General features: G+C 72.5%; 53 protein-coding genes and 1 riboswitch (2 of these 54 cut by a window edge). Of the genes, 37 read left to right on the top strand and 16 right to left on the bottom strand.

What is annotated here, in order from left to right; genetic code table 11:
- A protein-coding gene (locus ACF08B_RS34415) for an amino acid permease (RefSeq protein WP_392320976.1) crosses the window boundary here: on the top strand, positions 1–632 show its end. Its footprint begins 856 nt before the window's first position; 632 of the gene's 1,488 nt are visible here — the last part of the coding sequence; its start codon lies beyond the left edge, outside the window; its stop codon occupies positions 630–632.
- Between the two features lie 27 nt (positions 633–659).
- A complete protein-coding gene (locus tag ACF08B_RS34410; RefSeq protein ID WP_073899367.1) occupies positions 660–1,112 on the top strand; it encodes an Lrp/AsnC family transcriptional regulator in 453 nt (150 codons plus the stop codon).
- A gap of 117 nt (positions 1,113–1,229) precedes the next feature.
- Here ACF08B_RS34410 and ACF08B_RS34405 read toward each other — a convergent pair whose 3' ends face one another.
- A complete protein-coding gene (locus tag ACF08B_RS34405; protein WP_392320975.1) occupies positions 1,230–1,970 on the bottom strand; it encodes a GntR family transcriptional regulator in 741 nt (246 codons plus the stop codon).
- Positions 1,971–2,180: 210 nt separating this feature from the next.
- Between ACF08B_RS34405 and ACF08B_RS34400 the strand changes: the two genes are divergently transcribed.
- The 10 genes from ACF08B_RS34400 (at position 2,181) to ACF08B_RS34355 (ending at position 14,002) form a co-directional block, all read left to right on the top strand.
- Positions 2,181–3,341 (top strand): ABC transporter substrate-binding protein, encoded by a 1,161-nt coding sequence (locus ACF08B_RS34400; RefSeq protein WP_392320974.1) that lies wholly within the window; start codon positions 2,181–2,183, stop codon positions 3,339–3,341.
- Entirely contained in the window at positions 3,338–4,237 is a 900-nt protein-coding gene (locus tag ACF08B_RS34395; protein ID WP_392320973.1) for an ABC transporter permease, read from the top strand. Before ACF08B_RS34400 ends, ACF08B_RS34395 begins: the two co-directional genes overlap by 4 nt.
- Complete coding sequence (locus tag ACF08B_RS34390) at positions 4,222–5,043, top strand: ABC transporter permease (protein WP_392320972.1); 822 nt, start codon at positions 4,222–4,224, stop codon at positions 5,041–5,043. Before ACF08B_RS34395 ends, ACF08B_RS34390 begins: the two co-directional genes overlap by 16 nt.
- Before the next feature lie 6 nt (positions 5,044–5,049).
- Positions 5,050–6,126 (top strand): ABC transporter ATP-binding protein, encoded by a 1,077-nt coding sequence (locus ACF08B_RS34385; RefSeq protein ID WP_392320971.1) that lies wholly within the window; start codon positions 5,050–5,052, stop codon positions 6,124–6,126.
- A 14-nt stretch (positions 6,127–6,140) separates the two neighbouring features.
- The gene (locus ACF08B_RS34380) at positions 6,141–7,616 is read left to right on the top strand and encodes an HAD-IA family hydrolase (protein WP_392320970.1); all 1,476 of its coding nucleotides are present in this window, start codon (positions 6,141–6,143) and stop codon (positions 7,614–7,616) included.
- A gap of 93 nt (positions 7,617–7,709) precedes the next feature.
- Positions 7,710–10,358: a nitrate- and nitrite sensing domain-containing protein gene (locus ACF08B_RS34375; RefSeq protein ID WP_392320969.1), complete on the top strand. Its 2,649-nt coding sequence runs from the start codon at positions 7,710–7,712 to the stop codon at positions 10,356–10,358.
- Positions 10,348–10,785 (top strand): roadblock/LC7 domain-containing protein, encoded by a 438-nt coding sequence (locus ACF08B_RS34370; protein WP_079192735.1) that lies wholly within the window; start codon positions 10,348–10,350, stop codon positions 10,783–10,785. The genes ACF08B_RS34375 and ACF08B_RS34370 overlap by 11 nt, the downstream gene beginning before the upstream one ends.
- 7 nt (positions 10,786–10,792) lie before the next feature.
- Positions 10,793–11,173 (top strand): DUF742 domain-containing protein, encoded by a 381-nt coding sequence (locus tag ACF08B_RS34365; protein WP_256340071.1) that lies wholly within the window; start codon positions 10,793–10,795, stop codon positions 11,171–11,173.
- Positions 11,174–11,466: 293 nt separating this feature from the next.
- Positions 11,467–12,255 (top strand): carbon-nitrogen hydrolase family protein, encoded by a 789-nt coding sequence (locus ACF08B_RS34360; RefSeq protein WP_093479216.1) that lies wholly within the window; start codon positions 11,467–11,469, stop codon positions 12,253–12,255.
- 49 nt (positions 12,256–12,304) lie between these two features.
- Entirely contained in the window at positions 12,305–14,002 is a 1,698-nt protein-coding gene (locus ACF08B_RS34355) for a flavin monoamine oxidase family protein (protein WP_392320968.1), read from the top strand.
- Between the two features lie 34 nt (positions 14,003–14,036).
- Here the strand turns inward: ACF08B_RS34355 and ACF08B_RS34350 are convergent, their stop codons facing one another.
- From ACF08B_RS34350 to ACF08B_RS34340, 3 genes are all read right to left on the bottom strand, one after another.
- Positions 14,037–14,966: an LLM class F420-dependent oxidoreductase gene (locus tag ACF08B_RS34350; RefSeq protein WP_392320967.1), complete on the bottom strand. Its 930-nt coding sequence runs from the start codon at positions 14,964–14,966 to the stop codon at positions 14,037–14,039.
- Positions 14,967–15,044: 78 nt separating this feature from the next.
- On the bottom strand, positions 15,045–15,731 hold the full coding sequence (locus ACF08B_RS34345) for a DUF5995 family protein (protein ID WP_392320966.1): 687 nt from the start codon (positions 15,729–15,731) through the stop codon (positions 15,045–15,047).
- A gap of 320 nt (positions 15,732–16,051) precedes the next feature.
- The gene (locus ACF08B_RS34340) at positions 16,052–17,443 is read right to left on the bottom strand and encodes a uracil-xanthine permease family protein (protein WP_392320965.1); all 1,392 of its coding nucleotides are present in this window, start codon (positions 17,441–17,443) and stop codon (positions 16,052–16,054) included.
- Positions 17,444–17,581: 138 nt separating this feature from the next.
- Here ACF08B_RS34340 and ACF08B_RS34335 point away from each other — a divergent pair, with 138 nt between their 5' ends.
- Positions 17,582–18,850: an alginate lyase family protein gene (locus ACF08B_RS34335; RefSeq protein WP_392320964.1), complete on the top strand. Its 1,269-nt coding sequence runs from the start codon at positions 17,582–17,584 to the stop codon at positions 18,848–18,850.
- 104 nt (positions 18,851–18,954) lie between these two features.
- Positions 18,955–19,413 (top strand): acyl-CoA thioesterase, encoded by a 459-nt coding sequence (locus ACF08B_RS34330; protein WP_392320963.1) that lies wholly within the window; start codon positions 18,955–18,957, stop codon positions 19,411–19,413.
- 17 nt (positions 19,414–19,430) lie between these two features.
- Here the strand turns inward: ACF08B_RS34330 and ACF08B_RS34325 are convergent, their stop codons facing one another.
- Positions 19,431–19,985, bottom strand: coding sequence for a hypothetical protein (locus tag ACF08B_RS34325; protein WP_392320962.1), 555 nt, complete (start codon positions 19,983–19,985; stop codon positions 19,431–19,433).
- Positions 19,986–20,037: 52 nt separating this feature from the next.
- The gene (locus tag ACF08B_RS34320; RefSeq protein ID WP_392320961.1) at positions 20,038–21,252 is read right to left on the bottom strand and encodes an MFS transporter; all 1,215 of its coding nucleotides are present in this window, start codon (positions 21,250–21,252) and stop codon (positions 20,038–20,040) included.
- A gap of 163 nt (positions 21,253–21,415) precedes the next feature.
- Between ACF08B_RS34320 and ACF08B_RS34315 the strand changes: the two genes are divergently transcribed.
- Positions 21,416–22,705, top strand: a complete 1,290-nt coding sequence (locus tag ACF08B_RS34315) for an ROK family transcriptional regulator (protein WP_392320960.1) — start codon at positions 21,416–21,418, stop codon at positions 22,703–22,705.
- Between the two features lie 681 nt (positions 22,706–23,386).
- Here the strand turns inward: ACF08B_RS34315 and ACF08B_RS34310 are convergent.
- Positions 23,387–24,139, bottom strand: coding sequence for an SDR family oxidoreductase (locus ACF08B_RS34310; protein ID WP_392320959.1), 753 nt, complete (start codon positions 24,137–24,139; stop codon positions 23,387–23,389).
- Positions 24,140–24,473: 334 nt separating this feature from the next.
- Positions 24,474–24,604: riboswitch (FMN riboswitch) on the top strand.
- 161 nt (positions 24,605–24,765) lie between these two features.
- On the opposite strand from ACF08B_RS34310, the gene ACF08B_RS34305 reads away from it, so the two are divergent.
- The 9 genes from ACF08B_RS34305 (at position 24,766) to ACF08B_RS34265 (ending at position 32,128) form a co-directional block, all read left to right on the top strand.
- Positions 24,766–25,374 (top strand): riboflavin synthase, encoded by a 609-nt coding sequence (locus ACF08B_RS34305; protein ID WP_392320958.1) that lies wholly within the window; start codon positions 24,766–24,768, stop codon positions 25,372–25,374.
- A complete protein-coding gene (locus tag ACF08B_RS34300; protein ID WP_392320957.1) occupies positions 25,371–26,012 on the top strand; it encodes a nicotinamide riboside transporter PnuC in 642 nt (213 codons plus the stop codon). Before ACF08B_RS34305 ends, ACF08B_RS34300 begins: the two co-directional genes overlap by 4 nt.
- Positions 26,009–27,322 (top strand): bifunctional 3,4-dihydroxy-2-butanone-4-phosphate synthase/GTP cyclohydrolase II, encoded by a 1,314-nt coding sequence (locus tag ACF08B_RS34295; RefSeq protein WP_392320956.1) that lies wholly within the window; start codon positions 26,009–26,011, stop codon positions 27,320–27,322. The genes ACF08B_RS34300 and ACF08B_RS34295 overlap by 4 nt, the downstream gene beginning before the upstream one ends.
- Before the next feature lie 21 nt (positions 27,323–27,343).
- Positions 27,344–27,829, top strand: a complete 486-nt coding sequence (ribH, locus tag ACF08B_RS34290) for a 6,7-dimethyl-8-ribityllumazine synthase (protein WP_392320955.1) — start codon at positions 27,344–27,346, stop codon at positions 27,827–27,829.
- A gap of 33 nt (positions 27,830–27,862) precedes the next feature.
- Positions 27,863–28,135, top strand: a complete 273-nt coding sequence (locus ACF08B_RS34285) for a phosphoribosyl-ATP diphosphatase (RefSeq protein WP_023552153.1) — start codon at positions 27,863–27,865, stop codon at positions 28,133–28,135.
- A gap of 55 nt (positions 28,136–28,190) precedes the next feature.
- On the top strand, positions 28,191–29,039 hold the full coding sequence (gene hisG / locus ACF08B_RS34280) for an ATP phosphoribosyltransferase (protein WP_093479230.1): 849 nt from the start codon (positions 28,191–28,193) through the stop codon (positions 29,037–29,039).
- 13 nt (positions 29,040–29,052) lie between these two features.
- Positions 29,053–29,505 carry a PH domain-containing protein gene (locus ACF08B_RS34275; protein WP_392320954.1) on the top strand — a complete coding sequence of 151 codons (453 nt, stop codon included), beginning with the start codon at positions 29,053–29,055 and terminating at the stop codon, positions 29,503–29,505.
- Positions 29,506–29,708: 203 nt separating this feature from the next.
- Positions 29,709–31,043, top strand: a complete 1,335-nt coding sequence (locus ACF08B_RS34270; RefSeq protein WP_392320953.1) for a hemolysin family protein — start codon at positions 29,709–29,711, stop codon at positions 31,041–31,043.
- The gene (locus ACF08B_RS34265; RefSeq protein WP_392320952.1) at positions 31,040–32,128 is read left to right on the top strand and encodes a hemolysin family protein; all 1,089 of its coding nucleotides are present in this window, start codon (positions 31,040–31,042) and stop codon (positions 32,126–32,128) included. Before ACF08B_RS34270 ends, ACF08B_RS34265 begins: the two co-directional genes overlap by 4 nt.
- A 72-nt stretch (positions 32,129–32,200) precedes the next feature.
- Here ACF08B_RS34265 and ACF08B_RS34260 read toward each other — a convergent pair whose 3' ends face one another.
- Both ACF08B_RS34260 and ACF08B_RS34255 read right to left on the bottom strand, forming a co-directional pair.
- A complete protein-coding gene (locus tag ACF08B_RS34260; RefSeq protein ID WP_392320951.1) occupies positions 32,201–34,060 on the bottom strand; it encodes an AAA family ATPase in 1,860 nt (619 codons plus the stop codon).
- Between the two features lie 431 nt (positions 34,061–34,491).
- On the bottom strand, positions 34,492–35,112 hold the full coding sequence (locus tag ACF08B_RS34255) for a uridine kinase (RefSeq protein ID WP_392320984.1): 621 nt from the start codon (positions 35,110–35,112) through the stop codon (positions 34,492–34,494).
- Positions 35,113–35,373: 261 nt separating this feature from the next.
- Here ACF08B_RS34255 and ACF08B_RS34250 point away from each other — a divergent pair, with 261 nt between their 5' ends.
- From ACF08B_RS34250 to ACF08B_RS34230, 5 genes are all read left to right on the top strand, one after another.
- Positions 35,374–36,330, top strand: coding sequence for a hypothetical protein (locus ACF08B_RS34250; RefSeq protein ID WP_392320950.1), 957 nt, complete (start codon positions 35,374–35,376; stop codon positions 36,328–36,330).
- 44 nt (positions 36,331–36,374) lie between these two features.
- Positions 36,375–37,916 carry an amino acid permease gene (locus ACF08B_RS34245; protein WP_392320949.1) on the top strand — a complete coding sequence of 514 codons (1,542 nt, stop codon included), beginning with the start codon at positions 36,375–36,377 and terminating at the stop codon, positions 37,914–37,916.
- Between the two features lie 336 nt (positions 37,917–38,252).
- Positions 38,253–39,620, top strand: coding sequence for a peptidase C39 family protein (locus ACF08B_RS34240; protein ID WP_392320948.1), 1,368 nt, complete (start codon positions 38,253–38,255; stop codon positions 39,618–39,620).
- 107 nt (positions 39,621–39,727) lie between these two features.
- Positions 39,728–39,868, top strand: coding sequence for an SCO1431 family membrane protein (locus ACF08B_RS34235; protein ID WP_107423822.1), 141 nt, complete (start codon positions 39,728–39,730; stop codon positions 39,866–39,868).
- A 74-nt stretch (positions 39,869–39,942) separates the two neighbouring features.
- A complete protein-coding gene (locus tag ACF08B_RS34230; protein ID WP_392320947.1) occupies positions 39,943–40,602 on the top strand; it encodes a TetR/AcrR family transcriptional regulator in 660 nt (219 codons plus the stop codon).
- Positions 40,603–40,660: 58 nt separating this feature from the next.
- Here the strand turns inward: ACF08B_RS34230 and ACF08B_RS34225 are convergent, their stop codons facing one another.
- Positions 40,661–41,899, bottom strand: a complete 1,239-nt coding sequence (locus ACF08B_RS34225; protein WP_392320946.1) for a glycoside hydrolase family 18 protein — start codon at positions 41,897–41,899, stop codon at positions 40,661–40,663.
- 328 nt (positions 41,900–42,227) lie between these two features.
- Between ACF08B_RS34225 and ACF08B_RS34220 the strand changes: the two genes are divergently transcribed.
- From ACF08B_RS34220 to ACF08B_RS34210, 3 genes are all read left to right on the top strand, one after another.
- Positions 42,228–43,400: an acyl-CoA dehydrogenase family protein gene (locus tag ACF08B_RS34220; protein WP_392320945.1), complete on the top strand. Its 1,173-nt coding sequence runs from the start codon at positions 42,228–42,230 to the stop codon at positions 43,398–43,400.
- 412 nt (positions 43,401–43,812) lie between these two features.
- The gene (locus tag ACF08B_RS34215; RefSeq protein ID WP_392320983.1) at positions 43,813–44,853 is read left to right on the top strand and encodes a hypothetical protein; all 1,041 of its coding nucleotides are present in this window, start codon (positions 43,813–43,815) and stop codon (positions 44,851–44,853) included.
- Between the two features lie 11 nt (positions 44,854–44,864).
- Positions 44,865–45,959: a phosphotransferase family protein gene (locus ACF08B_RS34210; protein ID WP_392320944.1), complete on the top strand. Its 1,095-nt coding sequence runs from the start codon at positions 44,865–44,867 to the stop codon at positions 45,957–45,959.
- A 21-nt stretch (positions 45,960–45,980) separates the two neighbouring features.
- On the opposite strand, the gene ACF08B_RS34205 is transcribed toward ACF08B_RS34210, so the two are convergent.
- Complete coding sequence (locus ACF08B_RS34205; protein WP_093479242.1) at positions 45,981–46,415, bottom strand: hypothetical protein; 435 nt, start codon at positions 46,413–46,415, stop codon at positions 45,981–45,983.
- Positions 46,416–46,660: 245 nt separating this feature from the next.
- Here ACF08B_RS34205 and ACF08B_RS34200 point away from each other — a divergent pair, with 245 nt between their 5' ends.
- From ACF08B_RS34200 to fxsA, 4 genes are all read left to right on the top strand, one after another.
- Complete coding sequence (locus tag ACF08B_RS34200; RefSeq protein WP_392320943.1) at positions 46,661–47,101, top strand: Lrp/AsnC family transcriptional regulator; 441 nt, start codon at positions 46,661–46,663, stop codon at positions 47,099–47,101.
- A 91-nt stretch (positions 47,102–47,192) separates the two neighbouring features.
- A complete protein-coding gene (locus ACF08B_RS34195) occupies positions 47,193–48,806 on the top strand; it encodes an amidohydrolase (protein ID WP_392320942.1) in 1,614 nt (537 codons plus the stop codon).
- Between the two features lie 536 nt (positions 48,807–49,342).
- Entirely contained in the window at positions 49,343–50,137 is a 795-nt protein-coding gene (locus ACF08B_RS34190; RefSeq protein WP_392320941.1) for a polyprenol monophosphomannose synthase, read from the top strand.
- A gap of 70 nt (positions 50,138–50,207) precedes the next feature.
- Positions 50,208–50,759 (top strand): FxsA family membrane protein, encoded by a 552-nt coding sequence (gene fxsA, locus ACF08B_RS34185; protein WP_392320940.1) that lies wholly within the window; start codon positions 50,208–50,210, stop codon positions 50,757–50,759.
- 103 nt (positions 50,760–50,862) lie between these two features.
- Here fxsA and ACF08B_RS34180 read toward each other — a convergent pair whose 3' ends face one another.
- The 4 genes from ACF08B_RS34180 to ACF08B_RS34165 form a co-directional block, all read right to left on the bottom strand.
- Positions 50,863–51,237, bottom strand: a complete 375-nt coding sequence (locus ACF08B_RS34180; protein ID WP_009187548.1) for an RNA polymerase-binding protein RbpA — start codon at positions 51,235–51,237, stop codon at positions 50,863–50,865.
- 278 nt (positions 51,238–51,515) lie between these two features.
- A complete protein-coding gene (locus ACF08B_RS34175; protein ID WP_392320939.1) occupies positions 51,516–52,895 on the bottom strand; it encodes an MFS transporter in 1,380 nt (459 codons plus the stop codon).
- Positions 52,896–52,960: 65 nt separating this feature from the next.
- Complete coding sequence (locus ACF08B_RS34170) at positions 52,961–53,737, bottom strand: glycerophosphodiester phosphodiesterase (protein WP_392320938.1); 777 nt, start codon at positions 53,735–53,737, stop codon at positions 52,961–52,963.
- Entirely contained in the window at positions 53,734–54,387 is a 654-nt protein-coding gene (locus ACF08B_RS34165; protein ID WP_392320937.1) for a YitT family protein, read from the bottom strand. Before ACF08B_RS34165 ends, ACF08B_RS34170 begins: the two co-directional genes overlap by 4 nt.
- Before the next feature lie 111 nt (positions 54,388–54,498).
- Here ACF08B_RS34165 and ACF08B_RS34160 point away from each other — a divergent pair, with 111 nt between their 5' ends.
- Positions 54,499–56,007, top strand: a complete 1,509-nt coding sequence (locus ACF08B_RS34160; RefSeq protein ID WP_392320936.1) for a PLP-dependent aminotransferase family protein — start codon at positions 54,499–54,501, stop codon at positions 56,005–56,007.
- 374 nt (positions 56,008–56,381) lie between these two features.
- Here the strand turns inward: ACF08B_RS34160 and ACF08B_RS34155 are convergent, their stop codons facing one another.
- On the bottom strand, positions 56,382–56,630 hold the 3' portion of the coding sequence (locus ACF08B_RS34155; protein ID WP_392320935.1) for a hypothetical protein. It continues 1,371 nt past the right edge of the window; the window shows 249 of its 1,620 coding nt (coding positions 1,372–1,620); its start codon lies beyond the right edge, outside the window — the gene reads right to left on this strand; the stop codon is at positions 56,382–56,384.

The raw sequence follows: 56,630 nt of genomic DNA, 5'->3' as shown, positions 1-56,630 counted from the left end.
CCGTGCTGTACGTGCTCGTCGCGGGCGTCGCCGTCGGCGCCTGGAACTGGAAGAAGTTCGACGGCTCGGAGGCGACCCTCGCCGCGATCATGGACGACGTCACCGGCCAGACCTTCTGGGGCACCCTGCTGGCGCTCGGCGCGGTCATCTCCATCGCGAGCGTGGTGCTCACCGTTCTCTACGGCCAGACCCGCATCCTCTTTGCGATGGCCCGCGACGGCCTGGTGCCGAAGGCGCTCGGCAAGGTCCACGCGAAGACCGGCTCGCCCCGCCTCAACACGGTGATCGTGTCCCTCTTCTGCGGTGTGCTCGCCGCGCTCATCCCGCTGGGCAAGCTGGTCGACGCCACCAGCATCGGCACGCTGTTCGCCTTCGCCCTCGTCAACGTCGCGGTGATCGTCCTGCGGTACAAGCGGCCGGGGCTGGAGCGCACGTTCAAGGTGCCGTTCGGGCCGGTGCTGCCGGTGCTGGGCTTCCTGTTCTGCGCGTACAACATGTTCAGCCTCGACACCGTCACGTGGGTCGTCTTCGGATGCTGGATGGCCGTCGGGCTCGTGTTCTACTTCGTGTACGGCTATCGCCGTTCCCGTCTCGCGACCGACGACGTGCTCGCGGTGACGGCAGAGAAGTGATCGAACCGAAGAAGTGAACAACCCCCTGTGCTGAACGATCTCGACGAACGCATCGTGCACGCCCTCGCCGAGGACGCCCGCCGCTCCTACGCGGACATCGGGCAGATGGTCGGCCTGTCAGCGCCCGCGGTGAAGCGGCGCGTGGACCGGCTCCGCGCCACCGGAGCCATCACCGGGTTCACCGTCCGGGTGGATCCGGCGGCGCTCGGCTGGGAGACCGAGGGATTCATCGAGATCCACTGCCGGCGCAACACCTCGCCGGAGACCATCCAGCGGGGTCTGGAGCGCTACCAGGAGGTCGTGGCCGCGTCGACCGTCACCGGCGACGCGGACGCGATCGCCCAGGTCTTCGCCTCCGACATGCGCCACTTCGAGCGGGTCCTGGAGCGGATCGCGGGGGAGCCGTTCGTGGAACGGACCAAGTCGGTCCTGGTCCTGTCGCCCCTGCTGCGCCGCTTCTCCTCCGGTGCGCCGGGGTAGGGAGACACGGTTCCCCGCGCCTTTCCGGGCAGGCTGCGCCGCAGCCCCCAGGGGCGCGGGAAACCGCGCGAGCGACCACGGTGGCCCCGCACCCGGCGACGAGGACGAGCCCCCGCTCTACTCCGCCGCCTTCCGCGCGAGCGGATTGTTGCCGATCGAGTTGTGCACGCTGAAGCTCACCGCGTCCGGCCGGTAGCGGTCGTCCGACCACTCGACCGGCCGGCCCTCCCGTGTCGTCGTCACACGCCGCACCCGCAGCAGCGGGCTGGTCCGGCGCACCCCGAGCAACTCGGCGTCCAGCGCGCCGCAGGCCACCGCGTCGATGACGTGCTCGCCGTAGGCGAAGACCAGACCGGTGTCGTCGTACAGGCGCTGGGTGACCGACGGACAGTCGGGCTCGATCGCCTCGACCGCGGGGGAGATCCAGTCGGCGTACACGGTGCGCTCCAGCAGCACCGGCTCGCCGTCCAGGCCGCGCACCCGCAGGACGTGCAACACCGGTGTGCCGACGGTGAGTTGCAGGCGCACGGCGTCCTCGTGGCCGGCCGGGCGGTACTCCTGGGTCACGACGTGGCCGGTGGCCTCGTGGCCCATGGCCCGCGCCCACTGGGCGAAGCTGCGCAGTTCCTCGAAGCTCTGGCTGCGGCGGCTGGCCAGGACCACCCGGCGCGCGCCCTGCCGGGACCCGATGAGCCCTTCGGCGGTCAGGGCGGCGACGGCCTGGCGGACGGTGCCGCGCGAGACGCCGTAGTGCGCGGCGAGTTCCGACTCCGAGGGCAGCCTGCTGCCGACCGCGTACTCCTCGCGGTCGATCGCGCGGCGCAGTTCGTCCGCGATCTCCTCGTGTCGCGCCGTCATGCTTCCCCTCTGCGTAGGCCGCTGTGCACAGCGTGACCAGCCTAATCGACGTTCCCCGGTGATCCGTTCCGGCCGGAAGTGTGCAGGGAATCAGGGGTTGCTGTTTCGCCGGTGTTCACGGACAGGACACCGACGCCGGGCGTACTGAGGCCAACTTGTTCATACAAGTTGCCCGCACTACTCCACCCTCGTGCGCCCCCTGGAGAGACCGTGACCGTGTCCCTGCCGAGAAACGCCGTCCTCGGCGGTTCCCTCGCCGTCGTCGCCGCGCTCGCGCTGAGCGCCTGCGGCGCCGCCCCCGACAACGCGTCCAGCACCACCAAGACCGGCAGGAACGCCGCCACCGCCACCTCCGCGGCCGACTTCGGCGGTATGGACGCCCTGGTCGAGGCCGCCAAGAAGGAGGGGAAGCTGCACATCATCGCGGTGCCCCGCGACTGGGCCAACTACGGCGCGATCATCGACGGCTTCCAGAAGAAGTACGGCATCAAGATCGAGGACGAGAGCCCCGACGGCTCCAGCCAGGACGAGATCAACGCCGTCACCTCCCGCAAGGGCCAGGACCGCGCGCCCGACGTCCTCGACCTCGGCAGCTCCTTCGCCCTCAGCGCCGCCCAGCAGGGCCTGCTCGCGCCGTACAAGGTGGCCTCCTACGGCGACATCCCCGAGGCCCAGAAGGACCCGCAGGCCCGCTGGTACAACGACTACGGCGGCTACATCTCCATCGGCTGCGACGCCAAGCGGGTGAAGACCTGCCCCACCACCTTCAAGGACCTGCTCAAGCCGCGGTACAAGGGCCAGGTCGCCCTCAACGGCAACCCCACCAAGTCCGGCTCGGCGTTCGGCGGCGTCTACGCGGCCGCCCTCGCCGACGGCGGCTCCTTCGACGACATCCAGCCCGGCCTCGACTTCTTCGCCAAACTGAAGAAGAACGGCAACTACACGCCCGTCGAGTCCACCCCGGCCACCGTCGAGAAGGGCGAGACCCCGATCTCCGTCGACTGGGACTACCTGAACGCCGGTTACGCCGACGAGTTCCGGTCCAAGGGCGTGGACTGGAAGGTCTCCATCCCGGCCGACGGCCAGTACGCCCAGCACTACTCCCAGGCGGTCAACAAGGACGCCCCGCACCCGGCGGCCGCCCGCCTGTGGCAGGAGTACCTCTACAGCACCGAGGGCCAGAACCTGTGGCTCAAGGGCTACGCCCGGCCCGCCCTGATGACCGCGATGGACAAGGCCGGCACCCTCGACAGGACGGCCGCCGCCAGGCTCCCGAAGGTCACCGGCACGCCCGCCTTCCCGACCGAGGACCAGCAGAGCAAGGCCAAGACGGCCCTCGCGCAGGGCTGGGGCAAGGCCGTCTCCGGATGACCGCCGCCCTCCCGCGCGCGGACGTGGCGCCCGCCGCTCCGGCGAAGCGGCGGCGCCACGCCCCCGGCTGGCTCGCCGTGGTGCCGCTGCTGGTGTTCACGGCGATCGCCTTCGGGCTGCCGGCCCTGGCGGTCCTTGACGGTGCCTTCACGGTCAAGGACCCGACGACGGGCGCCGCCTCCTACACCGCCGCGAACCTCACCGCCTCGCTCCGGGGCCCGTACCTCACCGCCCTGCTCGGCAGCGTGAAGCTGTCCGCGGTCTCCGCCGTGCTCGGCGCCCTGCTCGGGCTGCCGCTCGCGCAGGCCGTGGCCGGCTCCCGCTCCCGCGCGCTGCGCGAGGCCGTGCTGACCGCGTCCGGCGTGCTCGCCAACTTCGGCGGGGTCCCGCTCGCCTTCGCCTTCGTCGCCACCCTCGGCAACGCGGGCGTGCTGACCGTGCACCTCGGCCTGAAGGACACCGGCTGGGACCTGTACAGCTTCTGGGGACTGGTCCTCGTCTACCTGTACTTCCTGATCCCGCTCATGGTCCTCACCATCACCCCGGCCCTGGACGGTCTGCGCTCCCAGTGGCGGGAGGCCGCGCTGAACAACGGCGCCACCGGTGTGCAGTACTGGCGGCACGTGGCCCTGCCCGTGCTGGCGCCCTCCCTGCTCGGCGGCCTGGTGCTGCTGTTCGGCAGCGCCTTCGCCGCCTACGCCACCGCCGCCGCGATGGTCGGCAGCGCGGTCCCGCTGGTCACCCTGCAGATCGCCGACGCGCTGTCCGGCAACGTCCTGGTCGGCCAGGAGAACGTGGCCCTCGCCCTCAGCCTCGACATGGTGCTGGTGGCGGGCCTGGTGATGGCCGTGTACCTGCCCCTGCAACGACGGAGCGCCCGATGGCTCGACGCCTGACCCCGTGGCGGTGGGCCGTCCTCGGCCTGGCCGCGCTGTACTTCCTGGTGCCGCTCACCGCCTCCGTGATCTTCACGGTCGACGTGCCCGGGCAGGGCGTCACGTTCGACGCCTACACCAGGATCCTGTCCACCGAGGGCTTCGTTTTCAGCCTGCTGCTCTCGCTGGAGCTGGCCGTCGCCACCATCGCGGTCGTCCTGCTGCCCATGGTGCCCGCCGCGGTCGCGCTCAGGCTCGGTGCGCCCCGGATGCGACCGGTGGTCGAGGTGGTGTGCTCGCTGCCCCTGGTGGTGCCGCCGATCGCGTTCGTCGCCGGGATCGTCACCGTGCTCAAGTGGGGCCCGGAGCATCTGTCCCGGACCCCGCTGTTCCAGACGTTCGTGGTGATCCAGAACGAGAACTTCCCCCTGGTCCTCGTCCTCGCGTACGTCGTGATGGCGCTGCCCTTCGTGTACCGCGCCCTGGACGCCGGCCTGCGCTCCATCGACGTACGGACCCTGGTCGAGGCCGCCCGCAGCTGCGGTGCCTCCTGGCCGCAGGCGCTGGTCCGGGCCGTGCTGCCGAACCTGCGCGGTGCCCTGCTGAACGCCTCCTTCCTCACCCTGGCACTGGTCCTCGGCGAGTTCACCGTCGCCCAGCTGCTCGGCTTCCGGCCCTTCGCCGTGTGGATCTACAACGTCGGCGGCTCGCAGGCCCAGATGTCCGTCGCCGTGTCCGTGCTCAGCCTGCTCGTCACCTGGGCCCTGCTCCTCGCGCTCGCCGGTGCCGGCGGCGGACGCACCCGAACCGCTTCTTCCCGGGGATGAACCGTCATGACCGTCACCACGCCTGAGAAGGCAACGGCCGAGAAGGCCGCCACCGTCGAATTCCGCGGTCTGCGCAGGGAGTTCGGCGCCACCGTCGCCCTCGACGGACTGGACCTCACCGTCCGGCCGGGGGAGTTCCTTGCCCTGCTCGGCCCGTCCGGCTGCGGCAAGACCACCGCGCTGCGCATGCTCGCCGGGTTCGAGCACCCCGACTCCGGCGCCGTCCTGGTGGACGGCGAGGACGTCACGCGGGTCCCGGCCCACCGTCGCGACGCCGGGATGGTCTTCCAGTCGTACAGCCTCTTCCCGCACCTGGACGCCCTCGACAACGTCGCCTTCGGGCTGCGGATGCGCAAGGTCCGCACGGCCGAACGCCGCTCCCGCGCGGCCGAGTTGCTGGAGCTGGTCGGCCTCGGTGACAAGGGCGCGCGCTACCCGCACCAGCTGTCCGGCGGCCAGCAGCAGCGCATCGCGCTCGCCCGCGCCCTCGCGCTGCGTCCGCGCGTGCTGCTGCTCGACGAGCCGCTGTCCGCGCTGGACGCCAAGGTGCGCCTCACCCTGCGCGAGGAGATCCGCCGGCTCCAGCAGGAGCTCGGCATCACCACCCTGTTCGTCACCCACGACCAGGAGGAGGCCCTGTCGGTCGCCGACCGGGTGGCCGTCATGCGGGCCGGGCGGCTCGAACAGTGCGCCGCGCCCGCCGAGCTGTACGGGCGTCCGGCCACCGCGTTCGTCGCCGAGTTCGTGGGCACCATGAGCCGTTTGCCGGGCGAGCTGAAGGACGGCACCGTCGAGGTGCTCGGGCAGCGGCTGCCCGCCGAGGGCGAGGTGCCCGACGGCGCGGTGGACGTGCTGGTGCGGCCCGAGGCCGTACGGCTGCACACCGACGACCGGGGCGGCGCCCGCGTGGTCGCCACCGCCTTCCTCGGCGCGGTCGTCCGGGTCACCGTACGGCTCGCCGACGGCACCGAGGCCAAGGCCGACCTGCCCGCGCACGAGGCCGCCGGACTCGGCGCCGGAACCGCCGTCACCGTGTCGCTGCCGGAGCGGCCGGTGCTGGTGGCCGAACGTATCCAGAAGTGAGGAAAGACCCCGACGTGACCCCCCACGCCCCCGACCGCCCCCACCACCGTCTGCACGCCGTCCTGTTCGACATGGACGGCACCCTCGTGGACACCGAACGCCTGTGGTGGGAGGCGGTCGAGCAGGTCGCCGGACGCCCGCTGACCGAGGCCGACCAGCCGGAGGTGCTCGGCCGCCCCGTAGAGCACACCGCCGACTGGCTCGGCGCGGCCACCGGCAGGCCGGCCGCCGACCTCGCCGCCGTCCTGCACCGCGAGTTCGCCGAGCGCGTCCGCACCGGCATCGTGCCCCGCCCCGGCGCCGTCGAGCTGCTGGACGCGCTCGCCGCCGCGGGCGTCCCCACGGCCCTGGTCACCGCGTCCCCGCGCGCGGTCGCCGACGTCGTCCTCGACGCACTGGGCGCCGACCGGTTCGCGACCTCCGTCACCGCCGACGACACCGCCCGCACCAAGCCCGCCCCCGATCCCTACCTGGCCGCCTGCCGGATCCTCGGGGTCGACCCGCCGGCCTGTGTCGCCGTCGAGGACACCGAGACCGGCGTCGCCTCCGCCGAGGCCGCCGGGTGCACGGTGCTCGCCGTGCCCTCGCTCGCGCCGATCGGCGAGGCGCCCGGCCGGACCGTGCGGGACAGCCTGGCCGGGGTCACGGCCGCCGACCTGGAACGGATGGCCGTTCCCCGGCTTCGCGTGATGAGCTGGAACCTGTGGCTCGGCGGCAGCAAGGTCGACGACCACCGGGCCAAGCAGGTCCAGGCGGTCCTGGAGAGCGGTGCCGACGTCGTCGGGCTCCAGGAGACCGGCGGGACGGCCGCCCAGGAGCTGGCCGAGGCCCTCGGCTGGCACCACCACCGGGCCGGCGAGAACCTCGGCGTCCTCAGCCGCCACCCCGTCACCGCCCGCTTCGGCGACCCGGACGTCGGTTTCTACGGCGCCGCCGGTGTCCGGATCGCGGTCGCCCCCGGCCGCGAGGTGGACATCTGGACCGCACACCTGCACTACACGCCGTACGGGCCCTACGAGGCCGCCTTCGACGGACTGCCGGCGGCCGGGCTGATCGCCCACGAGGAGCTGCGGCTGAGCCAGATGCGGGACGCGCTGGACCGGATCGCCGAGTCGTCGGACGACGGCGTCCCGGTCGTCCTCGTCGGGGACTTCAACTGCCCCTCCCACCTGGACTGGCCGGACGTGCGCTGGCCGGTGACCGAGGCGGCCGAGGACGCGGGGTTCGCCGACTCCTTCCGCGAGGCCCACCCCGACCCGGCCGCCGAACCCGGGCACACCTGGTCGCCCGTTCATCCGGTGCACGAGGACGGCGGCGGACGGCCCGAACCGCAGGACCGGATCGACTACGTCCTGCACCGCGGACTGACCGTGCTCGACTCCCGGACGCTGGTCACCGGCACCCCGCGGCCCTGGCCGGACGTGGCGGGCAACGACTGGCCCTCCGACCACGCGGCGGTCGTCACCACCTTCGCCCTGCCCGCCGGGTGACCCGGGGTTACCGCAGGTCACCATTGCGGGGCCGGTGCTGATCCCGTAGGTTGTGCCGAACTTTCTACCGACTGGTAACACCGGCAGGTCTCCATGCGCTGGCCCCTCGGCCGTCCCACCACCGTTCGTGCGCGGATCGTGGCGCTCGCGCTCGCCCCGGCCGTCGCCCTGATGGCCCTGTGGAGCTTCGCCATGGTGTCCGTCACCGCCGAACTGCGCGCGCTGGTCCGGCTCCAGGGGGTGTACGAGGACTTCGGCACCCCCGTGGACACCGCGGTCGGACAGATCCAGATCGAGCGGCGGTTGTCCGCCACCTACCTGGGCGGCCGCCTCGACACCACCACCGCCGGGCAGCTGCTCGGCCAGCAGCGGCGTACCGACCGGGCCGTGGACGCCATGCGGCAGGCGGTCCGGGACGGAGACCGGGACCGGCTCACGGACCGTCAGCGGCAGGCCCTGGACACCATGGTGAAGGCCACCGGCAGGCTGGAGGGGCTGCGCGAACGCGTGCTGTCCCGGCGGCTCAGCTGGGACCGGGCCGTGGACGAGTACAGCGCGCTCGTCGAGCCCGGCTTCGACGTGCAGTCCACGCTCACCGCGCTCCAGGCCGGACAGCTCGCCCGCGAGGCACAGGTCGTCGTCGAGCTGGTCCGGGTCCGGGAATTCGTGTCCCGGGAGGACGCCCTCGTCGCGGGCGCACGCGCGGCCGGCACGCTGACCGACCGGCAGTACGACAGCCTGACCGCGACCATCGAGGACCGGCGCGTCTTCGAGCGGACCTACGTGCCGGACCTGCCCGCCGACTCGCGGGCGCTGTTCGAACAGTTCGCCCGGGACGACCCGCACCGCTCCCTGGAGCGGGGCGAGGACGCGCTGCTGCGCTCCGGTGCCGCCGGGGCCGGGCGGGCCGTCGCCGCCGACAGCTGGCGCTCCACCACCGACCGGGCCGTCAAGCGGTACATGCTGCTGTGCACCCGCTCCGCCGAGAACTCCGCCGCGCGCGGACGCGCCTTCGCCTACCGGGAGCTGACGAAGGCGGCCGTCGTCGGCGCGGTCGGGCTGGCCGCCGTGGCCCTGTCGCTGTGGTTCGCGGTGCGCGGCGCCCGGCGGATCTCCCGGCGCCTGGAGACCCTGCGGGACGCCGCCGACGTCCTCACACAGCGCCAGCTGCCCGACGTCATGCGGAGACTGGGCGCCGGCGAGGAGGTGGACGCGGCCGCCGAGGCCCCGCCGCTCGCCGCCGACGACGTGCGCGACGACGAGATCGGGCAGGTCGGCCGGTCCTTCAACGCGGCCCGCCTGGCCGCCGTGGAGGCCGCGGTCCGGCAGGCGACCCTGCGCCGCGGTCTGTTCGCCGTCCTGCTCAACATCGCCCGGCGCAACCAGGCGCTGGTGCACCGCCAGCTGAAGCTCGTCGACACGCTGGAGCGGCGCACCGAGGACCCGGACGTGCTGCGCGAGCTCTTCCGCATCGACCACCTGACCACCCGGATGCGCCGGCACGCGGAGAGCCTGATCATCCTGTCCGGCTCCGCGCCCGGCCGCCGCTGGCGCAGGCCCGTGCCCGTCGCGGACGTCGTCGCGTCGGCCGTCGGTGAGATCGAGGACTACGCGCGCGTGGTCGTGCCGCCGATGCCGGAGACGGGCGTGGCCGCGGACGCGGTCGCCGACGTCGTGCACCTGGTCGCCGAGCTGCTGGAGAACGCCACGGTGTTCTCTCCGCCGCACACCCAGGTCACCCTGCGCACCGGGCGGGTGGGCGGCGGCTTCGTCCTGGAGATCGACGACCGGGGCCTCGGTCTCGACGCCGGACAGCGGGCCGAGGCCCAGCGCACCCTCACCGACCCCGACGCCTTCGACCCGACCCGCCACGACCGGCTCGGCCTGTACGTCGTCGGCCGCCTCGCCGCCCTCCACGGCATCGAGGTGAGCCTGCGCGACTCGCCGTACGGCGGTACGACGGCGGTGGTGCTGCTGCCCGAGAGCGTGCTGGCGGAGCCGGAGCCGGTGCGGGCCGCAGCGGGGGTACGCCGGCCGGCGACGGACGCGGAGACGGGCCGGGGAGCCGGGGCGCGGCCGAGGCCGGACGGCACCACGGACACGGCCGCGGGCGCACCGCCGGCGGGCACCGCGGACCCGGCGACCGGTGTCCGTGCGGCGCGCGGGCTTCCCGCGCCGCGGGCCGGCGAGGGGATCGCCCCGGTGCGGGAGCTGCCGACGAGGAAACGGACGCGGCCCGCGCCGGCGACCGCCGCACCGGTCGTTGAGCGGGATTCGCCCGCCCCGGAGTCTTCGGTCCGGGAACCCGCCGGATCGGTCGTGGAGGGGGACTCGCCCGCCCCGGCGCCCGCCGGATCGGTGGTGGAGCGGGATTCGCCCGCCCCGGAGTCTTCGGTCCGGGAGTCCGCCGGATCGGTGGTGGAGCGGGATTCGCCCGCCGCGGAGCCTCCGGCCCGGGAACCCGCCGGACCGTCCGTGCTGCCCACGTTGCCCAGCCGGACCCGCCAGGCCGCCCTGGCCCCCGAGCTGCGCGACGAGCCGGCCGGACCCGGGGCCGTGCCCGAGCGGGCCCTCGACCCGGAGGAGATGCGCGCGATCTTCGGCGCCTTCCAGCGGGGCCTCGACCGCGGCCGCAAGGGCCTCCCCGCGGCCGGGGAGCCGGGCGCGGACGGGACGGCAGCGCAGGCCACCGACATGACCACCCACGCCGACGAAGGGACGGACACCGACGATGCCCGGTGACGATCACAACCCCGAGCAGACCGACGTGCCCGCGGGAGCGCCCGGCACGGACCTGGGCTGGCTGCTGGACGATCTCGTGGCGCGCACCGACCACGTACGCCAGGCCGTGCTGCTCACCGCCGACGGGCTGCCGCTCAGCAGCTCGGACGGCATGCGCAGACGGGACATCGAGCACCTGGCCGCCATCTGCTCCGGCTTCCACGGCCTGGCCAGATCGGCGGGGGAGCGGTTCGCGGCGGGTGAGGTGCGGCAGACCATGGTGATGCTGGACGACGCCTACCTCTTCATCACCCCCGCCGGCCACGGCAGCAGGCTCGCCGTGCTGAGCGAGGCCCGGACCGACGTCGGTCAGCTCGCCCACGAGATGGCCCTCCTCGTCCGCCGCCTCGGCAGCCACCTGGACGCCGCCGCCCGATCGGGCTCCTGAGCCGACGGTGAGCGACGAGCACTGGTACGAGGACGAGACCGGGTCGATGGTGCGCCCCTACACGGTGACCCGGGGCCGTACCCGGCCCGACGGCCGGCACACCGTCGATCTGATGTCCCGGGTCACCGCGCTGGACACCGAGGGGCCGGAGCCCGCCGTGGACCACGCCGGTGCGACCCTGCTCGAACTGGTCCGGCGCGGCCCTCGCCCCGTGGTGGAGCTCGCGGCGGACGCCGATCTCCCCCTCACGGTCGTCCGGGTCCTCCTCGGCGACCTGGCCGCGGCGGACCTGATCCGCATCGACGAGCCCCGGCGCGCGGGACCCGACGGCACCGCCACCGACCCGGTCCTGCTCCGCGAGATCGTCCAACGGCTCCGGCAGATCTAGCACGGGCGCCGGGGGACCGCCGTACCCGCGCTGAGCAGCGGGGACGCGGCCGGTGAACCGACGGTGATCTTCCTCCCGAGGGCAGGGCGGTGCCGCCGTGAGCTCCTGTCCGCGCCCGAGCCCCCCGAGGGACGGGCACCGCTCCGACGGCCGCGCAACGAATCGCCGCCGAACCCATGGTGCGCGCAACAAACCGTGCACCGGCGCGCAACGGCTCCTTCTTGTCCGGCCGAGCGTGCCGAACGTACCTTTCTTCTGGCCCCCAAAACCCCTTTTTCCGGTGAGGACCCCGCATGCGCACCGCCCTGCTCCAGAGCTCCGGCCGCCCCGGCTCCGTCGCCGAGAACCTCAAGGTCCTCGACGCGGCCGCGGGCCGGGCCGCCGCCGCGGGCGCCGCGCTGCTCGCCGCGCCGGAGATGTTCCTGACCGGGTACGCGATCGGCGACGACATCGCCCGCCTCGCCGAGCGCGCCGACGGTGACTCCGCCGACGCGATCGCCGAGATCGCCGGCCGGCACGGCATCGCGATCACCTACGGCTACCCGGAGCGCGACGGCGAGACCGTCTACAACTCCGCCCAGCTGATCTCCGCCGACGGCACCCGGCTCGCGAACTACCGCAAGACCCACCTCTTCGGCTGCGCCGAGCGCGAGCACTTCACGCCCGGCGAGCAGTCGCTCGTCCAGGCCCGGCTGGGCGGCCTGACCGTCGGCATCATGATCTGCTACGACGTCGAGTTCCCGGAGAACGCCCGCGCCCACGCCCTGGCCGGCACCGACCTGCTCGTCGTGCCGACGGCGAACATGCACCCCTTCCAGTTCGTCGCCGAGTCCATGGTGCCGGTGCGTGCCTGGGAGAACCAGATGTACGTCGCGTACGTCAACCGGGTCGGCGCCGAGGGCGAGTTCGAGTTCTTCGGGCTCTCCGCGCTCGCCGGGCCCGACGGGATCGCCCGCACCCGCGCCGGCCGCGGTGAGGAGCTGGTCGTCGCCGACGTCGACCCGGCCTTCCTCGCCGCCTCCCGCGAGGCCAACCCGTACCTGAAGGACCGCCGCCCCGGCCTGTACGGGTCCCTGGTCTGATCCCCCCGAGCCCTCCCCGATCCACCCCCGCGCAAGGAGTCCGTACCCCATGACGTCCACGGTGCCCAACGCCGTCGAGCACACCGACGAGCAGCAGCCGCCGATCACCATGTTCGGCCCGGACTTCCCCTACGCCTACGACGACTTCCTCGCCCACCCGGCGGGCCTCGGCCAGATACCGGCAACCGAGCACGGCGCCGAGGTCGCGGTCATCGGCGGCGGTCTGTCCGGCATCGTGGCCGCGTACGAGCTGATGAAGATGGGCCTCAAGCCCGTCGTCTACGAGGCCGACCAGCTCGGCGGCCGGCTGCGCACCGTCGGCTTCGAGGGCTGCGACGAGGAGCTCAACTGCGAGCTGGGCGCCATGCGGTTCCCGCCGTCCTCCACCGCCCTGCAGCACTACATCGACCTGGTCGGCCTGGAGACCACGCCGTTCCCGAACCCGCTGGCCGAGACCACCCCGTCGACCGTGGTCGACCTCAAGGGCGAGTCGCACTACGCCGAGACGGTCGAGGACCTGCCCCAGGTCTACCGGGACGTCGCCGCCGCCTGGAACAAGTGCCTCGAGGACGGCGCCGACTTCTCCGACATGAACCGCGCGATGCGCGAGCGGGACGTCCCGCGCATCCGCGAGATCTGGGCGCAGCTCGTCGAGAAGCTCGACAACCAGACCTTCTACGGCTTCCTCTGCGACTCCGAGGCCTTCAAGTCCTTCCGGCACCGCGAGATCTTCGGCCAGGTCGGCTTCGGCACCGGCGGCTGGGACACCGACTTCCCGAACTCCATCCTGGAGATCCTGCGCGTCGTCTACACCGAGGCCGACGACCACCACCGCGGCATCGTCGGCGGCTCGCAGCAGCTGCCGCTGCGCCTCTGGGAGCGCGAGCCGGAGAAGATCGTCCACTGGCCGTACGGCACCTCGCTGAAGTCCCTGCACGTGGACGGCGAGCCGAAGCCGGCCGTGACCCGGCTGCACCGCACCGCGGGCAACCAGATCACCGTCACCGACGCCAACGGCGACATCCGCACCTACAAGGCGGCCATCTTCACCGCCCAGTCCTGGATGCTGCTGTCCAAGATCGCCTGCGACGACTCGCTCTTCCCGATCGACCACTGGACCGCGATCGAGCGCACCCACTACATGGAGTCCAGCAAGCTCTTCGTGCCCGTGGACCGGCCGTTCTGGCTGGACAAGGACGAGGAGACCGGCCGGGACGTCATGTCGATGACGCTCACCGACCGCATGACCCGCGGCACCTACCTGCTGGACGACGGCCCGGACAAGCCGGCCGTGATCTGCCTGTCGTACACCTGGTGCGACGACAGCCTGAAGTGGCTGCCGCTGTCCGCGAACGAGCGGATGGAGGTCATGCTGAAGTCGCTCGGCGAGATCTACCCGAAGGTCGACATCCGGAAGCACATCATCGGCAACCCGGTGACCGTCTCCTGGGAGAACGAGCCCTACTTCATGGGCGCGTTCAAGGCCAACCTGCCGGGCCACTACCGCTACCAGCGGCGCCTGTTCACGCACTTCATGCAGGACCGGCTGCCCGAGGACAAGCGCGGCATCTTCCTCGCCGGCGACGACATCTCCTGGACGGCCGGCTGGGCCGAGGGCGCGATCCAGACCGCGCTGAACGCGGTCTGGGGCGTCATGCACCACTTCGGCGGCGAGACCGACGCGGTCAACCCGGGCCCGGGCGACGTCTACGACGAGATCGCCCCGGTGGAGCTTCCCGAGGACTGACCGGGACCAAGGACAAAGGCGCGGCCGGCCGGCCTCAGACTCCGGCCGCCCGCGCCTTTTCGAACACCTCGGCGGCGACGTCCGTCAGCTCCTGCGCGTCCCGCGCCTCGCCCTGGAGGTCGACGAGGATCTCGTCCAGTCCGATCCCGGCGTGCTCCACGAGATCGGCCACGATCTGGTCGACGCTGCCCTGGAAGGGCCTGCGGTCGGCGCCCTCGCACGGCTTCGCGCGCACGCTCGTGTTCGCCCGCAGCACCGTCCGGATCGGCTCGGTGCGCCCGCGCTCCTCGGCCATGTCCCGCAACCGCCGCCGCTGGGCGGCGATCTGCTCCGCGCCGGCGCCCGTGGGCAGCCAGCCGTCGGCGTGGTCGACCAGCCGGCGCAGGGCCCTGCCGTTGCTCGCGGCGAGCAGGATCGGGATCGGCCGGGCGGGCTTGGGCCCGACCACCGCCGAGGCGATCCGGGCGACCGTGCCCTCGTGCACCACCGGGTCCGGGCCCCACACCGCGCGGCACACCTCGATGGTCTCGTCCAGCACCCTGCCGCGTTCCTCGAAGGGCCGGACGCCCGAGGCCGCGTACTCGTCCAGGGACCAGCCCGTGCCGAGGCCGGCCACCACCCGGCCGCCGCTGGCCGCGTCCAGCGTGGCCAGGGCCTTGGCGAGCTGGAACGGCAGGTGCAGCGGTGCCACCAGCACGCTGGTGCCCAGCTCCGCCCGCCGGGTGGCCGCCGCGGCCAGCGTGAGGGTGACCAGCGGATCCGCCACCGCCCGGTAGCGGTCGGGCCAGGGCAGGCCCTCGATGCCGTACAGGCCCTGGGTGGCGGGCTCCGGGAACAGGGCCCGCTCGAAGACCCACAGGCTGTCGTAGCCGATCTCCTCGGCCGCGCGCGCCACCCTCGGGACGTCGTCGCCGATCGAGTACTGCCGCATCTGGGGAAGTCCGAGTCCGAGCCGGGTCGCCATGCGGTCGCTCCTCTGCAGTCGGGTACCGGCAATGCAACTCCCGTCGGGCGCGGGAGAGTTCCGGATATCGGGTCCGGATCAGCCGGCGAGCGGGGTCAGCAGCATCCGCCCGGCGAACCCCACCGCCGCGTCCAGTCGTTCGGTGAACTCCTCGGCCAGCTCCCCGCAAGCCCGCAGTGCCCACAGCGCCCGCGCCGCCGCCCAGGTGGCGTCCCGGGCCCGCTCCAGACTCCAGGAGCCCAGCAGATGGGTGAGCGGATCGGCGATCTGGAGCAGATCGGGGCCCGGCATCAGATCCTCGCGGATGCGCTCCTCCAGCGAGACGAGGAGATCGCCCACGCGGTCGAACTCGTCCTCCAGCTCGGCCGGTTCGCAGCCGAGCGTACGGCAGGCGTCCACCACGGCGAGCGCGAGATCGTGCCCGATGTGCGCGTTGATGCCCGCCAGCGCGAACTGCAGGGGGCGTACCCCGGGGTGGTGGCGGAGCTGGAACAGCGGCCGCCAGCAGGCGGGTGGACGGCGGCCCGCGGATACCGCGTCGACCGCCGCGAGATACCGCTCGGCGAACCGCACGTCCAGGGCGATCGCCGCCCGCGGGTCCCCGAACCTCCCGCCGTGCAGGTGCCGTCCGACCTCCTCGGTGACGGCCAGGTAGACGCGGTTGAACACGGCGACCCCGTCCCGCTCGGGCAGGGCCGCGTCGAGCGCGCGCATCCGGCCGAGGACCGCGTCGACGGGAGTGGTGAGGTGTTCCAACTGCGCCATGGGGGAAGGGTCCCAGCCCCACGCCGACCGGCGTGCCGACCGGCCCGGTGCTTCGCCGGATCGGGGGAACGCGGGGCCGTACGGGGTGCGGCACCGCGCGCACTTCAGGGGGACCGGCGGTGGAGGGGGAACGGCAGCAACGTCTCCAACCTCCGGGGCACGGCCGACGAGATCGCCTACGACCGCTGGGTCCTCATGATCGGCCGGCCCCCGACGCCGACCACGGGCGGGGCGCGTGTCGACGCCTGCCTGTGGGTGAAGCTGCCGGGGGAGTCCGACGGCTGCCGGGGCCCGGCCGGGACGTTCACCCCGTCGTACGCCTACGACTTGGCGCGCGGGGTCCGGTCGTCGTAACTGGACGTGCCCTCGTCCAGCAGCGGCCCCTGCTTCTTCAGATGGGCCGGGGCGAAGGCGCGCAGCGTGTGATAGCCGGTGATGACGACGAGGGTGCCGAGCGCGATGCCGCTGAGCGAGAAGGTGTCGGAGAACTTCATGCTCACGTTGCCGACGCCGATGATGATGCCCGCGGCGGCCGGGACCAGGTTCAGCGGATTGCGCAGGTCGACCTTGGCGTTGATCCAGATCTGGGCGCCGAGCAGGCCGATCATGCCGTAGAGGATGACGGTGATGCCGCCGAGGACCCCGCCCGGGATCGCGGCCACGATCGCGCCGAACTTGGGGCAGATGCCGAAGAGCAGCGCGAAGCCGGCGGCGGCCCAGTAGGCGGCGGTCGAGTAGACGCGGGTCGCCGCCATCACGCCGATGTTCTCCGAGTAGGTGGTGTTCGGCGGGCCGCCCACCGCGGTCGACAGCATGGAGCCGACGCCGTCGGCCGAGATCGCCGTACCGAGCTTGTCGTCCAGGGGGTCGCCGGTCATCTCGCCGACGGCCTTCACGTGTCCCGCGTTCTCCGCGACCAGGGCGATGACGACCGGCAGCGCGACCAGGATCGCCGACCACTGGAACGTCGGCCCGTGGAAGGACGGCAGACCGATCCAGTCGGCCCGGGAGACGCCGGAGAGGTCCAGCCGCCAGTGGTCGGTGACCTTGCCGCTCGGGCTCATCGAGTGGATCTTCCCGAAGATCCGGTCGAACGCCCAGGAGATGAAGTACCCGAAGAGCAGCCCCAGGAAGATCGCGATGCGGGACCAGAAACCGCGCAGACAGACGACGGCCAGACCGGTGAACAGCATGACCAGCAGCGCCGTCCACTGGTCCTGCGGCCAGTAGGTGGAGGCGGTGACCGGGGCGAGGTTGAAGCCGATCAGCATGACCACCGCGCCGGTGACGATCGGCGGCATCGCCGCGTGGATGATCCGCGCCCCGAAGCGCTGCACCGCGAGCCCCACCAGGAACAGCGCGGCACCGACGACGAAGACCGCGCCGGTGACGGTCGCGCTCGTACCGCCCTGCGCGCGGATGACGGCGGCGACGCCGACGAACGACAGCGAGCAGCCGAGGTAGCTGGGCACCCGGCCGCGGGTGGCGAGCAGGAAGATCACGGTCGACACGCCCGACATCATGATCGCCAGGTTGGGGTCCAGGCCCATGAGCACCGGTGCCACGAAGGAGGCGCCGAACATCGCGACGACGTGCTGCGCGCCCAGTCCGACCGTGCGGGGCCAGGAGAGCCGTTCGTCGGGGCGTACCACCGCTCCGGGCGCGGGCGTGCGCCCGTCACCGTGCAGCTTCCAGCGCACGCCGAGATCCATGTGGGGTTTCGCTTTCTCTGTACGTGAAGACGGTCCGAACCATTGTCACGTGTACCTCGCGGCTCTACGCTCGCACGGTCCTATTCATGAACTATGTTCATGTATCTGACCACCTTGCTCCCGAGATCGGAGTGCCCGATGAGAGGAAGCCCCCGTGCGGCCGTGCTGATCGCCGCCGTGGTGACCTTCACGACAGCCCTGCTCGCCCCCTCCGCGCACGCCGCCCCGGCCGCCCCCGGGGCCCCGCGCACCGCCGTCCTCGACGGCGCCCGCCTCGAGCGGACCCGGGCCCGCCTCGACCACGACCCCCGGCTGCGGCGGACCCTGAAGGACCTCACGACCCGTGCCGACACCTGGCTGGACCAGGGCCCCTGGACGGTCGTCGACAAACCGAGGCCGGCGCCCGGGGGCGACGTCCACGACTACCTCAGCCAGGCCCCCTACTGGTGGCCCACGACCACCCCGACGGCCGGCAACCCCTGGGGCTGCCCGTACGTCCAGCGCGACGGGCAGCGCAATCCCGAGGTCGACACCGGCACGGACCGCCAGGACGCCGAGAAGGTCTTCGACGCCACCTACGACCTCTCGCTCGCCTGGTACTACACGGGCAGACGCGCCTACGCCGTGAAGGCGGGGGACATCCTGCGCACCTGGTTCCTGGACCCGGCCACCCGGATGAACCCGAACCTGGACCACGCCCAGTTCATCCCCTGCAAGTACGACGGCCGGGCCATCGGCGTCATCGACTTCTCGCAGTCGTACACCAGCGTGCTGGACGCCCAGGCGATCCTCGCCACGGGCGCACCCGGCTGGACCGCCGGGGACCGCGCCGCGATGGGCGAGTGGAACACCGACTTCCGTGACTGGCTGCGGAACAGCGACTTCGGCCGACAGGAGGGCGCGGCCGCCAACAACCACGGCACCTTCTACGACATGCAGCTCGCCGCCCTCGCCTACGCCACCGGGGACACCGCCCTGGCCCGGCGGACCGTGCTGGCCGCCCGCACGGCCCGGATCGACCCGCAGATCGCGGGCGACGGCAGCCAGCCCCAGGAACTCGCCCGCACCCGCAGCTGGCACTACTCGACCTTCGACCTCGTCGCGTACACCCGGCTCGCGGCCATCGGCCGGCATGTGGGCGTGGACCTCTGGCGCTACCGCGGACCCGACGGACAGAGCCTGGTCAAGGCCGTCGACTACCTGCTGCCGGCCGCGACCGGCGCCGCCGGCTGGCCGCACCCCGAGCTGGAGTTCCTCCGGTACGCGGCGGCCGATGTCGTCCACGCGGCGGCGGACGCCGGCGACCGGGCGGCGAGGGCGGCCGTGCCGCGCCTGGAGGCCCCGCCCGGGGGAGATCTGTGGGCCCTGCGGCCCGCCGCCGAGCAGTTGGACTCGATAGCGGGCTGACCAGGTACTTCCCGGAGTCCGGGGCTTCTGAGCGGTCGCTTAGTATGGAATGCGTTCGGGGGTGGGCGCGCCCCACCCCGCCAGCGATGCTCAGGAGCCCTCCCGTGACCGCCGAAGCCCCGACCGCCCCCGTGGTGTCCCACGGCCGGCTGATTCCCGTCACCGTCCACTTCGACGACCTCGACGCGCTCGGGCTCCTGCACAACGCCCGCTACCCGCTGATGGTCGAGCGGGCCTGGACCGAGCTCTGGAACGAGCACGGCGTCCGCTTCGACGGGGACTGGGCGGCCGCCGGCGACGCCTGCAACGCCGTCCGCGAACTCACCATCGGCTACGAGGCGCCGGTCACCCGCCCCGGCACGTACGCCGTGCACCTCTGGCTGGAGCGGCTCGGCACCACCGGTCTGACCTACGGCTTCCGCTTCTGCTCGGCCGACGGGAGCGAGACCTATGCGCGGGGCACCCGGGTACTCGTCCGGCTGGACTCGGCGACCCTGCGCCCCGCGCCGTGGAGCGACGCCTTCCGGGCCGTGGGCGCGGAACTGCTGCGGCCCGCGGACTGAACGGTGCCGGACACGGCCTAGTGCCAGCAGGTGGCCTCGCCCCCGCCGCTGCCGTCCGCCTTGCTGCCGACGGACACCTCGAAGGCGATACCCGAACCCGCCTCGGGTGCCGGGGAGATGGAGCCGGTGCGGAAGCCGACGGTCAGCAGCAGATGCCGGCCGTGTTCGGTCCTCGTCCAGCAGGCGCCCTCCACGGAGGCGGGCGCCGCCGTGCCGCTCGGGTCCCGTTCGGGACGCCAGCCGGCCGCGGCGGCCGCCCTCGTGTAGTGCGCGACGACGTCACCGGGCCCGCCCGGGAAGGCGTAGAGACGGTCGGCGTGCAGCCAGGGCGCACCGCTGCTGTCGTCGTCGCAGCCGGTGGTCACGCCCGTGTCGCGGTAGTTGGCGGGTGCCGCGGCGCGGGCGGGTGCCGTGCCGAGCACCGGCTCGGCGGCCAGCCGCCTCAGGTCGCCTCCGGTGCCGTGGCAGCCGTCGCCGCCGGTGAGCGCGCATCCGCCGAGGAAGGCGGCCGGCACGAGGAGGGCGGCCGCCAGCCCGGCACGGGCGGGGGCGGACGGCGAAGTGGGGGACAACGGGTCTCCTGTCCGGGAACGTCGGAACCCGACGTGCCGGGGAGCGGCGCCGTCAGGGGCGTGGGTCGGGAACCGCCGTGGCCTGCGGGCCGATCTCCCTGCGGCCGCCGCGTTCGGCGGTGCGCAGGACGCCCGCGAACACCGCGAGCCCGCACGCCAGGACCGTCACCACGCAGAACGACACCACCAGGCTGGTCGCCTGGGCAACCCCGCCGATCAGACTCGGTGCGATCAGCCCCGAGGTGTAGGTGATGGTCGCGACGCCCGCGATGGCCTGGCTCGGATTGGGTCCCGCGTGCCCGGCCGCCGCGAAGCACAGCGGTACGACCACGGCGATGCCGAGACCCATCAGCGCGAACCCGCCCATCGCCACGGCCGGATGGTCGGCGAGAACGATCAGCAGCCCGCCGAGGACGGCCAGCATCCCGCCCGCCCGGACCGTGCGGACCGCGCCGAAACGGTTCACCACAGCGTCCCCGGCGATCCGGGCCACGGCCATCGTCAGCATGAAACCGGTGGTCGAGGCCGCGGCCAGACCGGCCGAACCGTCCAGCCGGTCCCGCAGGAACACCGCCGACCAGTCCAGGCTCGCACCCTCCGCGAACACCGCGCAGAAGCCGACCGTGCCGATCAGCAGCGCGGAACGGGGCGGCAGGGCGAACCGAGGGGGCGGCTCCTCGTCCTCGGCCGGCTGGAGGTCGAGCACCCAGTTGCAGGCCAGCAGGCCCAGGAGGGTCAGGGCGGCCGCGGCGAGCGCGTGGTGCAGGCGGGCGTCGGAACCGAGGTGCGCGGCGAGTGTGCCCGCCGCCGAGCCGACCAGCGCGCCCGCGCTCCACATGCCGTGCAGGCCCGACATGATCGACTTCTCCAGCAGCCGTTCGATCTCGACGCCGAGCGCGTTCATCGCGACGTCGGCCATTCCGGCGGTGGCGCCGTAGGCGAACATGGCCAGGCACAGCGTGTACAGGTTCGGCGCCAGGGACGGCAGGATCAGCGACAGCGTCCACAGCGTGAGCAGCCCGCGCAGCGCCGTCCGACTCCCGAAGCGGTGGCTGATCCGGCCGGCCAGCGGCATCGCGCACGAGGCGCCGAACGCCGTGAAGGCCAGCGCGAACCCCAACTGGCCGGCCCCGAGCGAGGCGTGGTCCTGGATCCAGGGCACGCGGGTCGCGAAGGAGCCGGTCACGGCGCCGTGCACGGCGAACACGGCCGCCACGGCGTACCGGGCGCGCCTGACCTCGCCGCGTGCGTCACCCACGTCACCCATGTTCCAGCCCCTCCCCGGGAGTTCCCCACCCGCCGTGCGGCACGCGCCGTAAACTATCAGGGACCCTGCCTGATAGATAGGTCGTTTCACGTCCCGCGGGCCCGGGCGCGGCCCGTGGGACCGACGGGCGGCCCGGTCGCAGCGATCTGGGAGGATTCCCGTCATGCCCGCATCACCGAGCACCGCCCGGGCCATCAACGACCGGGTCGCCCTCCGGCTGCTGCAGCAGGAAGGCCCGCTGACCGCCGGGCAGTTGAAGCAGCTGACGGGGCTGTCCCGGCCGACGGTCGCGGACCTCGTCGAACGGCTCACGGCCTCGGGGCTGATCACGGTGGTCGGCGAGTCCGGCGAGCAGCGCCGGGGCCCGAACGCCCGCCTCTACGGCATCGTCGCCGGCCGGGCCCACCTCGCCGCCCTCGACGTCCGCACCGAGGGCGTCCTCGTGCTCGTCTCCGACCTGGTCGGGCGGGTCCTCGCCGAGGCGTCCGTGCCGATCGGCGGCGACGCGGGGACCGGTCCCGCCGTGGAGCAGGCGGTGGCCGCGGTGGAGCGGACGGCCAAGGAGGCCGGGGCCGACCGGCTGCACACCGTCGGCATCGGCGCGCCCGGCCTCATCGACCCGGCCACCGGCGACCTCCGCGACTCCGCCGGGCTGCCCGCCTGGCACCGGAACCTGGCCGCGGCCCTCCAGGAGCGGCTGCCCGGCGCCCGGGTCACCGTGGAGAACGAGACCAACCTGGCCGCCCTGGCCGAACAGCGTGAGGGCGCCGCCCGGGACCGGGACACGTTCGTCCTGCTCTGGCTGGGTCACGGTGTCGGCGCCGCGGTCGTCCTGGACGGCATCCTGCGCCGGGGCGCGTCGGGCGGCACGGGCGAGATCGGCTTCCTGCCGGTCCCGGGCACGACGTCCCTCCCGTCGGCGACCGACTGCGACGGCGGCTTCCACTCGCTGACGGGCGCGGCGGCGGTCGGCGCGCTGGCGGTCCGCCTGGGCCTGCCGGCCCCCGCCACACCGGACGGCCCGGGCGCGGCGGCGATCGTCCGCCGAGCGTCGGAGACGACCACCGAGCGGCCCGGCGGGGCCGGTACGGAGCCGGTGAATACAGGATCGCCGGACGCCGGGCGCGGGCGGCGCGCCCCGATCGGTCCCGCCCCCCTGGAGGCGGACCTCGCCGCCCGCTTTCTGGGCGTTCTCGCCGATCGGATCGCCGTGGGGGTCGCCTCCGTCGTGGCCGTCCTGGACCCCGGCTGCGTGGTGCTCGGCGGGGAGGTGGGGCAGGCCGGGGGAGCGGTGCTCGCGCGGCTCGTGCAGGAGCGGCTGCGGCGCATGTCCCCGCTGGCCACCGAGGTGCGGGCCAGCAGCCTCGGCGGCACCGCCGTACTGCGCGGGGCCCTGCTGACCGCCCGCGAGCGCGCCCAGGACGAGCTCTTCGCCCCGCCGGAGCGCCACTAGGGCCGCGTCCGGCAGACGCCGTACCCGGCCGGCCGGCGGTGTCTCCGGCTCGGGTCCGCACCTTTCCGAAGCGGTGCGCCAGGTAGTCCTCGACGCCGCGTCCCGGCCTGTCGCGGCGCACCGGGTTCAGGCTCGCCCGCTTCCGAAGGGGCGCGCCGACTCCTTCTCGACGTCGCGTCCCGGCCGAATCATGATGCATGCGGCTTCGGGCACCGCCCGCTTCCCGGGCGCTGCCCAAGCCCCTCTCCACGTCGCCGCCCGGCCGGATCGCGATGCGTGCGGCTCGGGCCCGCCCGCTTCCCAGGCGGTGCCCAAGCCCCTCGCACGTGGCCGCCCGGCCGGATCGCGATGCGTGCGGCTCTGGCCCGCCCGCTTCCCAGGCGGCACCCGAGCCCCCTCCATGTCGCCGCCCGACCGGACGGCGGAGCCTCCAGCCCGGGCCCGCCCGGTTCCGTAGCGGTGCGCCAACTTCTCCTCGAGGTAGCCGCGTACCGGCCGGGGGCGCGGAGGCTCTGGTTCGGCCCCGGCCGGTTCCGTAGCGGTGCGCCAACTTCTCCTCGAGGTAGCCGCGTACCGGCCGGGGTCGCGGAGGCTCTGGTTCGGCCCCGGCCGGTTCCGTAGCGGTGCGCCAACTTCTCCTCGAGGTAGCCGCGTACCGGCCGGGGTCGCGAAGGCTGTGGCTCAGCCCCGGCCGGTTCCGTAGCGGTGCGCCAGGTGCTGTTCGAAGGTCAGCTTGCCCACCGCGTGGTCCGGTGCCAGGTGGCCGCCCGCGCGGAAGGCGCCGTAGGCCCTGCCGAAGAGCGGGAGTCGCACGATCGGACGGCGCCGGCCGGTGGCCCGCAGGTAGGACCGGGCCAGCGAGTCGAACGAGCGCACCTCCGGACCGCCCATGTCGGGCACCCGTCCGGCCGGTGCGGCGAGCGCCAACTCCGCCAGGCGACCGGCCACTTCCGTCACCTCGACGGGCTGGTCCCGCACCCCCGCGGGGAGCACCAGGACCGGCGACTTGGCCAGCCCCCGCAGAACGGTGACCACCAGGTCGTGGAACTGCGTCGTGCGCAGCACCGTCCAGCCCAGCCCCGATTCCTCGATCTGCCGCTCCACCGCGAGCTTGCTCCGGTAGTAGCCGAACGGCACCCGGTCGACGCCGACGATGGAGATGTAGAGGAGGTGCCCCACCGAGGCCCGCCGTGCCGCCTCGATCAGGTGCGCGGCCGCCGTCTCGTCCCCGCCCCTGGGGCTGCTCGCGCAGTGCACGACGGTCTCCACGCCCGCCAGGGCCGCGTCCAGCCCCTGGCCGCCCTCGCGCAGATCGACGGCGTACGGCTGCGCGTGCCGGCTGAGTACCCGCACCTCGTGCCCGCCCGCCCGCAGCTCGTCCGTGACGACCCGGCCGAGCGTTCCGGTTCCGCCGGTCACCAGGATGGTGGTCATGCTGTTCTCCGTCCCCTCAGGACACCGCGGCACCCCTCCGGGGCACCCTTCGGGAGTGAGACGTGGGACGGCCCCGTAAACGTGACATGGCACCGTGACACGACCCGGCGGCGGGCAAGGGCCGTCGTCACCGCCGCCGGGCCCGCCCGCACCCTAAAAGGACTAGACCAGTGTGGTCAATGGGTTCGAGCCAAGGTCAACGCGGCACCTCGACACGGAAGTTGACCGGCGGCGCTGCACGGAGCAAGGCCGGTGACACGTACTGTGAGCGAACCCACACCCGCCCCCTGTCTGAGGGAGCGTCCGGCGTGGCACACTGGCCGTGTACCAGAAGCAGCGCACTCCGGGGTCGGTGAAAGTCCGAACCGGCGGTTACAGTCCGCGACCCGACCGCTTCCAGCGGCCGGTTGACCAGGTGAAATTCCTGGACCGACGGTTAAAGTCCGGATGGGAGGCAGTGCGCGGCGGGCGGGCATGCGTCATGTGTGCGCGCCGCCGTATCTGGACTCGTCCGTGTGCGGACGTGTCCTTTTCGGCGTCGCCCCCGATGTGTGTTCACCCGTTGATTCTGTCGTCTTCGACAGGCCCCGGAGTCCGTGCCCCCATGAGGCAGGAGGACCCGGGAAGTGTTCACCGGAATCGTCGAAGAACTGGGTGAGATCACAGCCGTCGAGAACCTCGGCGACGCCTCCCGTTTCCGGCTCCGCGGCCCCGTCGTGACCGAGGGCGCGCAGCACGGCGACTCCATCGCCGTGAACGGGGTCTGTCTCACCGTCGTGGAACACGAGGGCGACGAGTTCACCGCCGACGTCATGGCCGAGACGCTCAAGCGCTCCAGCCTGGGCGCGCTCACCGTCGGCTCCCGGGTCAACCTCGAACGCCCCATGGCCGTCGGCGCGCGCCTCGGCGGGCACATCGTGCAGGGCCACGTGGACGGCACCGGGCAGATCCTCGCCCGCACCCCGTCCGAGAACTGGGAGATCGTGAAGGTCTCGCTCCCCGCGGACCTCACGCGCTACGTCGTCGAGAAGGGTTCCATCACGGTCGACGGCATCAGCCTCACCGTGGTCGACGCCGGCGCCGACCACTTCACGGTCAGCCTCATCCCGACCACCCTCGCCCTGACCACCCTCGGCCACAAGCAGCCCGGTGACCCCGTCAACCTCGAGGTCGACGTCGTCGCCAAGTACGTCGAGCGCCTCCTCGGCGACCGCGTGCAGGGAGCCACCAAGTGAACTGGCTGAACTCCGAGGCCTTCACCCTCTTCGGCCAGCACATCATCTGGTCGGACATGGTCGGCAACATCCTCGGCCTCATCACCCTCGCCCTCGGCTGGCGCCGCTCGCTGTGGACCTGGCCCGTGCAGTTCCTGTCCGGACTCGTCCTGTTCGCGGCCTTCTACGGCCACCTGACCGGCAGCGCCGGCAAGCAGGTCGTCGTCATGGCGGTCGCGCTGTACGGCTGGTGGCAGTGGCAGCGCAACAAGGACCGGGCCGTGGACGGCCACATCGTCCCCCGGTTCGCCACCTGGCGTGAGCGGGCCGCGATGCTCGGCGCGGCGGCCGTCGGCACCGTCGCGGTGGCCCTGCTCTTCACGGCCTACCCGTCCCTGTCCTGGGACCCCTGGCCGGACGCCTACATCTTCGTCGGCACCGTCGTCGCCATGTACGCCCAGGCCAAGGGCATGGTCGAGTTCTGGTTCGCCTGGCTGCTCGTCGACCTCGTGGGCGTACCCCTCAACTTCGCCAACGGCTACGCGTTCTCCGGCTTCGTCTACGTCATCTACGGCGCACTCGTCCTGTGGGGCATGCGCGACTGGTGGCTGCGCTCCCGCAGGAGCCCGCAGCCCGTCCTGGAAGGAGCGCCGGCATGACCTCGGCACCGATCCTGTACCGCACGGACGACATTGAGAACTTCCAACTCGACCCCGTGGAGCAGGCCATCGCGGACATCGCGGCCGGCCGCCCCGTCGTGGTCGTCGACGACGAGGACCGCGAGAACGAGGGCGACCTCGTCATCGCCGCCGAGAAGGCGACCCCCGAGATCGTCGCCTTCATGATGAGCGAGTGTCGTGGCCTGATCTGCGCCCCCATGGAGGGTGAGGAGCTGGACCGGCTGCGGCTGCCGCAGATGGTCGAGGACAACACCGAGTCGATGAAGACGGCGTTCACCGTCTCCGTCGACGCCTCCGCCGCGCACGGCGTGACCACCGGCATCTCGGCCGCCGACCGCGCCACGACGCTCCAGCTGCTCGCGAACGGCACCGCCGAACACACCGACTTCGTGCGCCCCGGCCACATCTTCCCGCTGCGCGCCCGGCCCGGCGGCGTCCTCGTCCGCGACGGCCACACCGAGGCCGCCGTCGACCTCGCCCGGCTCGCGGGCCTGCGCCCGGCCGGCGCCATCGTGGAGATCGCCGGCGAGGACGGCCGCATGCTGCGCCTGCCCGAGCTGATCCCGTTCGCCCGCAAGCACGGCCTGACGATCATCTCCATCGAGGACCTGATCGCCTACCGCCGCGGCAGCGAGCCCACCGTCCGCCGTGAGGCCGCGACCCGGCTGCCCACCGCGCACGGCACCTTCACCGCCTACGGCTACCGGTCCACCCTCGACGGCGTCGAGCACGTCGCCCTCGTGCACGGCGAGATCGGCGCGGGCGAGGACGTCCTGGTCCGCGTCCACTCCGAATGCCTCACCGGAGACGTCTTCGGCTCCCTGCGCTGCGACTGCGGCCCCCAGCTGGACACCTCCCTGGCCCGCATCCAGGAGGAGGGCCGCGGCGTCGTCGTCTACCTGCGCGGGCACGAGGGACGCGGCATCGGACTGCTGTCCAAGCTGCGGGCCTACGAGCTCCAGGAACGGGGCCGTGACACCCTCGACGCCAACCTGGAACTGGGCCTGCCCGCCGACGCCCGCGACTACGGCGCAAGCGCGCAGATCCTCGCCGACCTCGGCGTCCGCAGCGTCCGGCTCATGACCAACAACCCCGACAAGACCGACGCGCTGCTGCGCCACGGTCTGCGGGTCACCGGCCGCGAGCCGATGCCGGTCCAGGCCGGCGAGCACAACATGCGCTACCTGCGCACCAAGCGGGACCGGATGGGACACGACCTGCCCTGGCTGGACACGCCCGCCGTGTCGGCCCCCGCGGCCGCGCCCGCGGCCACCTGCGGCAACCAGTAAGCGAAAGCACTTAGGAGAGACGTGAGCGGCAAGGGTGCACCGGAGCTGTCCGTACGCAACGCGAGCGACCTCAGGGTCGCCGTCATCGCGGCACAGTGGCACGTGAAGGTGATGGACGGTCTGGTGAACGGCGCCCTGCGCGCCCTGCACGAACTCGGCATCGACGAGCCGACGCTGATCCGCGTCCCCGGCAGCTTCGAGCTGCCGGTCGCCGCCAAGGTCCTCGCGGGCCGCGGCTACGACGCGGTGGTCGCCCTCGGCGTCGTCATCCGGGGCGGCACCCCCCACTTCGACTACGTGTGCCAGGGCGTCACCCAGGGCCTCACCCAGGTGTCCATCGAGACCGGCGTCCCCGTCGGCTTCGGCGTGCTCACCTGCGACACCGAGGAACAGGCCCTGGACCGGGCCGGTATCGAGGGCTCCAACGAGGACAAGGGCCACGAGGCGGTGACGGCGGCGGTGGCGACCGCGGCCACGCTGCGCTCAGTATCCGAACCCTGGCACTAGGGAGTCGCCCGAACCGCGTAGGGTGGGACCACCATGTCCAAGAAGACGTTCGAGGAGCTCTTCACCGAGCTCCAGCAGAAGGCCGCCCACGGCGACCCCGCCACCTCCCGCACCGCCGAACTGGTCGGGAAGGGCGTCCATGCCATCGGCAAGAAGGTCGTCGAAGAGGCCGCCGAGGTCTGGATGGCCGCCGAGTACGAGGGCAAGGAGGCGGCTGCCGAGGAGATCTCGCAGCTGCTGTACCACGTCCAGGTGATGATGGTCGCCCGCGGGATCTCCCTGGACGACGTCTACGCCCACCTGTAAGCGCGCCCTCCGCACCAGCCGCAAGAAACCCCTTCACGCAAAGGAAGCCGACCTCATGCTGCGCATCGCCGTCCCCAACAAGGGTTCACTGTCCGGCCCTGCGGCGGAGATGCTGCATGAGGCCGGCTACCAGCAGCGCCGCGAGTCCAAGGAACTGCGCATCGTCGACCCGGAGAACGAGGTCGAGTTCTTCTACCTCCGCCCCCGCGACATCGCGATCTACGTCTCCTCCGGCAAGCTCGACATCGGCATCACCGGCCGTGACCTGCTGATCGACTCCGGCGCCGACGCCGAGGAGATTCTTCCGCTCGGCTTCGCCCGCTCGACCTTCCGCTTCGCCGCCAAGCCGGGCACCGCGAACGGCATCGAGGACCTCAAGGGCAGGACGGTCGCCACCTCCTACGAGGGGATCGTCGCGGGACACCTCGCCGACCGCGGCGTCGACGCCTCCGTCGTCCACCTGGACGGCGCCGTCGAGACCGCCATCGAGCTGGGCGTCGCCGAGGTCATCGCGGACGTCGTCGAGACCGGCACCAGCCTGCGCAACGCCGGCCTGGAGGTCTTCGGCGAGCCGATCATGAAGTCCGAGGCGATCGTCGTCCGCCGCACCGGCGCCGACTCCGAGGAGGCGAAGGTCCAGCAGTTCCTGCGCCGCCTCCAGGGCGTCCTGGTCGCGCGGACCTACGTGATGATGGACTACGACTGCCGGGTCGAGCAGCTGGAGAAGGCCGTCGCGCTCACGCCCGGCCTGGAGTCCCCGACCGTGTCCCCGCTGCACAACGAGGGCTGGGTCGCGGTCCGCGCCATGGTCCCCGCCAAGGAGGCGCAGCGGATCATGGACGACCTCTACTCCATCGGCGCCCGCGCCATCCTGACCACGGCCATCCACGCCTGCCGCCTCTAGGGGTACGCCAGAGATGTCCGACGTTCCCACCCTTCCCGTCACCTTCCGGCCGGGCCACACCCGGGCCATCCTGCTCACCGCCGGTGCCGTGATCTTCCTGGTGATCTCCGGGGTCGCGCTGCTGCTCGAGCTCGGCCCGGGGGAGCGGCTCACCTTCGTCCTCACCGGGGCCCTCAGCTTCTGGGCGCTGGCCCAGATCGCCCGGGTGCGGGTCGTCGCCGACGAGTCCGGCGTCACCGTGGTCAACATCGCGAGCAGGCGCCGCCTGGACTGGGCGGAGATCGTCCAGGTGAACCTCCGTCCGGGGGATCCCTGGGTGTTCCTCAACCTCAGCGACGGCACCAGCCTGCCCGCGCTCGGCATCCAGCCCGGCCTCGCCAGGCAGCGGGCCATCGCCGACGCGCGCGTCCTGCGGGAGCTCGTCGAGACCCGCTCCGCGGCCCGCCGCGCACAAGATCAGGGCTGACTCGGGGCCGTCCGCCCTGCCCCACTGGCCCGTGTCTTGATTAATCTGGTGACTGGAGGCGTTTCGCTGCGCCTCCGCCCCTGCGCGCCACCCGGCGCCCGGGGGTTCCTGCTACCCGAGGAGTGACTCCCTCCGGCGATGGACGGATCGTCCTGTAGTACCTGCGCCGCCCCTACCCGACATACCGGGAAGGCGGTGGCAGCGTGACCATCTCTTTGCTGCTCCTCGGAGCGGCCCTCGTGCTGATCCTCGCCAACGGCTTCTTCGTGGCCGCCGAGTTCGGCCTCGTCACGGTCGAGCGGCCGGACGCCGAGCGGGCCGCCGCCGAAGGCGACCGCCGCGCCCTTACGGTCGTGGAGTCGCTGAAGGAGCTCTCCTTCCAGCTCTCCGGCACCCAGCTCGGCATCACCATCACCTCCCTGGTCGTCGGCATGCTCGCCGAACCGGCCCTGGCCGGGCTGCTGCACAGCCCGTTCGCCGCGCTCGGCATCCCCGAGGGCGCCGTCTCCGGCGTCGCCGTGGTCGTCGGGATGCTGCTGGCCTCCGCCATCCAGATGGTGATCGGCGAACTCGTACCCAAGAACTGGGCGGTGTCGAAGCCGCTGCAGGTCGCGCGCTTCGTCGCCGGCCCCCAGCACCACTTCTCCCGCCTGTTCCGGCCGGTGATCGCCGCACTCAACACGGTGGCCAACCGGCTGGTCCGCGCACTCGGCGTCGAGCCGGCCGACGAACTGGCCTCCGCCCGCACCCCGGGCGAACTGGTGTCCCTCGCCCGGCACTCCGCGCAGGCCGGCGCCCTGGAACAGGACACGGCCGATCTCTTCGTCCGCACCCTGTCCCTCGGCGAGCTGACCGCGCAGCACGTCATGACCCCCCGGGTGAAGGTCAGCGCCCTGCAGGACTCGGCCACCGCCGAGGACGTGGTCAACCTCACCCGGGCCACCGGGCTGTCCCGCTTCCCCGTCTACCGGGAGAAGATCGACGAAATCGTCGGGATGGCCCACCTCAAGGACGCGCTGGCGGTCCCCGTGCACGACCGGCTGCGCACGCCGGTCGGCCGCATCATGCGCAAGGCCCTCCTCGTGCCCGAGACCCTGCCCGTCCAGCCCCTCCTTGCCCGCCTGCGCAGCGAGCAGCCCATCGCGGTCGTCGTCGACGAGTACGGCGGCACGGCCGGTGTGGTCACCCTGGAGGACATCGTCGAGGAACTCGTCGGCGAGGTCCGCGACGAGCACGACGCCAAGGACATGCCCGAGCTGGCCCCGGCCCCGCCCGAGGACGGCAGGCCCGCCTGGGACGCGGACGGCAGCTGCCGTGTCGACATCCTCCAGCGCATAGGCCTCGACGTGCCCGAGGGGCCGTACGAGACCGTCGCCGGACTGGTCGCCGACCTGCTCGGCCGCATCCCGGCCCCCGGCGACCGGGCCGAACTGCCCGGCTGGCGGCTCTCGGTCCGGCAGGTCGGCCACTACCGCGCCGAACGGGTCCGCCTGGTCCGGACGGTCCCCGCGGTGAACGTCATGGAGGCCGTCCGATGAGCGTCCTCCAACTGCTCTTCGCCGCGCTGCTGGTACTCGCCAACGGATTCTTCGTCGGCGCCGAGTTCGCGCTGGTCTCCGTGCGCCGCAGCCAGATCGAACCGCTCGGCACCGTCCGGGCCCGCCAGGTGCTGGTCGGCCTGGAGCGGCTGCCGCAGATGATGGCCGCCGCGCAGTTCGGCATCACCGTCTGCTCCCTCACGCTCGGCGCGGTCGCCGAACCGACGGTGGCCCACCTGCTGGAACCGATGTTCGAGGCGATCCATCTGCCGGACGGTGTGGTCCACCCCCTCGGCTACGTCATCGCCCTGGCCGCCGTGGTCTTCTTCCACCTGGTCATCGGCGAGATGGTGCCGAAGAACCTCGCGATGGCGGCCCCCGAGAAGGCGGCACTCTGGCTCGGCCCCGGCCTGGTCTACTTCGCCCGCCTCTGCAAGCCGATCACCGTGTCCCTCGGCGCCTGCGCCCAGGGCATCCTGCGTCTCTTCCGCGTCGAGCCGAAGGACGAGGTGGAGGCTGTCGTCACCACCGAACAGCTGAACCGCCTGCTGGAGGACTCCGGTCAGGCGGGCCTCCTCGCCCCCGAGGAGCAGGAGCGGCTGGAGGACGCCCTGGAGCTGGGTTCCCGCCCGGTGACGGACGTCCTGCTGCGCCGGGAGTCCCTGGTCACGGTGGCCCCCTCGGTCACCCCGGGCGAGATCGTGGAGCTGACCGCCCGTACGGGCTACTCACGCTTCCCGGTCGCGGCGGGGGAGAAGGGGCCCTTCATGGGATACGTCCACGTCAAGGACGTCCTCGACCTGGAGGACTCCGAACGCGCCGTACCCCAGCACGTCTGGCGCCCCATGACCACCCTGCGCGCCGAGCTGCCGCTGGACGACGCGCTCACGGTGATGCGCCGGGCGGCCACCCACCTGGCCCAGGTGGCCGACCCCACCGGCCGGGTCCTCGGTCTGGTCGCCCTGGAGGACGTACTGGAGCTGCTGGTCGGCGAGGTACGGGACCCGGCGCACCGTGAGGTGCCCGACGTCAGGCTGACCGAGCCCAGGAGCAGCGGGGAGCCGGAGGGAGCGCTCGCCGGCTAGCCCGGGCGGTGTCCGGGGATCCGCGCGACCGCGCGCGGGCCCGGCACGGGCGGGGAACCGGGACGCCGTCGGCTACATGGCCGGCGGATCCTGCGGGCCCCGCCCCGACAGCACCTCGCCGTACGCCTGCATCAGGTCCGGCAGCCGCAGGGTCGCCAGGTCGTCCCGGGACAGTGAGCCGACGCAGGTCGACAGCCGCAGATCCCGGTACGCACAGCTCTTCTCGTACAGGGTCCGCAGGAACCGCCCGTTGCCCAGCTCGTCGATCCACCCCTGATCGACCACGTGCCCGGCGATCGACCGCAGCTCCTCCTGCGCCTCCCCGTCCCACCGGTCACCGTTGTCGGCCGCCAGCACCTTGCCGATGTCGGTGAGCTCCTGCGGCCGGTAGGAGGGGAAGTCCACCCGGGTCGTGAAGCGGGAGGACAGCCCCGGGTTCGCCGCCAGCAGCCGGTCCATGCCCTCCGGATACCCGGCCAGGATCACCACCAGATGGTCGCGGTTGTCCTCGGCCCGCTTCAGCAGCACCTGCAGGGCCTCGTCGCCGTACGCGTCCCCCTTGCCGTACCCGGAGTTGGACAGGGAGTACGCCTCGTCCACGAACAGCACCCCGCCGATCGCGGAGTCGATGAGCTCGTTGGCCTTCACGGCCGTCTGTCCGAGGTACTCGCCGACCAGGTCGGCCCGCTGGGCCTCCACCAGGTGGTCCCCGCCGAGCAGGCCGAGGGCGTAGAACACCCGTCCGAGGATGCGCGCGACCGTGGTCTTGCCGGTGCCGGACGGCCCGGAGAAGACGAAGTGCCGCTTCGGCGGCTGCACCGGCAGCCCCTGCCCGGCCCGCAGCCGGGCCATGTTCAGCTGCGCGGACAACGCCTTGACCTGGCGCTTGACCGGTTCCAGCCCCACCATCCGCTCCAGCTCGGCGAGGGCCTCCTCCAGCAGCGCCGGATCGGTCGGCCCGGCGGGGATCGCCGAGGAGCTCACCCCGGTCTTCACCCGCACCACCGGATCGGTCACCGACGGCAGGGGCCCGGTCGGCAGGTCGGGCTCGGGCAGCCGCAGATCACGGCCCTCCATGCCGAACACCGGATCGAAGAGGTCGGGCCCGTCCGCGGTGTCCTGCCCGGCACCGGTCAGGGTGATCGCGGCGAGATCGGCGTCGTCGTACCCGTCGCCCTCGGCGATCGCGGCGAGCCGGGCCGAGGTGTCCATGAAGGCCGGGTCGACCCGGTGCACCGCGCGGTACAGCGGGAGGGCGGCGGCCGAGCGGCCGGTCCCCTCGTGGGCGCGCGCCAGCCAGTACCGCAGCTCCTTGCGCTGCGGCTGCTCGCTGCGGCAGCGCATCAGCGCAGCGGCGAGCAGCGGCTCGGCCTGTCCGTACATCTCCAGCCGGACCCGGGCCATGCCGCCGAACAGGCCGGCCTCGATGCCGAGCAGGGTTTCGTCCAGCAGCGGATCGGTGTGCCGGACCAGCTGCTCCCAGTCCTTGACCAGATAGGCACGACAGGCGTGCAGGAAGCGGACCTGCGGGTCGGTGTCGACCGGGGGCAGCCCGGCGAGGGCCCGGTCCAGCTCCGGCACATGCCGGCCGTCCAGCCAGTGCGAGGCGTGCGCGAGCAGCAGGTCCCGCGGGCTCTCCAGCACCGGCTGCACCCACCAGCCCAGCCAGTACCAGGAGTTGAGGGTCCTGCGGTGCCGGGCCCGCTGTTCCCCGAAGCGCTCGCGGTGCCGGAACATCCGCAGCAGCGCGGTCGTCGTGTCGACGCGCAGTGCGTGCAGCCCGAGCCAGGCGTCCGCCATGCCCGGATCCATCCGCACCGCGGTGCGGAACTCCTCCTCGGCCTGCGGGTAGGCACCCACCGTGTAGGCGTCCACACCCCGCAGCCAGGCAAGATCGGCCGGGGCCTCGGGGCCCTGCGTGCCGAAGTCCATCCCGTCCCCCCACAGACCGTGTCCCCGTGGTTCACCACCGGGCAGGCATCCGACGGCCGCCGCCGTCGAACCGCCGTGCCGCGGACCGGAGTTGCAGGTGCTCGAGGCAGCAGCTCGAAGGTCGCACCGAGGGCATCGTACCCGCGGGGAGACCGCGTTCCGAAGGGTGCCGCACAGGCCGTCGGGGGAGGTGGGAGCAGACGGGGCGCACACGATTCGGTGACCGAGGGTGAACGGATCGGTGCGCGCGGCGCCCGGAAATCCGGCCGCGGACAGAACGAAGCCCCCGATCACGGGGGAACAACCGGGGGCTTCGCGTCTGAGGGGCGGCTCCGAATGGCCGCACATTCAGAACGTAAGTCCTGTACGGGCTGTGGGTCAAGCGAAGTTGAGGCACTCGGAGAAGTTGGGCCACGGGCGTTTTCACACCTTCACCACATCGCCGGTGGTCCCTCACTCTGGGTAGCGATGTGGTCCGGTCCGGGCGACGATCCGGGCCCCGGAAGTACCTCGTACCCCTCCGCTATCTGCAGTACCAGCAGATCGGCATGGGGGCGTGAGGGGTCGGTGGCGAAGTGCGCCTGCTCCGCCCGGATCCACCCGTCCCAGAACTCCCGCTGCTCCGCCCCGTCGCGCGAGCGGCCCCGCGCCCAGGACTCCTCCGGCGGCAGCTCCATCCACAGCAGCCGCGCCAGATACGGCCGCAGTGCCCGCCGGCCGGCCCCGACGCCCTCGATCAGCACCACGGGCGCCGCCGGCAGCGGCCGCGGCGCGCCGAACGTGCGGGTGCGCCAGTCGTACGGGGTGCAGGACGCGCTCTCACCGCGGGCGAGCGGGTGGATCACCTGGGTCATGAGCCGGTCGGTCCACGCGAAGAGCTGATCGTGGCTCGCGATGTCGTCGAGGCGGAGCACCGGTGCCCCGCCGAGCGCGGCCGCCAGCCGGCCGGCGAAGGTCGACTTCCCGGAGCCGGCGTGCCCGTCGACGCCGATCAGCCGGACCGGCCCCAGGGAGGGGGGAAGCCCGCGCAGCCGGGCGGCGAGGTCGTGAATGGTGATTCCCGAGGTGTGGTGCCGTGTGGGGGTTTTACGGAAACAGTGTAGTGACGGCGCCCGCGACGCCCGGACCACCCACGGGATCGGGCCAAAGGACGTCGCAATTTGAACCATCGGCTGGCGGCCAGTCAATGTTCCCGATAAACAATCCGAATCCCCTGACCGATATGTCGAATTCGGCGTTCCGGGTGCGCCCGCCGCTGAGTAAGGTGCCTTCTGCGCAACTGCGACGCGTCGAACGGGGACGGACGGGTGGAGATGGCCGCGGAGTTATTCGAAGGGCAGTATGTGTGGCACCCGGCGGCCGACGACCGTGTCCTGGCAAGCGTTTGCGTCGATGTGCGCGCCGGACGATATCGGCACGCGCACGAGGCGCTCGCCGAGACGCGTTCCGACTTCGCCCTGCGTGCCCACCGCTCACTCGTCCTGGCCTCCGAGGCGGCCGGCACCGACCTGGTCGAGCGCTGGCTGGACGAGGAGCCGTCGCCCGAGGCGGCGCTCCTGTGGGCCCGGGTCGCGGTGCAGCGCGCCCTGCGGGCCGCCGACCAGCGGGACGACCGTGCGCAGGCCCTGGAGCGGATCGCGCTGACGGCCTGCGACCGGGCCGCCGCCGCGGCTCCCCGGGATCCCACCCCCTGGGTCGCCAAGCTGGCCATGGCCCGGCTGCACCGGCTGCGCGACCCGGCCCCGCAGGGGCTGCTCACCGCGCCGCCCGGCCCCTGGCGGCTGTTCGCGCACGTCCTCTCCCTGGACCCCTGGCACCGCGAGGCCCACCACCGCTTTCTGTCCTGTTTCTTCACGCGGCACGGCGGTTCGGTCAACGCCGCCTGGGACGTCGCCGCCTTCCTCAGCCAGCGGGCGCCCGCCGACTCCGTCCTCCGGCTGCTGCCCCTGGTGGCCCTGGTGGAGAGCTACAACCCGACCCAGCTGCTCGCCGACCGGGTCTGGGAACAGCCCCAGTGGCGCTCCACCGCGCTCGCGATCTACCACAACTGGCTGCCGGCGGTCGCCGGTTACCGCTTCACCCCGGTGCTCGACCTGGCCTACCTCGCGCACGCGCTGGTCATGGCCCAGCGCGAGTTCGAGGCCCGGGCCGTGTTCGCGGCGATGGGTCCGTACGCCTCGCGCATGCCCTGGAGTGCCTTCGGCGACCCCGTCGAGCAGCTTTCCCGGGCCCGGCGCACCTGCGGACTGCCCGTGCCCGGACCGGCCTGACCCCGCACGTCCCCCCACCTTCCCCCGGAGAGAAAGGCCGATCTGTGTCGGAACGGACATCGACGCCGCGGACCGAGGCCCGCGCGGGCGACGCCCCGGTCGTGCTCGACGACGACGCGACCCTGCACGCGATGGGTTATCCGCGGAAACTCACGCGGCGCTTCAAGGCGTTCGACAATTTCGCGATCTCCTTCACCATCATCAATATCCTCTCGGGTATTTTCTCGTCCTTCGGATTCGGTATGAATGCGGGCGGCCCCCGCATTCTCGTGTTCGGCTGGATAGGCGTGTCCGTCATGGTGCTGCTCATCGGCGCGGCCATGGCGGAAGTCGCCTCCGCCTATCCGACGAGCGGGGCGCTGTATTTCTCGGCCGGTAAACTCGCCAAGCGGCACAAGGGCGCCTGGTCGTGGTTCACCGGCTGGCTGAACTTCGTGGGCCAGATCGGCGGCACCGCCGCCACCGGCTATGCGGCGGCCACCTTCATCCAGGCGTTCGTGCAGCTGCAGTGGCCCTCCTATCAGCCGACCGTGCACCAGACGGTGCTGATCACGGCCCTGGTCATCGTGCTCCAGGGGCTCGCCAACACCTACACCGTCCAGCTCGTCGCCGTACTGAACCGGATTTCCGTGTGGTGGCTGCTGATCGGACTCGTCGTGATCGTGGGCGCACTCGTAGTGATGCCCGATCAGCATCAGTCGGCGTCCTTCGTGACGCATTTCGAGAACAACACCGGCTTCACGAACGGGCTTTACGGCGGCATGCTCGGCCTGCTGGTCACCAGCTGGACCTTCACCGGGTTCGACGGCAGCTTCCACATGTCCGAGGAAACGGTCGGCGCGACGGTCAACGCCCCGAAGGGGATCACCCGGGCCATCGGCTATTCGGCGATCACCGGACTGATCCTGATGCTCGCACTGGTCTACAGCATCGGTGACTACGCCAAGGTGGCCGGTTCGGGTACGCCGCCCGTCCAGATCCTCATCGACGGGCTCGGTCTGGGTGCCGCCAAGGTTCTGCTCCTCATCGTCATCGGCGCGATGCTCTTCTGCGGTCTGGCCAACCTCACCAGCAACACCCGGCAGATCTTCGCCTTCTCGCGGGACGGCGCCATGCCGGGCTCCCGCTGGTGGCACTCGGTCTCGCTGCGCACCCGTACGCCGGTGAAGGCGGTGTGGCTCGCGGTGGGCTGCTCGCTGGTCCTGGTGGTGCCCGGCTGGTGGTCGCACACGGCGTTCACCGCGATCGTCAGCGTCAACGTGGTCGGCCTGTTCCTCGCCTACGCCGTGCCGATCTTCCTGCGGCTCAGGCTGGGCGACGCGTTCCGGCCCGGGCCCTGGCACCTGGGCCGCTGGGGCCGGCCGATCGGCTGGCTCGCGGTGATCTGGATCCTGCTGAGCAGCGTGCTGTTCATGCTGCCGCAGGCGTCGCCGATCACCGTCGACTCCTTCAACTACGCGCCGATCGCCCTCGCCGCCGTCCTGCTCGTGGCCACGGTGTGGTGGTTCGCCAAGGCCCGCCGCCGCTTCCAGGGCCCGGTCAGCTACGGCCGCCCGGACGAGGTGGCCGCCATGGACCTGGTCTGACCTGCCCCCCTGATCCGGCGGCCGACCCCCACGACTCCCCCGCCGTCTCGGCTCGGCCCGGTCGTCCCGACCCCTCGATCACCCCGGCCCCGGCGCGCGGCAACCCGCACGCGCCGGGGCCTTCATGCACCTGGCGGGAATCTCCCCCCAGGCCCTCCGCCACCGTCGTGGAAGATCGACCCCACCCCCGAGAAAGCCCTTTCAGTGGCGCAGACCAATATTCATCGCGCCGCATGTGCGGAAGTGCTGGCAGGGGCATGCCGCCTGATCCATAGTTGGCGCACACACCGTGCACCGGACCAGCCCCGACTCGCACCCCTGGGGGTCAAAGCGCCCATGAGCAGAGCCGAACAGCCGTCCCGCAGAACCGTCCTGGCCGTCGCCGTCGCCGCCGCGGTGACCGGCGCGACGGCCACCACCGCCAGCGCACAGCCGACCGCCGCCCGGACCCGGGCCTCGGGCCCGACGCCGGCCCGCCCGATCGACTACCACGCCTGGACCACCCACCACGAGTGGCGTTCCGGCGTATCCGAGGGCACCCGGGCCGTCCCGGGCGCCCGCCCGGGCGTCGTGATCGCCGTCCCCGTCGGCCGCAGCGACTACACCGACCCGCACACCGGCACCACCGCCACCTGGGAGTACGCCACCTGGACCTCGGGCGTGCACCGGCTCACCGTCCCGGCCACCGAGGTCGTCGCCTCCTGGAACGCCCACACCCCGGACGGCACCTGGATCCAGGTCGAGCTGCGGGGCACGTACTCGGACGGCACCGACACCCCCTGGTACGTGATGGGCCGGTGGGCGGCCGGCGACCAGGACATCAAGCGGACCTCCGTGGACGACCAGACGGACGGCAGGAGCACCATCTGGACGGACACCTTCTCCATCGACGACGCGAGCACCGGTCTGCGGCTGACGGCGTACCGGCTGCGGCTCACCCTCTACCGCAGGCCCGGCACGCGTCTGACGCCCACGGTGTGGCGGCTCGGGGCCATGGGCTCCGACATCCCCGACCGTTTCACGGTCCCGGCCTCCACGCCGGGCCTCGCCCAGGAGCTGGCCGTACCGCGCTACTCGCAGGAGATCCACAAGGGGCAGTACCCGCAGTACGACAACGGCGGCGAGGCCTGGTGCAGCCCCACCTCCTCACAGATGATCATCGAGTACTGGGGCGGCCGGCTCACACCCGAGCAGCTGTCCTGGGTGGACCCGTCCTACGCCGACCCGCAGGTCGACCACGCGGCCCGCTTCACCTACGACCACCAGTACGAGGGCTGCGGCAACTGGCCCTTCAACGCCGCCTACGCGGCCACCTTCCACGGTCTGCAGGGCGTGGTCACCCGGCTCGCCTCGCTGACCGACCTGGAGACCCTGGTCGCCGCCGGCATCCCGGCCATAACGTCCCAGTCCTTCCTCAAGACCGAGCTGACCGGCGCGGGCTACGGCACCTCCGGGCACCTGATGACGGTCATCGGCTTCACCGCGGACGGCGACGTGATCGCCAACGACCCGGCCTCGCCGGGCGACGACGCGGTACGGCGGGTCTACCTGCGCCAGGAGTTCGAGAACATCTGGCTGCGCACCAAGCGGTACAACGCCTCCGGCGGTGTGTCCTCGGGCACGGGCGGGGTCTGCTACCTCTACTTCCCCGCGCACCCGAGCCCCCGCCAGCGCAAGGCGCTCGCCGCGGTGGGAGTGCGCTGACCCGGCCCGTGTGAGCAACGTCTCCGCCGCGAACGCCGTCGCGGGTGGCAAGGTGGACAAATGGGTGGGGGGACTCCACTCCGTACGTCCGACCTCTGTGAGAAGCCATGACCGCACACCCCGCCACCGCCACCCGCGTCCGCACCGGCGGCCCCCAGGAGGACGGCCCGAAGATCCTCGAGCACGTCATGGGCTGGGTCCTCGTCGTGGTGGTCGCGATGCTCGTGACCCGGCTCGGGCTGCTCTGACCCGGCCCCTCACCCGGCCGGCATGTTCTGACATACTGCGGCTGTCCCACCGACCTACCGGACCAGGGTCGAAAGTGAATATGCCTCAGCAGCGTGCCGCCGCCCGTCCCCGGGTGGGCGGCACCGAGCGATCCACGGCGCGCCGTGCCGAACTCATCGCCATCGGACGGAAGTTGTTCGCGGATACGTCCTACGACGCGCTCTCCATGGACGACATAGCCCGCCAGGCGCATGTCGCCAAGGGGCTGATCTACTACTACTTCCGGTCCAAGCGCGGCTACTACCTGGCCATCATCCAGGACTCCGTGGCCGACCTCGTCTCCTTCGCGGCGAGCGGCACCGAGCTGCCCGCCAAGGACCGGGTCCAGCGCACGGTCGACAGCTATCTGCGCTACGCCGAGCACCATCAGGCCGCCTACCGCACCATCGTCAGCGGGGGCGTCGGCTTCGACGCCGAGGTGCACGCCGTCCGGAACGGGGTGCGCGAGGCGATCGTCGCCACCATCGCCGAGGGGGCGTACGGCCGCACCGACATCGCCCCGCTGGCCCGGATGGGCCTGCTCGCCTGGGTGTGCAGTGTGGAGGGCGCCACCCTCGACTGGATCGCGCGGCCCGAACTGTCCCGCGACGCCATGCGCGAGCTGCTGGTGAAGACGCTCGGGGGAGCCCTGCGCGCCATCGAGGAGCTCGACCCGGCCCACCCGGCCCCGTCGGCGGCCCGCCGGGACGTCTGACGCGCACGAGGGAGCGGAGGCTCGTGGTCCTCCGCTCCCTCGCCCCCCGTGGGCCGGGTCAGTGGATGGCCCTGATCAGCTCACCGCCCGCGGTGTCGCCGCTCAGCTCCCAGAAGAAGGTGCCGCCGAGGCCCTGCTGGTCCTTGTACGCCATCTTGGTGCCGATGGTCGCCGGGGTGTCGTAGCTCCACCAGTTGCTGCCGCACTTGGCGTAGGCCGTGCCGCCCACCGTGCCGGTCGCGGGGCACTTCGTCCTGAGCACCTTGTAGTCGTCGATGCCCTGTTCGTACGTGCCCGCCGCCGGTCCGGTCGCGGTACCGCCGGGGGCCGTCTGGCTGACCCCGGTCCAGCCGCGCCCGTAGAAGCCGATGCCGAGCAGCAGCTTGGCGGCCGGGATGCCGAGCCCCCTGAGCTTGGAGATGGTCGCGGAGGTGTGGAAGTTCGCCTTGGGGATGCCCGCGTACGAGTTCAGCGGAGAGTGCGGGGCGGTCGGGCCGGTGGCGTCCCAGGCGCCGAAGTAGTCGTACGTCATCGGGTTGTACCAGTCGACGTAACGCGCGGCGCCCGCGTAGTTCGCCGCGTCGATCTTGCCGCCGCCGGTGGCGTCGGCCGTGATCGCGGCGGTGACCGGACTGCCGGAGCCGAACTTCGACCGCAGCGCGGCCATCACGTTCTTGAAGGCCTCCCGTCCGCTGGTGTCGCAGGTGTTCCCGCAGGCGTTCGGGTACTCCCAGTCGATGTCGATGCCGTCGAAGACACCCGCCCACTTGGAGTTCTTGACCAGGTCGTAGCAGGACTGGGCGAAGGCGGCCGGGTTCTTCGCGGCCTCCCCGAAGCCGCTGGACCAGGTCCAGCCGCCGAAGGACCACAGGACCTTCAGCCAGGGGTGCTTCTTCTTCAGCTTGAGCAGCTGGTTGAAGTTGCCGCGCAGCGGCTGGTCCCAGGTGTCGGCGACGCCGTCGACGGACTCGGCGGCGGTGTAGGCGCGGTCGGTCGCCGCGTAGGAGTCGCCGAGCGCGCACTTGCCGCCGGTGACGTTGCCGAACGCGTAGTTGATGTGCGTCAGCCGGGCCGCGGAGCCCGAGGTCTCGATGTTCTTGACGTAGTACTTGCGGTCGTAGGTGCCCCATTCGGTGAAGTAGCCGACGACCTTGGAGCCGGCCTTCGCCCGGGGCGCCGCCGGGGCGGCCGCGGTCGCGGTACCCGCGCCGGCGAGCAGCCCGGCGCCGAGGACGGTGGCACACGCGGCGGCGACGAGCGCCCGGAACCGGGCGCGGGGACGGTGGGGAGTGTGCATCGGTGTGTCTCCTCGTGGGGGGAGGGGGACGCGCGCCGATTGGCATGAACGCGGTAAAGCGTTGGTCATGCACAGTAGGAGGACTAGACCACTAGGTCAATGGTTCGGACCAATCCGGGGCTGTCGGAAATTCGCCGCCGGAACTCCGAAGTAAGCGGTCGTTAACTGGTGACGCGAGCACGCCGATCGGGCATACTCACAGCGCAGCCGCTGGTCAGCAGCTTCCGAGACCCGGAGGCGGGCGCCTTCGGCAACCCGAACGATCAGGCGGAGCCGCCCCCACCCACGGGCCTACCGCTGGTGCCCGAACAGGGAGGAGACCGACGCCATGTCCGACCGCGACCCGCAGCCGGTGGAGCGTCAACTGCCGACGGAGGAGTCGAGGGATCTGCTCGCACTCGTCCGGGAGATCGCCCAGCGCGAGATCGCGCCGAAGGCGGCCGAGGAGGAGGACGCGGGACGCTTCCCGCGCGAGGTCTTCACCCTGCTCTCCGATTCCGGCCTGCTCGGCCTGCCGTACGACTCGGAGTACGGCGGCGGCGACCAGCCCTACGAGGTGTACCTCCAGGTCCTGGAGGAGCTGGCCTCGGCCCGCCTCACCGTCGGTCTCGGCGTCAGCGTGCACACCCTCGCCTGCCACGCGCTCGCCGGCTACGGCACCAAGCAGCAGCAGGTCGAGCACCTGCCCGCCATGCTCGGCGGCGGCCTGCTCGGCGCGTACTGCCTCTCCGAGCCCGCCTCGGGCTCGGACGCGGCCTCCCTGCGCACGAAGGCCGTCCGGGACGGCGACGGATGGGTGATCGACGGCACGAAGGCCTGGATCACGCACGGCGGCATCGCCGACTTCTACACGGTGCTGGCGCGCACGGGCGAGGACGGCCCGCGCGGGATCACCGCCTTCCTCGTGCCCGGTGACGCACCGGGGCTGAGCGGCGCGCTCCCCGAGAAGAAGATGGGCATGAAGGGCTCACCGACCGCCCAGGTCCACCTCGACGGCGTTCGGGTCCCCGACGGCCGGCGCATCGGCGAGGAGGGCCAGGGCTTCGCCATCGCCCTGGCCGCCCTCGACTCCGGCCGGCTGGGCATCGCGGCCTGCGCCATCGGCCTCGCCCAGGCCGCGCTCGACGAGGCGGTCGCCTACGCCACCGAGCGCCGGCAGTTCGGCCGGCCCATCGCCGACTTCCAGGGCCTGCGCTTCATGATCGCCGACATGGCGACCCAGATCGAGGCCGGCCGCGCCCTCTACCTCGCCGCGGCCCGGCTGCGCGACGCGGGCAGGCCCTTCGCCAAGCAGGCCGCCATGGCCAAGCTGCACTGCACCGACACGGCCATGAAGGTCACCACGGACGCCGTGCAGATACTCGGCGGCTACGGCTACACCGCCGACTTCCCGGCCGAGCGCTACATGCGCGAGGCCAAGGTGCTGCAGATCGTCGAGGGCACCAACCAGATCCAGCGGATGGTCATCGCCCGTCACGTGGCGGGACCCGAGGCTCGCTGAACTGACCCCGCAGGACCGTGGGGGCCGCCAGCCTGACCCACTCCGGGTCGTGGCGGCCCGGCAGGGTGCGGCCCCCGTCGGCCCAGACCCGCAGGAGATCGCGGTAGATGGGTGGGTCCTGCGGGGGAGGCGGCGGCGGAACCGATTCCGCCGGGCGAGGCACGAAGATGCGGCGCGGACGCCCGGTGACCGTGTGCAAGGGGGTCATGCCCCAAGAACGTGGCGCGGGCGCCGCGAGTTACCCCCCGGCCGAATCGCGCGTGCGTTCACCGCCGACGTCCGCTCCCTCCTCTGGCCGTCTCGGGTCATCTGACGTACCGTCAGCGGACTGTCTCCAGGGGGGGTGTCCGTGGCCGACGACGACCGACCCGTACCGCTCGACGAGTACCCCGTGCACCAGGTGCCGCTGTCCATGAAGCACGTGGCGACCGGGGACCGCAACGCCTACGACCGCTGCATCTTCCACGTCCTCGACCACACGGGCCGCGCCCTGCTCATCCTCGGCCTCGGCGTCTACCCCAACCTGGGGGTGATCGACGCCTACGCCACCCTCCGCACCGGGGACGTCCTGCACGCCGTCCGCGCCTCGGACGCCCTCGGCGAGGACCGGACGCGCCTCGCCGTCGGGCCGCTGCGCATCGAGGTCCAGGAGCCGCTGCGCCGCCTGCGCCTGGTCTGCGAGGACGAGCCGCTCGCCTACGACCTCACCTGGACGGCCGCCTTCCCGGCCCTGTGGGAGCCGCACCACCTCCAGCGCCGGGGCGACCGGCTCACCCTGGAGGGCCGGCGCTTCGTCCAGGCCGGGAAGGTCGCGGGCGTCATCCGGGCGGCCGGCGAGGAGCTCGCCGTCTCCGCCGACGGCTGGACCGGCACCCGGGACCGCAGCTGGGGTGTGCGCCCGATACCGGGCGAGGAGGGCGGCCGGCTCGCCGAGGACCACCCCGCCGAGGGCTTCCACTGGATCTGGTGCCCGGCCGCCTTCGAGGACCGCTTCCTGATGGTCGTCACCCAGGAGGACGCCGACGGCCACCGCTCCCTCAGCGACGCCACCCTCGTCCGCCCCGGCCGGCGCGACCGCCAGCTCGGCTGGCCGTACACCGACATCGGCTACCGCCCGGGCACCCGCCACCCCGAGCACGCCGTCGTCCACCTCGGCGACCCGCGCGAACCGCGGACCCTGGAGGTGGAGATCCTCACCTCCTCCCCGCTCGCGATCGGCGCGGGCTACCCGCCCGCCGGCGACTGGCAGCACGGGACCTGGCGGGGCCGGGGCTGGACCGACCGCCGTACCTACGACCTGACGTCGCCCGACCCCCTCGCCGCCTACGGCGTCACCGACCACTCCGCCCGATTCCGGCTCGACGGGCGGACCGGATACGGGATCTTCGAGCACGGCACCTTCGGCCGGCACGACCCGAGCGGCTTCACCGGATTCGACTCGGTCGCCCCCTGAAGGAGGACGAGATGGCCACCGCACCACGTCCCCGCACCACCACCCGCGACCCCGGCGACCTGGCCCGGCGCCTGACCGCCTGGCTCGGCACCCGACTGCCCGGCGCCGAGGCCACCGGCGTGACCGTCCCGGCCTCCAACGGCATGTCCAGCGAGACCCTGCTGTTCGACATCGACCACCCGCGAACCCCGGTGCGGGCCTGCGCGTTGCGCCTCGCCGCGGACCCGGCGGCCTACACGGTGTTCCCGGAGTACGACATGGCCCGCCAGTACCGCACGCTGCGCCTGGTGGCCGAGCACACGGACGTGCCCGTGCCCAGGACGCTCTGGCTCGAGGACGATCCGGGCCCGCTCGGAGCACCGTTCTTCGTCATGGCGCGGGCCGAGGGACGCGTGCCGCCGGACGTCATGCCGTACACGTACGAGGGCAGTTGGCTGTACACGGCGACCGACGCCGAGCGCGAGCGGCTGGAGGCCGCGACCATCGGGCTGCTGGCCCGCCTGCACGACCAAGTGCCCGTCGGCGAGGCCCGGTTCCTCACCCTGCCCGGCGAGGGCGACGCACTGCGCCGGCACGTGACCGCCCAACGCGCCTACTACGCGTGGGTGATCGACGGCCTGGCCCGCTCACCCCTCATCGAGGCCGCCTTCGACCGGCTGGAGCAGCTGTGGCCCCGCGATCCCGGTGACGCCGTGCTGAACTGGGGCGACGCGCGCATCGGCAACATCGTCTACGACGGTTTCGACCCCGTCGCCGTACTGGACTGGGAGATGGCGGCGCTCGCCCCGCGCGAGGTGGACCTCGGCTGGACGATCTACCTGCACCGCTTCTTCCACGATCTGACGACCGGCTCCGGGCAACGGGGGCTGCCCGGCCTCCTGCGCCGCGACAGCGTCGAGGCCCGCTACGCCCGGCTGACCGGCCACACCCCCCGGGACATGGACTTCTACACCCTCTACGCCGCACTGCGGCACGCGATCGTCATGCTGCGCATCGCCTACCGGCAGGCGTACTTCGGGGAGGTCGACGTCCCGGCGGACCCGGACGCACTGATCCTGCACCACGACAGTCTGCGCGCCATGGTGCAGGGCAGTTACCGGTACTGAGCCGGCCCTCCGGCAGGAGCCTCAGGCAGCCTGGCGGCGCATCTCCGCCACCCGCATCGGGCGCGAGCCGGGGCCACCGACGTGCGAGAAGGGCTGCGTCCGCCAGTCCAGGCCCTGGGGGAGCGTCAGCAGCAGGGCGGTGTCCTGCTCCTGCGGTGTGAAGTCCTCGTCCGCGGGGCGGGCCTCGGCCGCCGCACGGCCCGTGCCCGCGCAGACCGTGAGCCCGAACGGGTTCCACGGCGAGGCGCACAGGGCGTGCTCCGGCAGTGCCTCCTCGTCCGCCAGCAGCGCGATCGGCTGCGCGCAGTCCGGGCAGATCACCCGGTACATCTCGAAGGTGTCGTACGTGTCGAGTTCCTCGTCGAGGGCGTCGGGTTCGACGCCCTCCGGCTCGGGCTCGACGACCGGCTGCTGCCGCTTGGGCGTGGAGCGACCAGGGCGGTTGACACTCTGCATGGGATTCTCCCCCTAAGGCTGGGCCGTGAAGGCACTGCGGCCTCGACCACACCAAGCACTTCCCGTCAGCCCTCGGCGGTAATCACGAGAACATCACAGAGCCGGTTCCAGCCATGTGGTGTTCGTCACATGCCGTGCGCAGGTGCCCGGAGAGGGGACCGACGTGGTGCTTTTTGTATCGAACCGGCCATGACCTGCGCTCTCGGCTATCCGAGGAGATCAAGCGCACGGTAGGTTTTGGCGCCATGGAGGAGCTGGACCGTCAGATCGTGCAGCTGCTCGTCAAGGACGGGCGGATGAGCTACACAGACCTGGGCAAGGCCACGGGCCTGTCCACGTCGGCCGTGCACCAGCGGGTGCGCCGGCTCGAACAGCGTGGAGTCATCCGCGGCTATGCCGCGGTGGTCGACCCGGAGGCCGTGGGGCTGCCGCTCACCGCGTTCATCTCGGTGAAACCCTTCGACCCCAGCGCCCCCGACGACATCGCGGAACGCCTGGCCGGCGTCCCGGAGATCGAGGCCTGCCACAGCGTCGCCGGTGACGAGAACTACATCCTCAAGGTGCGCGTGGCCACCCCGCACGAGCTGGAGGAGCTGCTGGCCCGGCTGCGCTCCCTGGCCGGGGTCTCCACCCGCACGACGGTGGCCCTGTCGACGCCGTACGAGGCCAGGCCGCCGAGGATCTGAACCCGGGACGCCGCGTGACCCGGCGTCCCGCCCCTCCCGGCGCGCCGCCCCGGTGCCCGCGGCGCCCCGCGCACGCGAGAGACTGTCGGACATGAGTGAGCAGTCCGCCGAGCCCAAGACCGTCCTGCTGCGCCGCGGGGAGGTGCACAGCCCCGCCGACCCCTTCGCGACCGCGATGGTGGTGGAGCGCGGCCAGGTCTCCTGGGTCGGTTCCGAGGGCGCCGCCGACGCCTTCGCCGACGGGGTGGACGAGGTGGTCGACCTCGACGGCGCCCTGGTGACGCCGGCCTTCACCGACGCCCATGTGCACACCACCGCCACGGGCCTCGCCCTGACCGGCCTCGACCTGTCCACGGCCCCGTCCCTGGACGCGGCCCTCGCCCTGGTCCGGGAGTTCGCCGCCGCCCGCCCCGGCGACCGGGTGCTGCTGGGCCACGGCTGGGACGCCGCCCGCTGGCCCGGCGGCCGGCCGCCGACGCGTGCGGAGCTCGACGAGGCCACCGGCGGCCGCCCGCTGTACCTCTCCCGCATCGACGTGCACTCGGCGGTCGTCACCACGGCCCTGCTGGCCCTGGTGTCCGGCGACGTCCCGCGCGAGGACGCCCCGCTCACCGCGGACGCCCACCACACCGTGCGCGAGGCCGCCCTCGCCGCCATCACCCCCGCCCAGCGCGCCGAGGCCCAGCGCACCGCCCTGGCCCACGCGGCCTCCCTCGGCATCGGCTCGGTGCACGAGTGCGGCGGCCCGCGAATCTCCTCCGCGGACGACTTCAGCGCCCTGCTGCGGCTCGCCGGCGAGATCCCCGGGCCCCGCGTCGTCGGCTACTGGGCCGAGCAGGGCGACGAGGGCGTGACCCGGGCACGCGAGCTCGGAGCCACGGGCGCGGCCGGCGACCTCTTCGCCGACGGCGCCCTCGGCTCGCACACCGCCTGCCTGCACGAGCCGTACGCCGACGCCGGCCACAGCGGCACCGCCTACCTGGACGCCGACGCCGTCGCCGCCCATGTCGTCGCCTGCACCGAGGCGGGTCTCCAGGCCGGCTTCCACGCCATCGGCGACGCCGCCGTGACCGCAGTCGTCGAGGGCCTGCGCGCGGCCGCCGACAAGGTCGGCCTCGCCCGCGTCCGGGCCGCCCGCCACCGCGTCGAGCACGCCGAGATGCTCACGCCAGGCACCGTCGCCGCCTTCGCCGAGCTGGGTCTGATCGCCTCCGTCCAGCCCGCCTTCGACGCCCTGTGGGGCGGCGAGGACGGCATGTACGCCCAGCGCCTCGGCGCCGAGCGGGCCCGCACCCTCAACCCCTACGCGGCCCTGCTGCGGGCCGGTGTGCCCCTCGCCTTCGGCTCCGACAGCCCGGTCACCCCGCTCGACCCGTGGGGCACGGTCCGTGCCGCGGCCTTCCACCACACGCCCGAGCACCGCATCTCCGTCCGCGCCGCCTTCACCGCGCACACGCGCGGCGGCTGGCGGGCCGTGGGACGGGACGACGCGGGGGTCCTGGTGCCCGGTGCGCCCGCCGACTACGCCGTCTGGCGCACCGGCGAACTGGTCGTGCAGGCACCCGACGACCGGGTCGCCCGCTGGTCGACGGATCCCCGCTCCGGCACCCCCGGCCTGCCCGACCTCACCCCGGGCCGTGAGCTGCCGGTCTGCCTGCGGACCGTGGTGGGCGGGCGGACGGTTTTCGTACGGCCGGGCGAGTGATCTACCGGGGTGGCGCGGCGGCGGCCGATCCCGGCCGCCGCGTCGCCCGACCTGCGCATCCTCCGCCCGCACCGCGGGGAAGTCGCTGTCCGCGCAGGTCAGGGGAGTGTTGACAGTCGGCGGCCGGGGGCCGGTAGGTTCGGCCGAGTCCACCACCGGACGCCCGACCGGGGAGTGTTCACGCAACTCGTCGCAGCGCCGCTGGGTCAGGGACGGTGTGCCGCACCGGGGCACCGCCACTGGGAGCCAGGCTCAGCGCCCGCGCCGACGGGGAACGTTCCAGCCGGTCGGCCAGGTGTGACCCGGGTGGGGCCCGGGAGCTCAGTAGACAACGGCTTTCGGTCGATCCGCAGCCAGCGGGTCCCAGGTCGGCCCGAAGGGCGCCGGGCCCCCATCCGTCGCGGCACGCGCGTGCCGTAACCGGGCTTCTTACCCCGCTTTTGTGCAATCGACACCGTCGGGGGACCGCGTCGGCGCGTCATGCCAGGCCGCGGCCACTATGGTGGATCCCTGCGTACGACATTGAAGGGGCAGCAGTGAACGACGGCGACGGGACCCTCGCGGCCAAGGCCCAGGGGCGACAGTTCGGTCCGCTCGGCCTGGCCTTGGTGATCATTCCGACCTACAACGAGGCGGAGAACATCAAGACCATCGTCGGCCGGGTGCGCAAGGCCGTCCCCGAGGCGCACGTACTCATCGCGGACGACAACAGCCCCGACGGCACGGGCAAGCTCGCCGACGAACTCGCCGCCGACGACGCCCACGTGCAGGTGCTGCACCGCAAGGGCAAGGAAGGCCTGGGCGCCGCCTACCTCGCGGGCTTCCGCTGGGGCATGGAGCACGGCTACGGCGTGCTGGTGGAGATGGACGCCGACGGCTCCCACCAGCCCGAGGAACTGCCCCGCCTGCTCACCGCCCTCAAGAGTGCCGACCTCGTCCTCGGCTCGCGCTGGGTGCCCGGCGGCCGGGTGGTGAACTGGCCGAAGTCGCGCGAGTTCATCTCCCGCGGCGGCAGCCTCTACTCCCGCCTCGCCCTGGACCTGCCGCTGCGCGACATCACCGGCGGCTACCGCGCCTTCCGCCGCGAGACCCTGGAGGGCCTGGGCCTCGGCGAGGTCGCCTCGCAGGGCTACTGCTTCCAGGTCGACCTGGCGCGGCGCGCGGTCAAGGCCGGCTACCACGTCGTCGAGGTGCCGATCACCTTCGTCGAGCGCGAGCTGGGCGACTCCAAGATGAGCAAGAACATCGTCGTCGAGGCGCTGTGGCGGGTCACCGCCTGGGGCGTGGGCGACCGCGTCGACAAGATCACCGGCAAGGGCAAGCAGGCCTAGTCCGCACCGCTTCGTCTTCCCCGGTCAGCCCCTTATCCCGCGCTGAGCCGCCGCCAGGCACACTGGGAGCATGACGACTGGCGCTCCCACCTCTCCGTACACCGCCCGCCCCCGGCGCTCCGGGCTGCGCAGGTACCTGCCGCTCGGTGTGGCCGTCTGGCTGGTGCTGGAGATCTGGCTGCTGACCCTGGTCGCGGGCGCGGCCGGGGGGCCCACCGTGTTCCTGCTCCTCGTGGCCGGCGTCGTGGGCGGCTCCGTGGTGATCAAGCGGGCGGGACGCCGCGCCTTCCAGAGCCTCAACGAGGCCCTTCAGCGGGGCGGATCGCCCGAGCGCGGCGGTGGCAACGGCCTCATGATGCTCGGCGGTCTGCTGCTGATCATTCCGGGCCTGATCTCCGACGTGGCCGGTCTGCTGCTGCTGGCCCCGCCGGTCCAGAAGGCCGTGAGCCGCTACGCCGAGGGTGCCGTGGAGAAGAGGCTCCGCAAGGCCACGCCCGGCAGCCTGGGCGACGCCTTCCAGCAGGCCCGCATGCACCGCCCCGACGGCAAGGTGGTGCAGGGAGAGGTCATCCGCGAGGACCGTCCGGAGGCGGGGGAGCAGCGGCCGCCGCTGACGCGCTGAGCCGGGCGGGCGGCACGCCGGACCGCCCCTCGCGAGAGATCATGACGAAAAACCGCGGGCGCCGTACGTGATGTACGGCGCCCGCGGTTCTGTCGTCTGCGTGTTACGCGGACTTGCGGCTGTCCCGAGGGTGAACCGCGATGTTCATCGCCCCCGAGCGCAGAACCGCCAGGCGCTCCTCGAGGACCTCTTCGAGCTCCTCACGGGTGCGCCGCTCCATCAGCATGTCCCAATGGGTACGCGCGGGCTTGGCCTTCTTCTCTTCAGGGCCGTCGCCGTCAACGAGGAGTGCTGGGGCCCCGCAGACCTTGCACTCCCACTCCGGCGGGATCTCCGCCTCGACCGAGAAGGGCATCTCGAAACGGTGCCCCTTCTCGCATGCGTACTCCACGGCCTGGCGCGGAGCCAGGTCGATACCGCGGTCCGTCTCGTAGCTGGTCACTACGAGGCGCGTACCGCGAAGAGCTCGCTCACTCATGAATCGTGCCTCCCGGGCTTGTCGCCCACAGGACAGGTGTCGCTGTCGTCGTCATCCGGTCAACGTCCGGTCGGCGGTAAAGATTCCCGTTCCGTGTCCCGTTCCGGGTCACGCGTCGCCGTCGTAGCCGCCCCTTGTTCTACCCACAGGCGCCCGGTTTGTCACATCTGCTAGCAGATGTCACCCAGCGTTTCGGCATCTTTGACGCGCAGTAACGGTACGCCTGGCAGGCCAAACGCGTACACTACCGCCCTTTGGGTTTGAACGCTAAATCGAAGCTAGATCTTCTCCGGAACCGGGTTCCCCGCCGCGCCGATCGCACGCCGCACCGGGACCCGGGCGAGCAGGACGAACCCGATGACGAAGAAGGCCACGAGCGACACGATCGCCGAACGGTAGCTTCCGGTCAGCTGGTAGGTCAGGCCGAACAGCAGCGGCCCGAGCCAGCTCATCCCGCGGTCGCTCAGTTCGTACGCCGCGAAGTACTCGGCCTCCTTGCCCGGCGGCACCAGGTGGGAGAAGAGCGACCGGGACAGCGCCTGGCTGCCGCCGAGGACCAGTCCGATCCCGGAGGCCAGCACGAAGAACCACACCGGGGCCTTCGCGGGCAGGAAGTAGCCGGCCGCCAGGGTCGCCGTCCAGGCCACCAGCGAGCCGAGGATCGTGAGCCGGGCACCGTACGTCCGGGCCAGCCGTCCCATCGCCAGCGCCCCCGCCACGGCGAGGACCTGAACCAGGAGCACGGCCCCGATCAGCGTCGACTGCCCGAGTCCCAGCTCCTCGGATCCGTAGACCGAGGCCTGGGTGATCACCGTCTGGATACCGTCGTTGTAGACCAGATAGGCCAGCAGGAACGACAGCGTCAGCGGATGGCCGCGCATGTCCCGGACAGTGTCCACGAGCTGCCGCAGCCCGGGGGCCGTCGCCCGCTCCGCGCGCGACAGCCCGGGGGCCGTCGCCCGCTCCGCGCGCGCGTGCCGGTCCCGCAGCCGGCGCAGCGGTACGAGGGTGAAGGCGCCCCACCACAGGCCCGCCGAGGCCAGGCAGACGCGGACCGCGGCCGTCTCGGACAGGCCGAAGGAGTCGTGCGCCGTGTACAGCACCAGGTTGGCGACGAGGACCAGGGACCCCGCCGCGTACCCGAAGGCCCAGCCGCGCGAGGAGACGGCGTCGCGCTCGTCGGGCGGGGCGATCTGCGGCAGGTAGGAGTTGTAGAGCATCATCGCGACGGACTGCGCCGCGTTGGCCACGACGAGCAGCACCCCGCCCAGCAGGTACCGGTCGCCGTAGAGGAAGAACATGCCGGTGGTCGCCGCCGCACCGGTGTAGGCCGCCGCCGCGAGCAGCGGCTTCTTACGGCCCGTGCGGTCGGCGGCACCGCCCACGAGCGGCATCACCACGACGGCCGCGATCACCGACAGGGACACCGAGTAGGCGAAGAAGGAGCCGGCTCGCACCGGGACGCCCAGCGGATGCACATAGCCGTCGGCGTCCGCGGCGCGCTCGGCGACCGCGGTGAGGTACGGGCCGAGGAACACGGTGAGGACGCTCGTGGAGTAGACCGAGCACGCCCAGTCGTAGAAGTACCAGCCGCGCTGTTCGCGCTTCCGGCCGGCGGTGTCGTCCGCCGTGTCTGTGCGCACGGTCTCGGTGCCCACCCGTGCCCTCGCTTCCCCGCCGAAGTGCCGTGCGAAGGCGCGGCCCCGGCCGGTCCCCGGGTCGGTCAGACCCAGACGCCGCGGTCCTCCATGACCTTGCGCAACGTGTCGATGTGATCGGTCATGATGCCATCAACGCCCAGCTCCAGGAGCCGGTGCATCCGCGCGGGTTCGTTGACCGTCCACACGTGCACCTGCAGCCCGCGCGCGTGGGCGGCGCGGACGAAGCGCTGGTCGACCACCGGGACGCCCGACTGGGCCTCGGGCACCTGTGCCGCGACGGCGGACCGGCGCACCGCGGCGGGCAGCCCCCAGGACCGCAGCCGCAGGCTGAGCACCCCCCGGGTGCCGAACGAGGTGGCCAGGCGCGGCCCGGCCAGCCGCTGGGCCCGCAGCACGCGCGCCTCGGAGAAGGAGCCCACGCAGACCCGGTCCCAGGCGTCGGTGCGCTCGATCAGGTCCAGCAGGGGCCGCAGGGCCGGCTCCGCCTTGACGTCGACGTTCCAGCGGACCTCGGGGAAGGTCTCCAGCAGTTCCTCGAACAGCGGCACCGGCTCCCGGCCGCCCACGCGCGCCTGCCGTACGTCGTCCCACCGCAGGTCCCCGATCCGGCCCGCGCCGTCGGTGACCCGGTCCAGGGTCGTGTCGTGGAAGGCGACGAGACGGCCGTCGGCCGTGGCGTGGACGTCGGTCTCCATGTACCGGTAGCCCGACTCGAACGCGCGCCGGAACTGCGCCACGGTGTTCTCCAGCCCGTCGGCGGCCCCGCCGCGGTGGGCGAAGGCGATGGGCCCCGGATGGTCCAGGTAGGGGTGGCGTATGGGCGGTGTCGTGAGGGTCACCCCCGCAGTATCGCTCCCTCCGGTGTCGCGGCGGCAACGACCGTGCTGCGGTCCGATGCCGGGGGGACGGCGAACATCCGCAGGAAGAACTGGGCCAGCGGACCGATGGAGACGGCGTACAGCACCGTGCCGATGCCGATGGTGCCGCCCAGCAGGAACCCGGTGACCACGACCGCGATCTCGACCCCCGTCCGCATCAGCCGGATCGAGCGGCCGGTACGCCGGTGCAGTCCCGTCATCAGCCCGTCGCGCGGGCCCGGCCCGAAGTCCGCCGCGATGTACAGACCGGTCGCCACGCCGTTCAGCACGATGCCCGCGAGCAGGAGCGGCACCCGTACGGCGAGCGCGCGTGCGTCCGGGAGGAGCGCGAGCGTGCCGTCCATGGCGAGGCCGACGACGAAGACGTTCGAGACCGTTCCGAGTCCGGGGCGCTGGCGCAGCGGGATCCACAGGAGCAGCACCGCCGCCCCCACCACGATCGACACCACGCCGATGGTCAGCCCGGTGAGCTCCGCGAGCCCCTGGTGGAGCACGTTCCAGGGCTCCAGGCCGAGCCCCGCCCGCACGAGCAGCGCGGAACTCGCGCCGTACAGCGCGAGTCCGGCGTAGAGCTGGATCGAACGGCGTCCGAGACGGCCGTGTCTCGACATGACGGACACGACATACCCCCCTGGGTGGTGGCGGTGGCCTGACGCATGACACTCTGTGGCGTGGGATGACTCGGCATCCATGGCCAATTCGGGGAAGGTGGACTGATCGTCATGGCGCAGTGGACTTCTGCGATGGGGGCCGCCCAGCTGGCACGGCTCCTCAACTCCCAGCAGGAGCGGCCCGCCGGTCCCGGCACCCGGCGCCCGCCCGCCTACCGTGCCCTGGCCGACGGCATCCGGCTGCTGGTGCTCGAAGGCCGCGTTCCGGTGGCCGCCCGCCTCCCCGCCGAGCGGGAACTCGCCCTCGCCCTCTCCGTGAGCCGGACCACCGTCGCGGCCGCCTACGAGGCGTTGCGCGGCGAGGGCTTCCTGGAGTCCCGGCGCGGAGCCGGGAGCTGGACCGCGGTGCCTGCGGGCAACCCGCTGCCCGCGCGCGGCCTGGAACCGCTGCCCCCCGAGGCCCTGGGCTCGGTGATCGACCTGGGCTGCGCCTCGCTCCCGGCGCCCGAACCGTGGCTCACCCGCGCGGTGCAGGGCGCTCTGGAGGAGCTGCCGCCGTACGCGCACACCCACGGCGACTACCCGGCCGGTCTGCCCGCCCTGCGCGCGATGATCGCCGAGCGCTACACCGCGCGCGGGATTCCCACGATGCCGGAACAGATCATGGTGACGACCGGTGCGATGGGCGCCATCGACGCGATCTGCCACCTCTTCGCGGGCCGCGGCGAGCGGATCGCCGTGGAGTCCCCGTCCTACGCCAACATCCTCCAGCTGATGCGGGAGGCGGGCGCCCGGCTCGTCCCCGTCGCCATGGCCGAGGGGCTGACCGGCTGGGACCTGGACCGCTGGCGCCAGGTGCTGCGCGAGGCCGCGCCGCGCCTCGCCTACGTCGTCGCCGACTTCCACAACCCCACCGGCGCGCTCGCCGACGAGGACCAGCGGCGCCGGCTGGTGGACGCGGCCCGCTCGGCCGGCACGGTGCTCATCGCCGACGAGACGATGTCCGAACTCTGGCTCGACGAGGAGTACCGGGACGGCGGCACGCCCCGCCCCGTGTGCGGCTTCGACCCGGCCGGTTCCACGGTGATCACCGTCGGCTCGGCCAGCAAGGCGTTCTGGGCGGGCATGCGGATCGGCTGGGTGCGCGCCGCTCCGGACGTCATCCGCAGCCTGGTCGCGGCGCGCGCGTACGCCGACCTGGGCACGCCCGTCCTGGAGCAGCTCGCCGTGAACTGGCTGTTCAGCACCGGCGGCTGGGAGCAGGCCGTGGACCTGCGGCGCGAGCAGGCCCGTGAGAACCGGGACGCGCTGGTGGCCGCCGTACGCCGGGAACTGCCCGGCTGGGAGTTCGAGGTCCCGCGGGGCGGCCTGACCCTCTGGGTGCGCGCCGGTGGCCTCTCCGGCTCCCGGCTGGCGGAGATGGGGGAGCGGGTGGGCGTCCGTGTCCCGTCCGGCCCGCGTTTCGGCGTCGACGGTGCCTTCGAGGGCTATGTCCGGCTCCCGTTCACGGTCGGGGGAGCGGTGGCCGACGAGGCGGCGGCCCGGCTCGCGGCCGCGGCCCGGCTCGTGGAGTCCGGGGCGACGGGGGGCTCGGAGGCACCGCGCACGTTCGTGGCGTAGCCGGCACGGGGGCGTGCTCGCGGCCTGCGCGTGCTGTGTCCGCCCGCGTTTCCCGTAGGGGCGCGCAGCCGTGTCGCCCTGCTGTCTCGCGTCCGTCCCGCAGCGCCTTCGCCGCTGCGATGCCGGGTGTGCCGCCACCGTGCCGCTGCATTGCCGGTGTGCCGCGCCTTCGCGCTGCCGCGCCTCGGGGGGTGTCGTGGCGCCGGGTTTCCCTGTCTCACCCCGCCGGGATGCTGTGCCGCCGTGCGGTGTCGCCCTCGGCGTCTTCGCGTCGCTGGGGTTGCCGGGGTGTCGCGTGACCCCGCGCCCACGCGCTGCCCACGCGCCGCCGGGGTGCCGCGGCAGGTGTCGGCCGCGGCACCCCGGCGGGTGTCCTACGAGGGCTCCGCGGCCAGTGCCTCCGCGGGAGCCGGGGTGGGCTTCGTGAGGTCCGCCGGGGCCGGGGCCGACGTCGGCTGCTCGTCCGCCGGGGTCGTGCGCGGCGGCAGCAGCGCCAGCACCGCCTGCCGGTCCACGTCGCTCGTCGCCTCGTCGTACGGATCGGGCGTGCGCGGCACCTGGAGCCGGTGCACAGGACCCGACCCCAGCCGGGCGTACCCCCGCCCCGGCGGTACGTGTGCGAG

Origin of the sequence: Streptomyces sp. NPDC015139, from assembly GCF_043079785.1 — a bacterium.
GTDB classification, from domain to species: Bacteria; Actinomycetota; Actinomycetes; order Streptomycetales; family Streptomycetaceae; genus Streptomyces; species Streptomyces albidocamelliae.
The sequence above is the reverse complement of the archived record's forward strand: the minus strand, read 5'-3'. Positions and strand labels throughout refer to the sequence as shown.

Coding starts and splice junctions, on each gene's coding strand:
- ACF08B_RS34405 (WP_392320975.1), bottom strand. CDS start 1,970: ATGACGGCGCGACACGAGGAGATCGCGGACGAACTGCGCCGCGCGATC.
- ACF08B_RS34395 (WP_392320973.1), top strand. CDS start 3,338: ATGACCGCCGCCCTCCCGCGCGCGGACGTGGCGCCCGCCGCTCCGGCG.
- ACF08B_RS34390 (WP_392320972.1), top strand. CDS start 4,222: ATGGCTCGACGCCTGACCCCGTGGCGGTGGGCCGTCCTCGGCCTGGCC.
- ACF08B_RS34385 (WP_392320971.1), top strand. CDS start 5,050: ATGACCGTCACCACGCCTGAGAAGGCAACGGCCGAGAAGGCCGCCACC.
- ACF08B_RS34375 (WP_392320969.1), top strand. CDS start 7,710: ATGCGCTGGCCCCTCGGCCGTCCCACCACCGTTCGTGCGCGGATCGTG.
- ACF08B_RS34370 (WP_079192735.1), top strand. CDS start 10,348: ATGCCCGGTGACGATCACAACCCCGAGCAGACCGACGTGCCCGCGGGA.
- ACF08B_RS34360 (WP_093479216.1), top strand. CDS start 11,467: ATGCGCACCGCCCTGCTCCAGAGCTCCGGCCGCCCCGGCTCCGTCGCC.
- ACF08B_RS34355 (WP_392320968.1), top strand. CDS start 12,305: ATGACGTCCACGGTGCCCAACGCCGTCGAGCACACCGACGAGCAGCAG.
- ACF08B_RS34350 (WP_392320967.1), bottom strand. CDS start 14,966: ATGGCGACCCGGCTCGGACTCGGACTTCCCCAGATGCGGCAGTACTCG.
- ACF08B_RS34345 (WP_392320966.1), bottom strand. CDS start 15,731: ATGGCGCAGTTGGAACACCTCACCACTCCCGTCGACGCGGTCCTCGGC.
- ACF08B_RS34340 (WP_392320965.1), bottom strand. CDS start 17,443: ATGGATCTCGGCGTGCGCTGGAAGCTGCACGGTGACGGGCGCACGCCC.
- ACF08B_RS34335 (WP_392320964.1), top strand. CDS start 17,582: ATGAGAGGAAGCCCCCGTGCGGCCGTGCTGATCGCCGCCGTGGTGACC.
- ACF08B_RS34320 (WP_392320961.1), bottom strand. CDS start 21,252: ATGGGTGACGTGGGTGACGCACGCGGCGAGGTCAGGCGCGCCCGGTAC.
- ACF08B_RS34315 (WP_392320960.1), top strand. CDS start 21,416: ATGCCCGCATCACCGAGCACCGCCCGGGCCATCAACGACCGGGTCGCC.
- ACF08B_RS34310 (WP_392320959.1), bottom strand. CDS start 24,139: ATGACCACCATCCTGGTGACCGGCGGAACCGGAACGCTCGGCCGGGTC.
- ACF08B_RS34295 (WP_392320956.1), top strand. CDS start 26,009: ATGACCTCGGCACCGATCCTGTACCGCACGGACGACATTGAGAACTTC.
- ACF08B_RS34285 (WP_023552153.1), top strand. CDS start 27,863: ATGTCCAAGAAGACGTTCGAGGAGCTCTTCACCGAGCTCCAGCAGAAG.
- hisG (WP_093479230.1), top strand. CDS start 28,191: ATGCTGCGCATCGCCGTCCCCAACAAGGGTTCACTGTCCGGCCCTGCG.
- ACF08B_RS34275 (WP_392320954.1), top strand. CDS start 29,053: ATGTCCGACGTTCCCACCCTTCCCGTCACCTTCCGGCCGGGCCACACC.
- ACF08B_RS34265 (WP_392320952.1), top strand. CDS start 31,040: ATGAGCGTCCTCCAACTGCTCTTCGCCGCGCTGCTGGTACTCGCCAAC.
- ACF08B_RS34260 (WP_392320951.1), bottom strand. CDS start 34,060: ATGGACTTCGGCACGCAGGGCCCCGAGGCCCCGGCCGATCTTGCCTGG.
- ACF08B_RS34250 (WP_392320950.1), top strand. CDS start 35,374: ATGGCCGCGGAGTTATTCGAAGGGCAGTATGTGTGGCACCCGGCGGCC.
- ACF08B_RS34240 (WP_392320948.1), top strand. CDS start 38,253: ATGAGCAGAGCCGAACAGCCGTCCCGCAGAACCGTCCTGGCCGTCGCC.
- ACF08B_RS34235 (WP_107423822.1), top strand. CDS start 39,728: ATGACCGCACACCCCGCCACCGCCACCCGCGTCCGCACCGGCGGCCCC.
- ACF08B_RS34225 (WP_392320946.1), bottom strand. CDS start 41,899: ATGCACACTCCCCACCGTCCCCGCGCCCGGTTCCGGGCGCTCGTCGCC.
- ACF08B_RS34220 (WP_392320945.1), top strand. CDS start 42,228: ATGTCCGACCGCGACCCGCAGCCGGTGGAGCGTCAACTGCCGACGGAG.
- ACF08B_RS34215 (WP_392320983.1), top strand. CDS start 43,813: ATGAAGCACGTGGCGACCGGGGACCGCAACGCCTACGACCGCTGCATC.
- ACF08B_RS34210 (WP_392320944.1), top strand. CDS start 44,865: ATGGCCACCGCACCACGTCCCCGCACCACCACCCGCGACCCCGGCGAC.
- ACF08B_RS34205 (WP_093479242.1), bottom strand. CDS start 46,415: ATGCAGAGTGTCAACCGCCCTGGTCGCTCCACGCCCAAGCGGCAGCAG.
- ACF08B_RS34200 (WP_392320943.1), top strand. CDS start 46,661: ATGGAGGAGCTGGACCGTCAGATCGTGCAGCTGCTCGTCAAGGACGGG.
- ACF08B_RS34195 (WP_392320942.1), top strand. CDS start 47,193: ATGAGTGAGCAGTCCGCCGAGCCCAAGACCGTCCTGCTGCGCCGCGGG.
- fxsA (WP_392320940.1), top strand. CDS start 50,208: ATGACGACTGGCGCTCCCACCTCTCCGTACACCGCCCGCCCCCGGCGC.
- ACF08B_RS34180 (WP_009187548.1), bottom strand. CDS start 51,237: ATGAGTGAGCGAGCTCTTCGCGGTACGCGCCTCGTAGTGACCAGCTAC.
- ACF08B_RS34165 (WP_392320937.1), bottom strand. CDS start 54,387: ATGTCGAGACACGGCCGTCTCGGACGCCGTTCGATCCAGCTCTACGCC.
- ACF08B_RS34160 (WP_392320936.1), top strand. CDS start 54,499: ATGGCGCAGTGGACTTCTGCGATGGGGGCCGCCCAGCTGGCACGGCTC.